Consider the following 54,972-nt stretch of genomic DNA (forward strand, 5'->3'; position numbering starts at 1 on the left):
TCGGAATTCAGGCTGTGGGGCCCGGGCGCGCCCCGCGCCCGCCGGCCGCGCGGCGACAGCCTGAATTCCGACGGCGATCGGGACGCACTCGAACCACTCAGGGTCGTGGGGCACAATGGGGGCAGGATGCCGCAAAGCCGCGGATCCACCGTGCAGCCCACAAGGCCCGCCGAAAGAGGAATGCGATGACGCCCGCCCTGCCCCTTCCCGATTTCCGTCACGAGCGGGTGGAGGTGATGACCGGACGGCGCAGCGATCTGTTCCTCGTGGTCGCCCTGCACTCCTCCGTCCTCGGATCCGCCCTCGGCGGCGCCCGACTGTGGACCTACCCGCACTGGAGCGACGCCCTCGGCGACGCCCTGCGCCTGTCGGCCGCGATGACACTGAAGAACGCGGCCGCCGGCCTCGACGCCGGTGGCGGCAAGGCCGTCATCGGCCTGGAACCCGGCACCGTGCTCAGCCCCGAGCGCCGCCGCGCCGCCTTCCTCGACCTCGGCGACGCCGTCGCGTCGTTCGACGGCCGCTACCGCACCGCCGAGGACGTCGGCTCCACGACCGACGACATGCTCGTCGTCTCGGAGCGCACCGAGCACGTCGTCGGCCTCCCCGATGCCGTCGGCGGCTCCGGCGAACCGGCCGGCCCCACGAGTCTCGGCGTCTACGAATCGCTGCGCGCCACCCTCGAGCGCGTCACCGGCTCCCCCGACGTCGCCGGCCGCCGCATCACCGTCTCGGGTCTCGGCCAGGTCGGCAGCCGCCTCGCGGTGCGCCTGTCCACCGAAGGCGCTGTCCTCACCGTCACCGACGTCAACCCCGCCAAGCGCCACCTCGCCCGCGAGCTGGGCGCGTCGTGGGCCGAACCCGGCACCGAGCACCGCGTCACGGCCGACGTCTTCGTCCCGGCCGGCATCGGCGGCCTCCTCACCGACGAGGTCATCGACGCCCTGGATGCCGCGTCCGTCTGCGGTCCCGCCAACAACCCACTCGCCTCGCACGAGGGAGCCGGGCGGCTCGCCGCCCGCGGCATCCTCTACGCCCCCGACTTCGTCGTGAACGCCGGCGGCGTGATCTACCTCGACTCCGAGGCGAAGCACCTGGGCACCCGCGCCGAAACCATGACGCGCGTGGCGCACATCGGCGACACGCTGCGGCGCATCTTCGACGAGGCCGAGACCCGCGGCGTCACACCGCTGGAGGCAGCGGAAGGGCTCGCGGCCGAGCGCCTCGCAACGGGCGACCGGCAGTCGGCCCTGGCCTGAGCGCGAGGGAACACGCCCCGCCGCGGCCGCTCTTCCACCCCGCAGGCCGCCTGCATATGGTGTGCACATGAGTGCACCGGCGACGCCCACGCACGATGAACCGCACCGCCAGGGATTGGCGGAGCGCCTCAACTGGCTGCGCGCGGGCGTGCTGGGTGCGAACGACGGCATCGTCTCGGTCGCCGCCGTCGTCGTCGGGGTCGCGGGCGCGACGTCGGCGGTCGGCCCGATCGTCACTGCCGGTGCGGCGGCGCTCATCGGCGGCGCGATCTCGATGGCCCTGGGCGAGTACGTCTCGGTCAGCAGTCAGCGCGACACCCAGCACGCACTCATCGCCAAGGAGCGCGCCGAGCTGCAGGAGACCCCCGGGGAGGAACTCGAGGAGCTCGCGGGTCTGTACCGGGACAAAGGGCTGTCGGATGCCACCGCGCACCAGGTCGCCGTGGAGCTGACCGCCCACGACGCGCTGGCGGCGCACCTCGACGCCGAGCTGCAGATCACCGAGGGCGATGTCGTGAGTCCGTGGCACGCGGCGTTCGCGTCGGGGGTCTCGTTCGTGGCCGGCTCGATCCTGCCGATGGCCGCGATCCTCCTGCCACCCCCGCAGTTGCGCGTGCCGATCACCTTCGTCGCGGTGCTGATCGCCCTCGCGGTGACCGGCGCGGTGGCGGCACGCATCGGCGGCGCGGCGCCGGGGCGCGCCATGATCCGCACCGTCATCGGCGGCGCGCTGGCGCTCGCGGCGACCTTCGCCGTCGGAACGCTGCTCGATACATCCGGCGTCGTCTAGCGCCGCCCCGCGCCCGCCCCGAGCCCGGCCCGAGCCCGGCGCGCGCCCGAGCCCCGAGCCCGGGCCGAGCCCGAGCCCGCGCCACCGCCGCGCGGCGCCCCGCCCGCGTCAGCCCAGCGCGACCGTGCCGACCGACTCCAGGCGCGCCGCGTCCACCGCGGCCCGCGTCGGCACCCGACCTGCCCCGATGTAGACGTCGGCCGCAGGATGCGGCGGCAGGATCTCGATCGCGATGTGCTGCGCCCCGCGGCGCTCGTGCGGCCCGATGCGCCAGGGCTCGCCGCGGTACACCGCATCCGACAGCAGCCGGTCTCCCGCCCAGGCGCGCGCGACATCGCCCTCCCAATCGATGACGAGGGTCCCGTCCGCATCGTCGGGCAGGTCGAGGGCGTACTGGGCCGCCCCGCTCCAGTCCGTCGGGATCGACGCGCGGCCGTTGTCGGCGGCGTGACGCTCGGGCGGGCTGCCGGCCTGACGCACGAGGCTCACCTCGACCGGCGTCCGGCCCGGGGCGGCTGCGCCGACGACGACCCAGCCGTCATCGGTGAGGCGGCGCACCTCGCCATCGCCGCCGTCGAAGATCTCCACCCGGTCGGATGCCACGACGCCGTCGGCCAGCACCAACTCGGCAGCGCCCGCCGCAGCGGTGCGCACCCCGAGCCGCAGGGCGTCCGCCTCCGACAGCACCAGCACGCGCGCGACGACCTCGCCGTCCCGCACGAGTTCGAAGAGCGATCCCGGCCCGTCGAGGTCCGCCTCGCGCACCTCCGCGTCGGCGTCGAAGCGCGCCGGGATGCCGGCGGTGGCCCCGAGCACCACCAGCGGCGCCCCGCGCCACACCACCTCGGTCAGCGGCTGCGCGGTCGCCCAGCGCAGCGTCGCCTCGCCCACGCGCAGCGCGAACGGCCACACGAACGCGGTATCCGAGGGGATGTCGACGGCGGGGAACGCGATCTCCCCGGCATCCGTCGCCACGGTGAAGGCCACCTGGTCGTGCGCCGGCAGGGTCACCCCGGGCTGGTGATTGATGACGAAGAGGAACCCCGACTCCCCGTCGGAGCGCACCGACCAGCGCAGCCCTTCGGTGTCGGGGGCATCGGGGGCATCGGCGGGGAAGGAGGCGGGCATGGTCGCCAGCTGCGGGCCCCAGCGGTGCAGCAGGTGATGCTGCCGCCGCAGCCGGAACCAGCTCTCGCGCGGCTTGCCGTCGACGGTCAGCGGGGCGCCGAAGTCGTAGGAGATGTCGGGGAAGTCGTTCGGTTCACCGGCGGCGTGCGACTCCTGCAGCCCAGCCCGCGGGTTCCGGCCGTCGGAGAACATGTAGTAGCCCTGCCACACGCTCCCGGATGCCAGTTTCGCGAGGGTCAGCGCGTCGACGTCGGCGGCGGTCACCAACGGCCGGCGGTGGTAGGCGGCGGTCATGCCGGCGCCGATCTCGCACGTCGCGAACGGCAGGTCGTACTCGCGCGCGGCGCCCGGGGTGCCGGTGCGGTGGTCGGCGCCGATGCCGTCGTCGTCACGGCGCGCGGAGGGGAAGAAGTTGGTCTCGCTGCGCAGGTCCCGGGTGTCGGATGCCTCGATCCAGAACGAGTCCGAGTAGCCGCCGAACACCGGCAGCACGTCGTCGGGCAACTCCGCGCCGCCCCATCCGGTGGCCACCCACAGCGGGGCGTCGAACCCGACGCGCTCGGCCAGGCGACGTAGGGTGGTCAGGTGGGTCGGCTGGTCGTAGAGCTCGTTGTCGACCTGGATGGCGAACAGCTCGATGCCGCGCACCTCGTCCGCCAGCATCGTGTACCAGCGCTCCACCTCGGCCAGATACGCGGGGTCGTCGGTGCGCACCGCGACGCCGGTCTCGACCAGCCAGTCCGGCAGTCCACCATGGCGGGACTCGGCGTGGGCATAGGGGCCGATGCGCAGCACGATGCCGAGCCCGTGGCCGATCGCCGCCTGCAGGAAGGCCCGGAGGTCCAGGTCGCCCGAGAACGACGCCTCGCCGCGCACCGGCTCGTGGTGGTTCCAGAGCACATAGCTCGCCACGTGCGTCATGCCGCTCGCCCGCATCCGCCGCAGCGTCGCGTCCCACTGGGCGCGCGGCAGTCGGGAGAAGTGCACTTCGCCGGTCAGCGGGAAGACGGGCTCACCGCCCACCTGCACGAAACGGCTCGTGACCTGGACATCGCCGGAGGCGAGGTCGGTGACGGCGGCGGCGGGGGGCGCGGACACGCGCAGACGGGGTGTGGAAAGCACGTCGACCTTTCGTGTTATCGGCTCTCCAGTCTACGGAAAGCAGCGACGCGCCAGATCTATACCAACCGGTGAATCGTCCAGGCCTTCCGCGGCATCCGCCATGTCGTCGCGCCCACCGCCAGTCCTAGTCTCAGAACGCACCACATCCGCCAGGATGCACGATCACATGCGAGGGAGCATTATGTCCATTTTCCCATCCGCCCGACGCACGCGGCTGCTGTCCGCGCTCGCACTCGGGGCCGTCGGCGCGCTCGCGCTGTCGGCATGCAGCGGCGGCTCGACTGACGGCGGTGGCGGCACCGCCGAGAACCCCACCGAGATCACCTTCCAGTCGTGGGTGCCCAACATCGACCAGGCCGTGGATGCCTTCAACGAGGCGCACGACGACATCCACGTGACCCTCGAGACGATCACCGCCGGCCCCGACGGCGGCTACGCCAAGATGCTCTCGGCCGTGCAGGCGGGCAACCCCGCCGACGTCGCCCAGATCGGCTACGACTCGATCCCCGACTTCCTCGTCAACGACGCCCTCGAGGACATCACCGAGTACGTCGGCGACTCCGCCGATACCTTCGTGCCGTGGCAGTGGGAGACCGGCGTCTTCGGCGACCAGGTCTACGCGGTGCCGCAGGCCTCCGGCCCGCTCGGCCAGTTCTACCGCAAGGACATCTTCGACTCGCTGGGCCTGGCCTACCCCACCACGTGGGACGAGTACTACGAGGCGGCCAAGGTCATCCGCGCCTCCGACCCCAACCGGTACATCGCGGCGTTCGCCTTCAACCAGGCGCCCTGGATGATCGGCCTGGCCCAGCAGGGCGGGGCCAACTGGTTCGGCACCGACGGCGACGCCTGGGTCGTCGACATCGACGGCGACGCCACGCTGTCCGTGGCGGAGTTCTGGCAGAAGATGATCGACGAAGACCTCGTCAAGATCGAGGCCGACTTCTCCAGCGAGTGGAACGCCGACATCCAGAACGGCAACATCGTCACGTGGATCTCCGGCTCCTGGGCCGACGCGATCCTGCGCGGCACCGCTCCCGACACCGCCGGCTCCTGGGCCGTCGGCGCCATGCCGCAGTGGGTCGCGGGCGAGAACGTCTCCGCCACGTGGGCCGGCGGCTCGGCCAGCGTCGTGCTGAAGGGCTCGAAGAACCCCGAGGCCGCCGCAGAGTTCGCGCTGTGGCTCAACTCCGACCCGACCAGCGTCGACATCCTCACCTCGGTGGGCGCCGGCTGGCCCGCCATCGCCGACACCAGCGTCGTCCCGTCCCTGCAGGACGACCCCGAGGTGTTCGCGTTCTACGGCGGTCAGGACATCTGGGATGTCTTCGCCGAGTCGGATGCCGCCGTCGACACGTCGTGGAAGTGGCCGCCGCTGTCGTCCACCCTCTTCGCGTCGCTGACCGACAACGTCAAAGCGGCCGTGGATGCAGGCACCCCGCTCGTGGATGCCTACCGCAAGACGCAGACCGACGTCGTGACCGCACTGGAAGAGCGCGGCATCACCGTCAAGTAATCCCCCGCGGGGGGAGGGACCTCGGTTCCTCCCCCCGCTTTTCCTTCTTCGCCGAAAGCGCGCCCCATGAGCACCCTCGCCCCCCGCCGCACTCGACGCCGCCCTCGCGCGGCGCTGTGGGCTCTCCTCGTCCCCTTCGTCGTGATGTTCGCGCTGTTCTTCATCGCGCCGATCATCTACGCCCTTGTGCAGAGCATGTTCGCCACGAAGAGCTCTGGCCTCGGTCTCGGCCGGCCCGAGACGGTGTTCGTCTTCTTCGACAATTACGCCCGCGCCCTCTCCGACCCTGCGTTCGTGGAGAGCCTCGGCCGCCTCCTGCTGTTCTCGGCGATCGAAGTGCCGCTCATGGTGATCACCGCGCTCGGCCTCGCGCTGTTGCTGGACTCGGGACGGGCCTGGGGAGGCCGCTTCTTCCGCGTGCTCTACTTCGCGCCCTACGGCGTGCCCGGCGTCGTGGCGACGCTCCTCTGGGGCTTCCTCTACATCCCGGCCACGAGCCCGGTTCTGCAGATGCTCGAGGGCGTCGGCATCCACATCAACCCGCTCTCCGGCGACAACGTGCTGTTCGCCATCGCCAACATCGCCCTCTGGGGCTTCGCCGGCTACAACATGATCATCCTGATGTCGGCACTGGATGCCATCCCCTCCGAGCTCTACGAGGCCGCCCGCATCGACGGCGCGTCCGCCTGGTCGATCATCTGGAACATCAAGCTGCCGCTGGTGCGCCCCTCGGTGATCCTCGTCACGGTCTTCACCCTCATCGGCACGTTGCAGCTGTTCGTCGAACCGCTCGTGCTGCGGCCGCTGACCACCGCGATCAGCTCGACGTTCACCCCGAACCTCGCCGCCTACAACCAGGCCTTCGCCCAGGGCAACCCGAACCTGGCCGCCGCGATGGCCGTCATCGTGGCGCTCCTCGGCTTCGCCTTCTCGTTCGGCTTCCTCAGCCTCGTCAACCGAAAGGGGAACCGCGCATGGTGACCGCAGCCCGTCACACGCGACGCCTCGCCCCCAGCAGCATCGCCGTCAACGCCGTCGTCATCCTCGCTGCGGTCTATTTCCTGCTGCCGCTCGTGTGGGTGCTGATCGCGGCGACGAAGTCCCCCGGCGAGCTGTTCTCCACCTTCGGTCTCTGGTTCTCCGACACCCCGCAGGCGTGGGAGAACCTCACGCGCCTGTTCACGCAGGACGGCGGAGCGTTCAGCCGCTGGATCTTCAACAGCATCGTGTACTCGGGCGTGGGTGCGGCCGTCGCCATGGTGCTCTCCAGTGCGTGCGGCTACGCCATCGCGAAGTACGACTTCCGCGGCCGTGAGGCGCTGTTCTCCGTCATCCTCGGCGGCGTGCTGGTGCCGGCGACCGTCATCGCGTTGCCGCTGTACTTCCTGCTCAACACGGTCGGGCTCACCGGGTCGTACTGGGCGGTGCTGCTGCCGAGCATGGTCAGCCCGTTCGGGGTGTACCTGGCCCGCATCCACGCCAATTCCAGCGTCCCCGACGAGGTCATCGAGGCCGCACGCCTGGACGGCGCGGGCGACCTGCGCATCTTCGGCACGATCGCCACGCGCATGATGATGCCGGCGCTCGTGACGATCTTCCTGTTCCAGTTCGTCACGATCTGGAACAACTACCTGCTGCCGCTGGTCATGCTCAACGACACCCGCAGCTTCCCGGTGACCCTCGGGCTCACGCTCTGGAACTCGCAGACCCAGCGCGACCCGATGTTCTACCAGCTGGTCGTCACCGGTTCCGCGGTCTCGGCGATCCTGCTGGTGGCCCTCATGGTGTCGCTGCAGCGGTTCTGGCGAGCCGACCTCACCGCGGGCGCCACCAAGGGGTGAGTCACTCCTGCCGCATCGTGCGGTAGCCGCTCGGGCTCAGGCCGTGCGTGCGGCGGAACTGGCGGGAGAAGTAGAACGGGTCGTCCATCCCGACGGCCCGGCCGATCTCGGCCACCGGCATCTCGGTGGTGTCCAGCAGCCGCCGCGCGCGCGCCATCTTCTGGGCGAGGTGGTAGGCGAGCACTCCCCCGCCGGTCGCGTCGCGGAACAGCGACGCCAGATGGGATGCCGACACCCCCACCATGGCGGCCAGTTCCGGCACCTGCACCCGCCCGTCCACGCGCTCCTCGAGGTAACGCATCGCCCGCTCCAGCGGCGTGCCGTGCTCGGGGAGCGCGCGGTCGACCGCGAGCTGGGTCAGCATGCGCCACGCCATCCCCGAGGTCGCCAGCAGCCGCGCCGGGGTGGTGTCGTGTTCGAGCGAGGTGGCGATCTCGTCGAGCAGCGCCGTGACGCGGTCAACGGCGCGCAGCGAGATGGTCCCCATGTGCCTCGTGACCCCGGCCGCCACCAGGAGTTCGGCAACATCGTCGCCGCGCAGGTGGCACCACCAGATCGTCCAGGGGTCGTCGAGATCCGCGCCGTACGAGTGCGGCATCCCGCTCGGGATCACGATGGCCGTGGACGATCCGATGCGTGTACGCGTGCCGTCGGCATCGATCCAGCCCCTGCCCGCGACGCACACGATCACGATCGTCTCGGGGGCGCCGTGCGGTCGATGACGTCCGTGCTCCGCAGCGTGAGGGAAGTACCCGGCATCCGTCACGAGGATCCGTCGTGTCACGGGCCGCGCCAGCGCCGAGTCGACCAGCGGCCGGGGGACGACGCTCATGCGCTGGTGATCGAATCCGTCGGCACGTTCCATTCCGCCATCCTTCCACGCGCGATCATCGGATCGTCCATACCCACCGATCGATCAGCCATGGCCGCGCCCCGACCGCGCCCCTAGATTCGGCTGTGTGACCCGTGATGACGCGCCGAGCCGTATCGACCTGCCTCCCGCCCCTGCCGACCAGCAGCTCATCCTCGATGCCGGCGGAGTGGCCTGCTGGAGCGAGCCCGTCGAGATCGACACCTACGAGCCGGGTGAGCCCGACCGCTACCCGCTGTTCCTCGACCGCCGTGTCTACCAGGGCTCGAGCGGCAAGGTTTACCCCATGCCGATGACCGACAAGGTCGAGCACGTCAAGCGCCCGCGGGCCTGGCGGGCGATCCACATCGAGAACGCGACGGTGCGGCTCATGCTGCTGCCCGAGCTCGGCGGCCGCATCCACATCGGCTACGACAAGGTGACCGGGTACGACTTCTTCTACCGCAACAACGTCATCAAGCCGGCTCTCGTCGGCATCGCCGGTCCGTGGATCTCGGGCGGCGTCGAGTTCAACTGGCCGCAGCACCACCGCCCCGCCACCTACCTGCCCGTCGACACCCGCATCGAGCGGGAGGACGACGGCGCCGTCGTGGTCTGGCACAGCGACCTCGACCAGCTGCAGCGCATGCGGGGTGTCCACGGCATCCGCCTGCGGCCCGAGTCGTCGCTCATCGAGCTCGAGGCACGCCTGCACAACCGCACCGACGTGCCGCAGACGTTCCTGTGGTGGGCCAACGTCGCCGCGCGCTCGCACGAGCGCTACCAGTCGTTCTTCCCCGACGACGTCGCCTACGTCGCCGACCACGCCCGCCGCGCGATCACCGCGTTCCCCCGCGCCGACCGCGCGTACTACGGCGTGGACTACCCGGCGTTGGCGGCCGAGCGCCCCGACGCCGACCGCATCGACATCTACAGCAACATCCCGGTGCCGACGTCGTACATGATCACCGACACCGCCGACTCGTTCTTCGGCGGTTACGACCACGCCGCCGACGCCGGCTTCGTGCACTGGGCCGACCGCGCGGTGTCCCCCGGCAAGAAGCAGTGGACGTGGGGCGATGGCCCCATCGGCCGAGCCTGGGACGCGCAGCTGACCGACGACGACGGCCCGTACGTCGAACTGATGGCGGGGGTCTACACCGACAATCAGCCCGACTTCGCGTGGCTGGCTCCGGGTGAGACGAAGACGTTCTCGCAGTTCTGGTTCCCGATCCACGCGGTGGGTCCCGTGCGCCAGGCGACGACGGATGCCGCCGTGTCGCTGTCGCCGCACGCCGCCTCCGCCCGCGTCGGCGTCATCGCGACCCGCACGTTCCCCGGCGCGGTCATCACCGTCGAGACCGACGACGGCGTGGCTGCCGAGTGGACGGCCGACCTCGGCCCCGACTCCCCCGCCGTGCAGGTCGTCGACGCCACCGAGGAGAGCGTGCGCACCATTCGCGTCTGCACCTCCGCCGGCGTCGATCTCGTCACGTGGACCCGCCGCGACACCACCGCCCCCGAACCGTGGGTGGCGACGGCACCGGATGCCGCGGAGTCGATGACCTCCGCCGACGAGCTGTACCTCACCGCGCAGCACCTGCTGCAGTACCGGCATCCGTCCCGTTCGGCGGTCCCGTATCTCGAAGAGGCGCTGCGACGCGACCCCGGCGACACCCGGTCGGCGACAGCGCTGGCCGCCTGGCATCTCTCCCGCGGCGGCTACGACGTCGCCCGCGACCTGCTGCAGAGGGCCGTGGCCCGCCTGACCCGCCGCAACCTCAACCCGCGTGACGGCGAGACGCACTACCTGCTCGGGCTCGTGCTGGAGCGCCTGGGTGAGCCGGATGCCGCGGACGACGCATTCGCGACGGCCGCCTGGGTGCAGGCGTGGCGTGTGCCGGCCACGCTCGGCCGGGCCCGTCTGGCGCTGCGGCAGGGACGCGCCCGGGACGCGCTCGATCTGGCATCCGCCGTCTCCGAAGTGCCCGAGGCCGCGCGCCTGGTCGTGCTGGCGCTGCGGCGCCTCGGACGCGACGAGGAGGCCCGGCAGACGCTGACGCGACTGATCGACGCCGATCCGCTGGATGCCGCCTCCCGCGCGCTCGGCGGTGGGACGATCGCCGTGGATCCGCGCACCCTCCTGGAGGTGGGCGCGGAATTCGCCCGCGCCGGCTGCTACGCCGAAGCCCTCGCCGCGACCGCCGCGCGTTCTGCTGCTGCCCCTGCCGCGTTCGGCAACGCCGAGCCCATGCGCCACCTGCTGCGCGCTGCCTGGTTCGACGCAGCCGGCGACCACGCCGCTGCCGCGGCCGCCCGCGCGGCCGCCGCCGAGGCCGACCCGTCGCTCGCCTTCCCCGCGGGCCTCGACCAGTTCGACGCCCTGTCGGCCGCGATCGCCGCCGAGCCCAGGCACGCCCTGGCACATGCGCTGCGCGGCATGTGGCTGCTCGATGCCGGCCGATCCGGTCACGCGCTGGCGGACCTCCGGATCGCGACGGCCGGCGGCAGCACCGACCCCGTCGCATGGCGCAACCTGGCACTGGCGATCATGCAGACCGGCGGCTCCCCCGCCAAGGCCGACGCCGCCTACGAGCGGGCGCTCGCCCTGGCCGACGACGCGCGTCTGGTCTTCGAGCGCGACCTGCTCGCCCAGGTGCGCGGGCTCTACCCCGATGAGCGGCTGACGCTGCTGAAGGAGCGGCCGGCTCTGCTCGAGGACCGCGACGACCTCGCGCTCGTGCACGCCACGCTGCTGCTCGACAACGGACGGATCGACGAGGCGTGGAAGCTCCTCACCGAACGCACCTTCCGCCCGTTCGAAGGCGGCGAGGGCCGCGTGATCGCGGCGTTCGACCGCGCGTCGTGCGCCATCGCCCGCCGGCTGCTCGACGAGGGCGCCGCCGACCGCGCCGCCGCCCTCCTCGCCGATGGCCTCGTTCCCCCGGCATCCCTCGGCGAAGGGCGCCACCCCGCCGTGCCGCAGGCCGAACGTCTCGTCCTGCTGGGCGACGCGCGCGCCGCGCTCGGCGACGACGCGGGAGCACGCGAAGCCTGGGCTGCGGCCCGCGCCACCACGCCGCTGGCGGTCGCCCCGCGCCCCGCCGACGAGGCGGACTTCTGGATCGGCACCGCGCACCTGCGCCTGGGCGAGCACGATGCCGCAGCCGACGCCTGGACGCGGCTCGAACACCGCGCCGGCGAGCTGGAGCGCGCCCGCGACGCCGTGGACTACTTCGCCACGTCGCTGCCCGAACTCCTCGTCTTCGACGTGGACACCGCCGCCGCCCGCATCTCCACCGCGGCGCGGCTGCGGGAGCTCGCCGGTCTCGGCCGCGCCTCGGCACCGGGGAGGATGGAACGATGACAGAGCGCTACCTCGGCTCCGCGTCGCTCGTCGACGACGACTCCGCCCTCACGGGAGCGGTGCCCTCCCACCTGCCCGGACGGCTCACGATCACCCTGTGGGACTTCTCCTGGTACACCCAGGCCGGGCCCGGGGAACCCTACGCCGACCTGGAGGCGACGGTGGCGGATGCCGCGTCGCTCGGGTACAACGCGATCCGCATCTGCGCCGCGCCCCTGCTGCTGTTCGGCGGTCTGGGGCTGGACGATCTCGCCGCCGACCTCGAGATCGAAGGTCTGGGCGCTTCGCCCGATGGCGGGTTCTACGGCCGGCGCACGCGCTGGTACGACACCCCGGGCGGCTTCCGCATCGACCTGCGCGCCCGCCTGCTGGCGCTGTTCGACGCGGCCGCACGCCACGGCATGGTGGTGATCCTCGCCAGCTGGGAGTACCAGCAGTCGCCGTCGTTCGCGGCATCCTCCCGCTGGTTCGAGGCGATCGACGCCGTGCCGCTGGCCGAGCGCTACGACGTGCTCGCCGGGGCCTGGGACGGCATGATCGCCTGGCTCACCGCGCACGGTCACCGCGAGCGCATCGCGCTCGTGGAGCTGCACAACGAGGTCGACTTCTCGATCCTCCCCGACATCGCCGACCACGGCGGGGTCGTCGCGGCGCTGCGCGCCCGGCATCCCGATCTGCTCGTCACCGCCAGCTACGGCAAGCCGCCGCATCTCGCGATGCACCGCGTGCCGGCCGAGCTCGGCGCCGCGCAGTGCCACGTGTACTCGTACGGCGTGCTCGACGCGCTGCAGCAGCGCATCGACATCCGTTCCGAAGGCACCGCCGGGTTCCCCAACGCCGCGCTGCGCGAACTGCTGCGCGCCGACGCGCCGCCGGTGGCCGACTACGGGCGGCCGGCGGACTGGAAGCTGCAGGCCACGGTCATCACCGACCAGATGATCTACGGCTATGACTGGGTCGACCCGTCGGCGTGGGATGCCTGGCTCGACGAGCACTACCCGCCGTACGCCGAGGTCATGCACCGCGAGATCGCCTCACGCGTCATCGCGATCGCCGCCTGGGCACGCTGGCGCGGCGTCCCGGCGATCGTCGGCGAGGGCTGGGTGGGCTACACCCCGCTGCACGGCACGTTCGAGGAGGGCGAGATCGGCCGCGCCCTCGCCGAGCACGGCGTGCGCACCGCGCTGGATCACGGCGTCTGGGGCGTCGTGCTCTGCTCCAACGCCGCACCCCATCATCCGATGTGGCAGCTACGGGAGTGGCAGCAGGATCTGAACGACGAGATCCTCGCCCGCTGACCCGCGCCGCCCGACGACCGAAGGCCGCGACACGCCCCACCCCGCTCAGTCGTCGCACAAGCGCGCAACCGCCGCGCCAGTGGGACCTTCGCGACCACCGAACGCGGCGCCGCCACCGCAGCCCGCTCCGTCGTCGCATTCGCCCCCACCCGCTCCTTCAGGGCGCCCTTCGCGACGACCGAAGACGGTGCCGCCGCCACCCCTCCCCACCCCGCTCCGCTCAGTCGTCACAGAATGCCGTGACCGCGGCGCGAGAGGGCCCTATGTGACGACCCACCCCACCGACGCAGGCACCGCACCCCACCCGCGCGTCGCATTCGCCCCGCCTGGCCCCGCGAGCGGGTCATTCGCGACTACCCAACCGGGCCTCAGACCGCCGCGAGCCACTCAGTTGTCACATTCGCCCCGCCCCGCTCCGTCACGGGGCCCTTTGCGACGGCCGAAGGTCCGCGACACGCGCCACCCCGCTCGGTCGTCGCAAAAGGCCGCGACCGCGGCGCCGGCGGGACCTTCGCGACGACCGAACACGGCGCTGCCGCAGCCGATCCCGCTCGGTCGTCGCAAATGGCCGCAGCGCAGCGTCGGAAGGGCCGTTCGCGGCGACCTAACACCGGCGCCGCGCCCACGGCACACACGCTGAGCGACGGATGCCGGCGCCACCGACCGCGGAAACGAAAAATCCCCCGATGCCGGGGGATTTTCTGGTGGACCTGAGGGGATTCGAACCCCTGACCTCTTCATTGCGAACGAAGCGCGCTACCAACTGCGCCACAGGCCCGTGAACCTCAGAAACACTATCACGATTCCGCGGTCCGGCTGGAATCGAGACGCCCTCGCGGGGGCGTCGCCGCGGCGCGTTACTGACCCGAAGCGCGGCGGGCGAGAAGCTCGCGCACGTGCGCTTCGATCGTCGCGTCGTCGCTCGTCGCGACGGGTGCGACCGGAGCCGCGGTCGCGCGCGCAGCGCGGGCCACGGCGATCGACGGCGGTGCGTTGCGGGCGGCGCGCTCGCGCATCGCCTCTTCGCGGGCCGCCTGGCGCAGCGCCTGGCGAGCGGCGGCCGCGTCGAGTTCGGCGGCGGCGCGCGAGCCGGTGGATGCCGTGAGCGGACGGGGAAGCTCACGCGGCGTCCAGGCGCGCTCGTCGTCGAGGGAGACATCCTGCACCGGCCCCGAGACGGCCACGCGCACGTCGGGAGCCACGACGGACACCATGGCACCCCGGGTGCGCACGCGGGCCATGCGCGCCAGCAGCAGGGCGGACGTCCCGAAGACGCCGACACCGACCCACAGCAGCAGCTGCGAGCCGGAGACGATCAGTTCGAACCCACCCCATCCCGCGACGGCGAGACCGGCGAGGGCGAACACGGTGATGGTCAGCCGCGCGCGGCGGCGGGCACGCGCCCGTCGGGCGGCGGGCAGCGCACGGGCCGCGGCTGCGGCGGCGACAGCACGCTCGCGGGCGGCCGCGGCATCGGCTCGGGCGGCCTCGGCGGCGGCACGGTCGGCCTCCGCCTGGGCACGGGCCCGCTCGCGGGCGAGGATCGCGTCGGCGCGTGCCTTCTCCTTGGCGAGGGACAGTTCGGTGCGGGCGACGACGAGGGATGCCTGTTCGCGTTCGGCGAGGGCCTGGCGCGCTAGGCGCTGCTGGGCCATCGCGGTGCGGGCGTTGAGCTCGAGTCGCACTTCCTCGGGCGTCTCACTGGTCTCCGCGAGCACCCGCAGGGCACGGTTCAGGCGCACGGCATTGCGCTCGGCGGCCTCGTACTGGTGACGGCTGTGCCACGACGGCAGCAGGTACACCAGCCACAGGATCACCGCGACGGCGACGATCACGCCTCCGCCCAGCACCTGTCCACCCATGGCGACAACGGTATCGGGAGAGCGCCTACCACCGCCACGCGAGCCCGGGCGTGTCGCACTCTCGCCTTCAACAAGAAGGTGAAAGTTCAGGCGGAGAGCCGATCCGACGGCGGAATGGCCGCGGCATCCTGAGGAGCAGCCCCCGCCACCCAGCGCCGCAGCACCCCGTCGGGCACGTCCTCACTCACGAGGGCGAACGCATAGTGATCGCGCCAGTCGCCGTCGATGTGGATGAACCGCCGCCGCAGCCCCTCGTACCGGAAGCCGAGCTTCTCCACCACGCGCAGGCTCGCCCGGTTCTCGGGACGAATGCAGATCTCCATGCGGTGCAGGCCCAGCTGGGTGAAGGCGACGTCGGTGGCCAGCGCCACCGACGTCGGCGTGATGTCGCGCCCGGCGAACCGCTCGCTCACCCAGTACCCGATGGTCGCCGAAGCCAGCGAACCGCGGGCGATCCCCCACACGTTCAGCTGTCCGGCGACCTCGCCGCCGTACTCCATGACGAACGGCACCCCGAGCCCGTCCCGGTACTGCTGCAGCAGCCGACGCACGCCCAGGCGCATGTCGAACGACGCCGGCCCGTCCGGGCTCGTCGCCTCCCACGGCCTCAGCCACGACCGGTTGGTCATGAGCTCGTGCTGCAGCACGCGCGCGTCACGCGTGCGCACCAGGCGGATCGAGACGGGGCCGTGCTCGCGAGGCGACAGTTCCACGCATCCCCCTCGGGTGCGGCGTCAGAGCGTCGCCGCGAAGTCCTTCAGCCAGGGACGCAGCTCCGGACCGAGGTCGTCCCGGTCGGATGCCAGCTGCACGATGGCCTTGATGTAATCCACTCTATCGCCGGTGTCGTAGCGACGCCCGCGGAAGACGACACCACGAACGCCGGGACCGTCGGGGTCCGCGGCGAGCTCCTGCAGCGCGTCGGTGAGCTGGATCTCCCCGCCCTTGCCGGGTTCGGTGCGCTCGAGGATGTCGAACACGTTCGGCGCGAGCACGTACCGGCCGATGACGGCGTAGTTGGAGGGCGCGTCGGCAGCGTCGGGCTTCTCCACCAGGCCGGTCACCCGCACGACGTCGTCGTCCTCGGTGGTCTCGATCGCAGCCATGCCGTACATGTGCGACTGCTCGGGTGCGACCTCCATGAGGGCGACGATGGCGGCCCCGGTGCGCTCGTGCTCTTCCATCATGCGCGTCAGCAGCGGGTCGCGCTCGTCGATGAGGTCGTCACCCAGCAGCACGGCGAACGGGTGCTCACCGACGTGACGGCGGGCACGCAGCACGGCGTGCCCCAGCCCCTTGGGGTCACCCTGACGCACCATGTGGATGTCGGCGAGATCGGTGGAGTGCTCGACCTTCGACAGCTTGTCCTGGTCGCCCTTCGCGCGCAGCCGCTCCTCGAGCTCAGGCATCTGGTCGAAGTGGTTGGCGATGTTGTTCTTGTTGCGCCCGATGATGATCAGCACGTCCTGGATGCCGGCCTGCGTCGCCTCTTCGACGACGTACTGGATGGCGGGCTTGTCGACGACGGGCAACATCTCCTTCGGCATCGCCTTGGTGGCGGGCAGGAATCGGGTACCGAGTCCGGCCGCAGGAATGACGGCTTTGAAAGGCAGAGACATGCGGCTCAGTGTATCGAAGCCGACGTGCGCGCCGACGCGGCCGACCGCGCAACCTAGAATCGACTTCATGTCCGACGGCATCGATGACGAGAAGCGGGCGCTGCGCGCGGAGTTGCGCGAGCGCCGGCAGCAGCTGAGCGATCAGGTGCGCACCACCGCCGAGGAGGGCGTGCACCGCCAGCTCGACGCGCTCGTCGCGCGCACCGGCGCACGGTCGCTCTCCTGCTTCCTCTCCACCCCCACCGAGCCCGGCACCCGGTCGTTCGTCAACGCGGCCGTCGAGCGCGGCATCCGCGTGCTGCTGCCGGTCACCCGCACCGATGGCCTCCTCGACTGGGCGGTCGCGACCCCCGACGGCGACGTCACCGACGGCCTGTTCGGATTGCCGGAGCCGGTCGGTGAACTGCTCGGGCCCATCGCGGTCAACGACGTCGATCTGCTCGTCATCCCCGCCGCCGCCGTCGACCACCGCGGCATGCGCCTCGGCTGGGGGCGCGGCTACTTCGACAAGACGCTCGGCTCGATGGAACGCTGCCCGCCGGTGTATGCCGTCATCTACGACTCGGAACTCATCGACGAGGTCCCCCGCGACGTGCACGATCAGCCGGTGAGCGGCGTCGTGACACCCACTCAGACCATCGTCCTGTCGCCCGAGCGACACTGAACCACCCGAAAGAACCCCATGCCTACTTATGCATACGCCTGCAAGCAGTGCGGCCACCGTTTCGACGCAGTGCAGTCGTTCGCCGATCCCTCGCTGACCGAGTGCCCCGAGTGCGGCGGTGCGCTGCGCAAGCAGTACGGCCAGATCGGAGTGACGTTCAACGGCTCCGGGTTCTACCGCACCGACTCCCGCGCCGGCGGCGCGAACGGCGGCGGCAGCAGCAGCGGCAGCAGCAGCAGCAGCAGCTCGAAGGATTCGGGCTCATCCAGCGGTACGGGTTCCGCATCGTCGGGTTCTTCGTCATCATCGTCTTCAGGGGCATCTGCCTCCCCCGCTGCTGCGGGATCCTGACCGGCCATGGCCGAAGAGACGAAGGGAGTCCTCGTGATCAAGGGCTTCAAAGATTTCATCATGCGCGGCAACGTCATCGATCTGGCCGTCGCGGTCGTCATCGGCGGCGCGTTCACCGCTCTGGTGAATGCAGTCGTCAGCAGCATCATCACCCCGATCGTCGCCCTGTTCTACCAAGAGAACGCCGACGGCGTCGCCGGACCGACCATCTACGGCATCTATGGTCAGGCGGTCACGTTCCCCATCGGCGACCTCATCAGCGCGATCATCAGCTTCTTCGCCGTCGCGCTGGTCGTCTACTTCGTGTTCGTCGTCCCGATGAACCGGTGGAAGGAGCGCCAGGCCCGCAAGGCCGGCGTCACCGAACAGGAAGAGGAGAAGCTGCCCACCGAGCAGGAGATCCTGGTGCAGATCCGCGATCTGCTCGAGAAGCAGCGGTCCACACCCACTCAGTAGTGCGGCGGCACGTCCCGTCGCAGTCTCTCGTCGTTCGGCCCGGATGCCGTCTTCTCGCCCGTCACGGGCGGGGCGGTGTCCGGGCCTTCGTCGTCTGCGGGGACGGGTTCGGGGCTGGTGCCCGGAGCCGGGGTCAGCTTCGCCCGGCGGGAGCCGGGCACCCGGTGGATGCGCTGCCGATCAGTCGACGACATCGATCGGCTGCGTGGCGGTGTCGGCGGTGGGCGTCTCGGGCTGCACGCCCAGGATGCCGGCGACGCGCGCGGCGACCCCTGCGGGATCGCTGTAGAGGTCGAACGCGTGCACGCGCACGTAGTGCCACCCGAGGCGGCGGAGGATGAGCGGCCGCAGCCGTAGCGCCTCGCGCAGCGATTCGCCGGTCGCTTCGGGGTCGCTCTCGGCGACGACCGCCTTGCCGCCGTGCTGTGCCACGAGCGGCAACAGGCCCCGGTAGTCGACGTCGACGGAGACGCCCAGGCGCCGCAGCTCGCGGGCGAGTGCGAGGGTCAGCGGGTCGGCCAGGTCCTCCAGCCGCGCGTCTCGCGAGCGGGCGGCGATGCCGCCGAGGATCGACATGAGGGTCGCGGCGCCGTACTCCAGCCTGCCGTCGTCGAACGCGGAGGGACGGATGGAGGAGACGATGACCATGGAGCGGCGCGCACGGGTCATGCCCACCGTCAGCAGCCGCTCGCCATCGGGCGTCGACAGGTCGCCGAAGTCGCTCAGTACCCGGCCGTGCCGGGTGAGGCCGAAACCGAGCGAGAAGATGACGCGGTCGCGGCTCTCGGCCACCGACTCCTCGAGGGTGAGCACCGCGAAGGGCTCTGCGGTGTCGCGCGAGAGGAAGTCGGCGACGTCGGACCGGCCGGCGAAGGCCGACTCGACGGCGGCGCGCACGCGTTCGGCGTGACGCGCGCTCGCGGTGACGACCATGAGCGATTCGGTGCCGCGGTTGACGGCGTGCTCCACGACGAGGGTGACCACGCGTGCCACCTCCGCGTCGGGGCTCTCGACGGCGCCGGTGATGGGATCGGGCGCACCGACCCCGCCCTCGACGTAGTCCACGCCGAGGCTCCCCCGGCCGAGGTACGAGCCCGCCCACGGCAGCGAGATGATCTCGCCGCCGTAGAAGGCGTCGTTGACGAGCTCGGCGAGGTCTTCGCCGCCGGCCCGGTAGCTGCGCGTGAGCGTCTCGACGGGCAGCATCTCGGCGAGCTGCTCGAACACGCTCGTCTCGTCGGGGTCGACCGCCGGTGCGTCGTCGTCGGTGGTTCCCGCCAGCGCCGCCGACACGCGGAAGGGTGTGGGCTTCTGCGTCACCGGGTCGCCGAGCACGACGACCTGGCGCGCCCGCCGCAGCGCGGGGGCGGCTTCGGCGAGGCTGAGAGCTGCGGCATCCGCCACGATCACGACGTCGAACTCGGGGTTGTCGGGGATCTGCGGCACTTCGTAGGGCGATGCGAGCCACACCGGGGCGAGCGCGCGCATGAGGGTGGGCGCGTAGCCGACCAGCTCGTCGGCGGTCGCCGAGCCCTCGCGCAGCGCCTGCTTGAGCGAGGCGGCTTCGACGGGCTCGTCGACGATCGCGATCTTCCAGCGGGTGGCCAGCTGCGCGGCCAGCAGGGGTCCGGATGCCGCGGCGTGCGCTTCGTCGACGAGGCGGAAGTCCCGCTCGAGGCGGTCGACCACCGTCGTGTTGGCGCCGAGGAGCGCCCGGTCGCTGCGCAGCAGGTACTCCAGCGCGGACTGCCACCACGCGAACTCCAGCTCGGTGCCCACCTGGTCCTCGGGCACGTGGCGCACCGAGAGCTCGGTGAGCAGCGGCTCAAGGCCGAGTTCGGCCAGGCTCGTGCGGAGGGTGGCGCGCTCGACGAGGTTGTCGAACACGTCGGACTTGGCGGCGAGGGTCGCCAGCGTGCGCAGCAGCCGCGGGATCGGCAGGTGCGCGAGCGACTCACCGGGACCGCGCCCCAGCGCCGCGTCGAGGGCGGCGAGGTCGGCGTCGACCCGCTGCCAGGCGGTCTGCACGTCGGCCAGGCCCAGCGGCACCTCGGGAAGCACGCCGGGCTCGACGTACCGCTGCCATTCCGCGCGCTGCTGCTGCACGCGCAGGAGGCCGGCGTGCATGTCGGTGACGTGCATCCCGGGGCGCACGTACTCGCGGGCGAGGTTCTTCAGCCGCCGGCGGTTGGCGCCGGTCATGTTCGGTGCGTCGCGGCGCGGACCGTGCGCCTGGATGAGCTCGGCCAGCGGCCGCTCGAACACCGTGAGACTGAACCGGTCGAGCGAGTCGCGGATCCCCTGCAGCAGGCGCAGGTGCCCGCCGAGCTCGGCGACGGTCTGGAACGGGCGCATGCGGGTCTGCCCGATCAGCTCGTACCCGCGCTCCAGCAGGTTCGGCACGTCGGTGCGCTGCAGCCGCGACGCCAGCGCGTGAGCGGCGCGGGCCTCTTCGGTGGTGGCGAAGCTCACGCCGTACCAGGGCGAGTCGTCGGGCCCGAAGCGGAACTCCCCCAGGCGTGCGGCCGAGGCGAGCATGGTCGCCGCCTCCGCGCGGCGGGTGGACAGCCGCACGAGCGTCGTGAGGTCCAGCCGCGCGGTGGTCGACGGCTGCGGGGTCTTGGCCGCGAGCGTGGTGAGGGTGCGCAGCGCCTCCAGCGGCGAGACGCCGATGGTGGGATGCCGCGACGTCAGCGCCCCGCGGTAGTCGCGCAGCACGCTGCGCAGCCGCACCAGCGCGTCGTCGATGTCGGCGACCTTGGGCTGCTCGGCCTTCTCGTTGCGGGCGATCGCGCGCACGAGGTCGCGGTGCAGCTGCCGGGGCGAGACGGCCAGGCCCGGCAGGCCGATGCCGGCGAGGCGGTGCCGCACGCCCTCGAGGGTGGAGCGGCGGGCGCTGACGACCAGCACACGCTTGCCTTCCTGCACGAGCGAGCCCACGGCGTTGATGACCGTCTGGGTGCCGCCGGTGCCGGGGAGGGTGTGCACGGCGAGGGAGTGCCCCGCCGCGATGCGGGCGAGCACGCCTTCCTGCTCCGCGTCGGCATCCAGCAAGAACGTGTCGGCGGCCGGGGGCCGCTCGTCGGCGTTGTGCGTGGGCTGCAGCGGACGCGCCGCGGTGACGCGCTCGCGGTCGGCGGGGTGGCCGGCGAGCGCGTTGAGCACGGGGTGGTCGAGGTGGGAGAGGTCCGATTCCATCGCCGAACCCACGTCGGCGAACGTCGACACGACGAGCCGCGGCTGCACCGTGAAGGTGGGGATGCGAGCGGTGAGGGCGCGCAGGTGGTCGATCACCGGCTGCGGCTTGAAGACGCCGCCGTCGTAGGCGAGGGCTGCCAGCGCCCGCCCGTCGAGGTCGATGCCGAAGTGGGTGCGCGCGGCGCGCACCAGTTCGGGGTTGATCGTGAAGGTGCCGTGCAGCTTCAGCTCGAAGTCGGAGTGGTGGCGGCGGATCGCGAGCGGGCGCAGCAGCACAGGGGCGGTGCACGCCAGTCCCCCGAGGCGCCAGGTCGCCAGCCCCACTGCGAGGTTGACGGTGTCCAGGCCCCGGGCGGTGCGCAGCTCGACGTCGCGAGCGGTGATGCGCTCGGCGGCCAGCCGCGCGCCGCGCAGCGCCACTTCGTCGCGGAAGAGGTTCGATAGCAGCGTCGAGCGTCCGGTGATGAACTGGGGAAGGCTGCCGGGGTGGGCCTTGGTGATCTCGATGCCCGCGTCGCCGGCATCGGTGAAGTGCAGCAGGCTCGACCGACCGCCCAGCTCCGCCGCCTGTCGGCGCAGCCGTGACCGCGCCTCCTCGGCGACATGCGTCACGACGACACCCGGCTCGGCAACGCCGAGATCGCCCGGTGTCACGGACGCCGGGAATTCCGTCTCCGCGGCATCGGCCGTCACACTACCGTCTCCTCGCCACACACGAGCCAGACTAGGCGGCGCACGCGTGTCCGGCTGGACGTGGACCCGAGTTTCGCGGTATTGGCCGACACGCCGCTCATCGGCGCTTCCTCCCCAGGCCTCGGATCAGCCCGCCTTTCCGGTATCGAGGGGTTCCGCCGCCACGGCGTCGCGACCACGGGTCAGGATGGGCTCATGACCACGACCTCCTACTCGGTGCACCCGACACCGATCGGCCGGGCCCTCGTCGTGGTGAGCGATGAGGGCCTGGTCGCACTCCACATCCTCGACGGCCCGCACGACGACGAGTTGGCCGAGGTGTCGGCCGCACTGCGCGAGGTCCCCGATCACGACGCGGATGCCACGGTGCACGTCACCGCGCAGCTCGACGAGTATTTCGCCGGCCGCCGGCGGCGGTTCGACGTGCCGCTGGACTGGCGACTGGTCGAAGGGTTCACCCGCGAGGCGCTGCAGGCGGTGTGCGAGATCCCCTACGCCCAGACGGCGTCGTACGGCGAGGTGGCCATCGCGGCTCAGCGGCCGCGCGCACACCGCGCCGTGGGCACCGCCTGCGCCCGCACCCCGATCTCCATCGTCGTCCCCGCGCACCGCGTGGTGCGCGCCGACGGGTCGATCGGCGAGTACGGCGGCAGACCCGAGATCAAACGGTTCCTGCTCGACCTCGAGGCCGCGACGGGCGAGTAGGCCGCCCGGCACGCGGAACGGCCCCGGGCGCGGATGCCCGGGGCCGTTCGTGCGACGCTCGGCGTCAGTGGTTGGTGGCCTTCTCCGCACCGAATCCGGTGAGGGAACGCACATCCATTTCGGCCGCCAGGCGTGGGTCTTCCTTCTTGCTGGAAGTCACGGTGCCGAGCCAACCCAGGAAGAACCCGAGCGGGATCGACACGATGCCCGGATTGTTCAACGGCCAGATCGCCGTGCCCGTCTCCTTGAACACGCTGGTCTCGGTTCCCCAGAACACCGGCGACAGGAAGATGAGGATGATGGCGGCGGCGAGGCCGCCGTACATGCTCCACACCGCACCTCGGGTGTTGAACCGGCGCCAGAACAGCGAGTACAGGATCGTCGGCAGGTTCGCCGAGGCGGCGACCGCGAAGGCCAGCGCCACGAGGAACGCCACGTTCTGACCCTGCACGCCGATGCCGCCGAGGATCGACAGCACGCCGATCACGACGACCGTGCGACGAGCGACCTTGACCTCGCTGTCGGGTTCGACCTTCCCCTTCTTCACGACGTTGGCGTAGATGTCGTGTGCGAACGACGCCGCCGCCGTGATCGTGAGCCCCGCGACGACCGCGAGGATCGTCGCGAAGGCGACCGCCGAGATGAAGCCGAGGAGGATCGGTCCGCCGAGCTCCAGGGCGAGCAGCGGGGCTGCGGAGTTCACACCACCGGGAGCGGCGGCGATCGTCTCGGCGCCGACGAGGGCACCCGCGCCGTAGCCGAGCACGAGGGTGAGCAGGTAGAACAGGCCGATCAGCCAGATCGCCCACACCACCGAACGCCGCGCCTCCTTGGCGGTGGGCACCGTGTAGAAGCGCATGAGCACGTGCGGCAGGCCCGCCGTTCCCAGCACCAGGGCGAGCGCCAGCGAGATGAAGTCCCACGGGTTCGCGCCGTACTGCAGGCCCGGGCCCAGGATGTCCTCGCCCGCCGGCGACGCGGCCACGGCCGCTTCCAGCAGCGTGTTGAGGCTGAAGCCGTGCAGCGCCAGCACCCAGATCGTCATGCCGAGCGCACCGCCGATGAGCAGGAACGCCTTGACGATCTGCACCCAGGTGGTGCCCTTCATGCCGCCGATGAGCACGTACAGGATCATCAGCACGCCGACGACGGCGACGACGACCGACTGCCCGATGGTGTCGTTGATGCCCAGCAGCAGCGACACGAGACCGCCGGCACCGGCCATCTGCGCCAGCAGATAGAAGAAGCACACCGCGAGGGTCGTGATGGCCGCGGCCATGCGCACCGGCGCCTGCTTCAGGCGGAACGACAGCACGTCGGCCATCGTGAACTTGCCGGTATTGCGCATGAGCTCGGCCACCAGCAGCAGGGCGACGAGCCACGCCACCAGGAAGCCGATGGAGTACAGGAATCCGTCATAGCCGTTGATGGCGATGGCGCCGCAGATGCCGAGGAAGGATGCCGCCGACAGGTAGTCGCCGGAGATCGCGAACCCGTTCTGCGGTCCCGTGAACGAGCGGCCCGCGGCGTAGTAGTCGGCCGCGGTCTTGTTGTTGCGACTGGCCCGGATCACGATGAACAGCGTCACGGCGACGAAGGCGCCGAAGATCGAGATGTTCAGGATGGGGTTGTTCTCCGCCGACTGCACGGCGGCGTCGATGGCGCCGAAGATCTCGTTCATGCCCCCGCCTCCTGCTTCTCGAGCTGCTCACGGATCGCCTGCGCCTGCGGATCGAGCTTGCGGTTGGCGTACCAGACGTAGGTCATGGTGATGGCGAAGGTCGTCACGAACTGCCCCAGCCCGAACACCAGGCCGACGGTGATGTCGCCCCACAGACGCTGGCTCATGAATTCGCCGGCGAACGACGACAGCAGCACGTAGACGAAATACCAGAGGAGAAACGCCACGGCCAAGGGGAAGACGAAACTGCGTTGAGTGCGTTTCAGATTGCGGAACTGCGGCGAATCCTCCACCGCGACGTAGTCGATCACGCCCGGCGGGGCGGTCTCGTTGTGTGGTGCGGTCATCTGTGCGGCCTCCTTGCCACTCGTGCTGTCCGCTCGGGTCCCGCGGCTGTGCGGCGCCCTTTGCGAGAGGGGTCACGACGCCCGAAAAGCCCGGGATGCGCTTGCCGACCGCGTGATATCGTCGACGCTACGAAGGCGGCGACGGCGCCGTCACCCCCGGAAGTAGGTAGTGCGTGGCGGCACAGACCGGAGTAGAAAGCGACGAGCAGCTGCTGGCGCGCGCCGTCGGAGACCTCTCCCGCCGCACCCGCTTCCCCGTCGTCTTCGCCGGGCTCGAGCATGCCGGCGCCGTGCACGTCACCGCCATCGCGGGCGCCCGCACCCACAGCATCGAGGGTCTCGTCGTGCAGGCGAGCAAGGGTCTCGGCGGTGCCTCGTTCGTCGAGGGCCGGCCCCGATTGGCCCTGGACTACCGCACCAGCCGTTCCATCACCCACGACTACGACCGGGCGATCCTGGGCGAAGGCATCTCCACGCTGCTGGCCGTTCCGGTGATGGTCGCCGGGCGCGCGCGTGGCGTCATCTACTGCGGCTCCTGGCACCGCTCCCCCGTGGGTGATGTGGTCTCGCGGCCCGCCTTCACGGCGGCAGAGTCGCTCGGCACCGAACTGCGGGTGCGCGACGAGGTGCGCCGGCGGCTCGCGCTGGCCCCGCCGCCGGCCGCGGTGACCACCCTTCCCACCGCGGCACGCGAGGAGCTGCGCGAGAGCTACGCGGAGCTGCGCAGCATCGCCGCCGCGGTGAACGACGCCGGCATCCGTGACCGGCTCGCGCAGCTGGAGCGGCGTCTGGCCGCCCTCTCGTCCGATGGGTCCGGACCCGCCGAGAAGGTCGACACCAACCTGTCCCCGCGAGAGATCGACGTGCTCGCCTGCTGCGCCCTCGGGTCCACGAACGGCGAGATCGCGGCGGCCCTCGGGCTCAAGGAGGGGACGGTGAAGTCGTACCTCGCTTCGGCTATGGCAAAACTGGATGCCTCCACCCGCCACGCGGCCGTGATGCGGGCCCGCCGCGCCGGAATTCTCCCCTGAAATCACCCCTGGAAAAGGGACACGCCGAACGCTGCGCGCAGCCTACTGTCGCGATTACCGTGACGCCAGTATGGTTTGCGCATGGCTCGCAGAATTGTGCATCAGCTCGTCGATGATCTCGATGGCACCGAACTCGAAGTCGGGTCGGGTGAAACAGTGCTGTTCTCGCTCGATGGCATCGCTTATGAAATAGATCTGACCGACGACAATGCGCAGGCTCTGCGCGATGCGCTGGCGCCCTATGTGTCGGCGGGACGTCGGATCTCGGGAGGGCGCGGCGGCTCCGGCGGCTCCGACTCCGGTCGCAAGCGGCGTCGCACCGGTCAGCATGACTACGGCCCGGTGCGCGAGTGGGCGAAGTCCAATGGGTACACCGTCTCCGAGCGCGGGCGCGTGCCCGCCGCCGTGCTCGAGGCGTACGAAGCCGCACACTGATCGGCCCGATGCGGCACGTGCGTCCGGCACGTACCGAGCAGCGAATTGTGCGCGGCTCGCTGCATTTCCGCGTGCTCACCGGCGGAGATCCGTCGATGGCACGCCGTGCGCCAATTGTGCTCGTGCACGGCATCGGAATGTCGCACCGATACTTGGGGCGACTCCACGATGAGCTGTCCTCCGACGGGGTCGTTTTGTCGATCGATCTGCCGGGCTACGGCGGGCTGCCCAAACCCGACCACGACATCGGTGTCGCCGAGATGGCCGACGCGCTCGCCGCGGTCGTGGCATCCCTCGGCATTCCCTCAGCGGTGCTGGTCGGTCATTCGATGGGGGCCCAATGGGTCGTCGAAGCGGCGTGCCAGAGTCCCGGGTCCGTCGCCGGCGTTGTCATGATCGGCCCGGTGGCGGACGAGCGTCACCGCACCCTCGCCGCGCAAGCCGGGGCGCTGGCCATCGACACGCTGGGCGAGTCCCCCGGCACCAACGCGATCGTGTTCACCGACTACCTGCGCTGCGGCGTACCGTGGTACCTCGCCCAGGTGCGGCACATGCTGACCTATCCACTCGAACAGCGCGTCGCGGATCTTGCCGTGCCGCTGCTGATCATCCGCGGCGAGCACGACCCCATCGCCGGGCTCCGCTGGTGCCGCCGCCTCAGCGGCGCGGCGCCGGACGCCGCGCTGGTCATCGTCCCGCGTCGGCATCACGTGGTGCAGCGCAGCGCGCCGCGCGCCGTGGCCTCCGCGATCCGGGCCCACATGGGCAGCGGGGGCGCACCGTGATCCCCAGCGCGGCGAAGGTCGCCTGGTGGTGGACGCGCGACTACGCCTATGCGCTCGCGTGGCAGACGCGGGCGCTGCTGGACCGCACGTCCTCCGATGCCTTCGTCGGCGGGGACCGCCTGCCGGTCATCGTGCTTCCCGGCGTCTACGAGACCTGGAAGTTCATGCAGCCGCTCGCGGTGGAGGTGCACCGCCGCGGACATCCGGTGCACGTGCTCGACGACCTCAAGCGCAACGACCGGCCTGTCACCGACGCGGCCGAGCAGGTCACCGCGTACCTCCAGGCACGGGACCTCACCGATGTCGTCATCATCGCCCACAGCAAGGGCGGACTCGTGGGCAAGCAGGTGATGCTCGGGCCGGCTGCCGCCCGGGTGCGGGGCATGGTGGCCGTCGCGACGCCGTTCGGCGGCTCGCGGTACGCCCGGCTGGTGCGGACGCCGACGCTGCGCATCTTCTCCCCCACCGACGAGACGATCGTGTCGCTGGCCGCCCAGGCCGCGGTGAACACGCACATCGTGTCGATCTACGGCCGGTTCGACCCGCATATCCCGGAGGGAAGCGAACTTCCCGGGGCGAAGAATGTGCGCCTCGAAACGGGCGGCCACTTCCGAATCCTCGCGCATCCGCGAGTGCTCGCGGAGTTCGCCCTGCTGGCGAGCGGCTGACTCCGCCCGCGCCCGCCCGGCGCGCTCGCGAGTCACGTGTCATAACTCCGCCGCGCCGCGTCGTCCGCCGCCTCCCTGGGGCCACATCGGCGGTCCTGCGCGTGGTGGCGGAGTTACGGCACACCCCGCCGCGCGGCCACGTGCGCTCCTCGCCCGCCGCGGGAGCTCCCCGAGGCGACGCGGCTCACACGGGCGACTTCCCCCTGCCCGGACCCGTGCGCGGCGGGCGCGTGTCGCAACTCCGCCGGACCGCGGCCCCCGCGGCGCCGTGACCGCCCATCCCGCGAGTTGGGGCGGAGTTAGGCACGGCCCCACACGCCGAGGGGCCGCAGAGCGCCGCGCACGACCGCCCTGCCGCCGAGACAGCGGGCCGCCTACGCTGAGGTCGGACGGCACACGACACGGAGGCGCGATGGATGCCGAGGCGGCGATGCCGGGGCTCACCTCCGCGCAGGTCGCCGAGCGCGCCGCCGCCGGCCGCTCCAACGCGTACCGGGAGTCGACGAGCCGGAGTGCCTGGAGCATCATCCGCGCCAACGTGTTCACACTGTTCAATGCGATCGTCGGCGGCTGCTTCGTGCTGCTGCTGGTGATCGGGCGGTGGCAGGACGCCCTGTTCGGGTTCAGCGCCCTGGCGAACGCAGTCATCGGCAGCGTCCAGGAGTTCCGCGCCAAGCGCGCGCTCGACCGGCTCGCCCTCCTCAACGCCCCCGCCGCCCGCGTGCTGCGCGACGGCGCGCAGTCGTCGGTCGCCGTCGACGCCGTCGTACTCGACGATGCGCTCGTGCTGCGTGCCGGCGATCAGGTGCCTGCGGATGCAGTGATCATGACGAGCCGCGACCTCGCCGTCGACGAGTCGCTGCTGACGGGCGAGGCGGAGCCGGCGGACAAGGCCCAGGGCGACCGGGTGCTGTCGGGCTCGGTGATCGTCGACGGCGAGGCTGTGGCGATCGTCGACCGCGTCGGCGCCGACTCGTTCGTCAACTCCCTCGCCGCCGAGGCCAGACGGTTCTCGCTCGTCGCCTCGGAGCTGCGCAGCTCCATCAACCGGGTGCTCGGCTGGATCGCCTGGATCATCGTGCCGGTGGCGGCCCTCGTGCTCAACGCGCAGATGATCGCGCAGGGCGGGTGGCGCCAGGCGCTCATGAGTGGCGCGTGGCAGGATGCCGCGACGGCGGCCATCGCGTCGGTCATCGCGATGGTTCCGCTCGGGCTCGTGCTGATGACGAGCGTCGCCTTCGCGCTCGGCGCGATCCGACTCGCGCGCGAGCAGGTGCTCGTGCAGGAACTCGCCGCGGTGGAGGTGCTCGCGCGCGTGGACCTCATCTGCCTCGACAAGACGGGCACCCTCACCCACGGCGACGTCGTGTTCGACGCGGCGCACCCGCTCGCCGAGCGCCCGGGGTGGGAGCAGGCACTGGGCTGGTTCGCGGCGCAGCCGGATGCCAACGCCACCGCCCGCAGCCTCGCGGCATCCTTCGCCGAACCGCAGGAAACGGCGACCGCAGCCGTATCGTTCTCGTCCGCCCGCAAATGGTCGGCAGTGACGTTCGGCGACGACATGTGGGTGCTCGGCGCGCCGGAGTTCGTCTTCCCCTCACCCGGGGCGGATGCCGCGCTCGCGCGCATGGCATCCGACGCCACCCGCCTGACCGAGGCCGGGCGCCGCACCCTCGTGCTCGCCCGCGGCACCGCGCCCACCGCGCCCACAGCACCCACCGCGCCCACCGCGCCCGCCGAAGACACGGTGCCGCCGGATGCCCAGCCGGTCGCCCTGCTCACCTTCCGCGAGCGGATCCGCCCCGATGCCGCCCAGACGCTGACGTACTTCGCCGCCCAGGGGGTGGGCGTGCGCATCATCTCGGGCGACAATCCGCAGACGGTCGCCGCGATCGCCCGCGACGTGGGGCTCGACGCACCGCACGGGTTCGATGCCCGGGACCTCCCCGACGACGATGCGGAGCTCGGCCGGGTGATGGAAGAGAACGTCGTGTTCGGCCGGGTGACCCCCGACCAGAAGCGCCGCATGGTGGTGGCGCTCAAGGCCGCCGGCCACACCGTCGCGATGACCGGCGACGGGGTCAACGACGCCCTCGCCATCAAGGAGGCCGACATCGGCGTCGCGATGAACTCCGGCTCGGCGGCGACCAAGGCCGTCGCCCGGCTCGTGCTGCTCGACGGCCGCTTCTCGCACCTGCCGGCGGTCGTGGCCGAGGGCAGGCAGGTGATCGCGAACATCGAGCGGGTGTCGATGCTGTTCTTCACCAAGACCGCCTATGCCACCTTCCTCGCCGTCACCTTCGGCGTGCTGCTGCTGCCCTACCCGTTCCTCCCCCGGCAGCTGTCGATCACCGACGGCCTCACGATCGGCATCCCGGCGTTCGTCCTCGCCCTGCTGCCCAACGCGCGCCGCTACGTGCCGGGGTTCCTCCGCCGCTCGCTGACCTTCGCCGTGCCGGCGGGGGTCGTCGTCACGATCGGTGTGTCGGCCTACGCGTGGACGACGGCGGGCCTCGGCATCCCGCAGGTGGAGATCCGCACCGGGGCGACGCTGCTACTGGCGGTCGTGGGGCTGTGGATCCTCGCGGCGCTGAGCCGGCCGGTGACGGTGATCACGGCGCTCGTGGTCGTGGCGATGGTCGCCGGGCTCGCACTGCTGTTCTGGGTGCCGATCGCGCGGGACTTCCTGGAGTTCGTCCCGCTCACCGCGCCGACGGCGATCGCGGTGGCCGTCACCGCGACGGTCTGCAGCGCGCTGATCACGGTGGTGCGGGTCGTGCACCTGCGCGTGACGGCAGACGCCCGCTGACGCATCGCCGAGGGCGGGCGCTCTAGCCGACCGCGCCGAGCGCGAGCAGCAGCATGTGACCGGCGCGGGCGATGTTGCCCACCGCCAGGACGATCACGACGAGGGCGACGAAACCGTTCGCGAGGATCGCACCGATCGCGAGACGCCGCGCGAGGGATGCCACGAACACGGCGAGCGCGGAGAGGATCGCGATGGTCTGACCGGCGACCGTGCCGAACGCCATGCGCACGTAGTCGGCACTGTCGGGCGTATCCCAGCTGTTGGTGAGGAGGCCGATCGCCGCCGGGACGAGGATGACGCCCACGAGAAGGATGCCGAAGGGTCGCAGCGGATACAGGCGCGCCCGGCGTGTGGCCGGCGGCGCAGTGGTGGTCATAGCACTCACAGTAGCGACCCCGCGGCGGGCGGCGTCAGCGATCGCGGCGGCGCTCCGGTCGGCGCGCGGCGAGACGTTCGTCGAGGGTCAGCGCCGCGTCGATGAGGGCCAGGTGGGTGAACGCCTGCGGGAAGTTGCCGATTTGCTCGCCGGTCGGCGCGATCTCCTCCGAGTACAGCCCGAGGTGGTTGGCGTAGGTGAGCATCTTCTCGAACGTGAGGCGGGCGTCGTCGAGCCGGTCGGCGCGCGCGAGGGCGTCGACGTAGAGGAAGGTGCACAGCGAAAACGTGCCCTCCGATCCCCGCAGCCCGTCGGGCGACGCGCTCGGGTCGTACCGGTACACGAGGCTGTCGGAGACGAGCTCGGTCTCCATCGCGGCGAGGGTGTCGGTCCACATGGGGTCCTGCGGCGAGATGAACCCCACCTGCGTCATCTTCAGCAGCGACGCGTCGAGCACCGGCTCGCCGTACTGCTGCACGAAGGCCCGGCGACCCGGGTCCCAGCCCTTGGCCATGATCTGGTCGTAGATGGCATCCCGCTGCTCGGTCCACAGCGCCACCGGCGCCGGCCTGCCGTACTCGGCGGCGAGCCGCAGCGCACGGTCGAACGCGACCCAGCACATGAGGCGCCCGTAGGTGAAGTCCTTGCGGCCACCGCGGGTCTCCCAGATGCCCTCCTCCGGCTGATCCCAGTTCGCGGCGAGCCAGTCCAGGATGCCGCAGAGCGCGACCCATCCCGGCTGCCCGATCGCGAGGCCGGAGCCGTGTGCGTGCCAGAGCGCATCCATCGCCTCGCCGTAGATGTCCAGCTGCAGCTGCCCGGCGGCGTCGTTGCCGATGCGCACGGGGTACGAACCGCGATACCCCTCCCAGTCCTCGAGGGTCTCCTCCGACAGCTTCGGGTCGCCGTCGATGCGGTACATGATGTTGAGCGGCCCGGTGTCGGTGCCGGCCTGGTCGGTGATGCGATCGCGCAGCCACCGCCCGAACGCCGCGGCCTCGTCCTGGTAGCCCAGCCGCACGAGCGTCGTCACCGAGAACGACGCATCGCGCACCCAGGTGAAGCGGTAGTCCCAGTTGCGTTCGCCGCCGATCTGCTCGGGGAGCCCGGCGGTCGGCGCAGCGACGAGTCCGCCCGTGGGAGCGTAGGTCATGAGTTTGAGGGTGATCGCCGAGCGTTCCACCTCTTCGCGCCACCGCCCCTGGTAGGTGGAGCGGCCGATCCAGTCCTGCCAGAAGTGGGCCGTGTCGTCGAGCAGTTGCTGCGCCTCGGCGACCGGCACGGTGCGCGGGGCGGGCGCGCCGTTCATCTCGAGCACGAGACCGCGCGTCTGCCCTTCGGTGAGGCTCAGCGCGAGCCGCAGGTCGCCGGCATCCGTCTGCTCCGCGCGCCCGAGTCGCTCCAGGTCGGCATCGCGGATGAGGCTGAGCGTCATCGTCGTCTCGCCCGCGGTGAACGTGGCGCCGTCGTCGTCGACGCGCACCTCGTGCGGCAGCCGCCCGTAGTCGAAGCGTGGGGCGACCTCCACGTCGAAGACGATCGTGCCGCGTACGCAGGTCAGCTGTCGCACGAGCCGGTGCCGATCGCTCGGAGTGTCGGAGGTCACCGGCATGTAGTCGGTGATCTCCCCCACCCCGTCCTCGGTCATGAACCGGGTGATGAGGATGGCGGTGTCGGGGTGGTAGAGCTGCTTGGTCTTGACGCCCTCGCCGCGTGCCCGCGCGCTGAAGTGGCCGCCGCGCTCCCGATCGAGCAGGGCGCCGAAGACGCTCGGCGAGTCGAAGCGGGGACTGCAGAACCAGTCGATGGTGCCGTCGGTGGCCACGAGCGCAGAGGTCTGCAGGTCGCCGATGAGTCCATGGTCGGCGATCGCCGGGTAGTCGTTCATGTGCGGGCCTCTCCTTGAGTGGTTTCGGCGGCGAGCAGTGCCGCGCGCCCCGGCAGGAACGCGGCGAACACCGCGCCGGCGGCGGCCACGACGAGCAGCGGCGTCATCGCCAGCCCGTAGCCGTCCGCCGGACCGGCGTAGCTCACCGCCAGCACGGTGCCGACGATGGCCGTGCCGAAGCTGGACCCCAGGTTCGACACGCTGCGCGAGAGTCCCGAGATCTCTCCCTGCTGCTCCTCGGGGAACGCGGACTGCACGATGTTCACGCTGGGCGTCAGCATGAGCCCGACCCCGAGGCCGAGCACGAGCAGCCCGGGCCCGTACGCCCACGCCCCGGGCACCGCGGCCACCAGCAGCAGTCCCAGAAGCCCGGCCCCCGTGGCGATGAACCCGACGATGATCAACGACCGCTGCGAGAACCGTTTCACCAGGCGGCCCGCGGCGAGGGAGGAGACCAGCACGCCGAGGGTTGCGGCACTGAAGATCACACCCGTCTCGATGGCGTCGTACTTGCGCACCACCTGCAACTGACTGGCCACCAGCATGGAGGTTCCCATCAGCAGCAGCCACTGGAAGTTCTGGGTGACGAGCCCGAGATTCGAGATGCGGTTGCGGAACAGCGCCGTCGACAGCAACGGCTCGCGCCCCGCCTTCTCGAGGCGCCGCACCCACCAGAAGAACACCGCGATCACGCCGGCGCCGGCGGCCATGAGACCCAGCGACAGCAGCAGGTCGTTGTCGGCGGCCAGGATGCCGAGGACGAACACGATCAGGCCCGACCCCGACAGCACGGCGCCGAGCACGTCGTACGGGCGGCCCCGCTCGGCGGGGCGCGGGTCCTTCATCCGCAGGGCGAGCAGCAGAATCACCACGATGATGAGCGCTTGGAAGATGAATGCCGCACGCCAGCTGATGGCGGCGGTGATCCACCCGCCGATCAGCGGGCCGGTCGCCGCCCCGATGCCACCCGCGGCGCTGACGACACCGAACGCCCGCACCCGCTCGGCCAGTCCCGTCCAGTACATCGTCACCAGGATGTAGACCGGCGGGATGAGCAGGGCCGTGCCCGCACCCTCGAGGATCGAGTTGCCGAGGATGAGGATGCCGAGGCCGGGCGCGAGCGCACTGACGATGGCGCCGACCCCGTAGACGGCGAGCCCGAGGATGAAGCAGAACTTGCGGCCGAACAGGTCGGTGAGCTTGCCGAACGGAATCATCAGCGCCGCCATCACGAGGAGGAACAGCGTGATGGAGACCTGGATGCCCTGCACCGTGGTGTCCAGGTCGCGGCTCATGTCGGTGAGCATCACGTTCATGTTCGACCCGGCGAACGAGCAGATGAACTGCGCGAGCGCGAGCGGCAGCAGCGTCCACCCGGGGGTGGCCGCGCGGGTCGCGCCGGTGCGCGACGACACCGGCCCTACCCCACTCCGACTCTGTACATGGAGTACCCCTGCCCGGCGACGCTCGAATGGTACCGTCGCGTGCCCCGCTCCACCAGAGGTCAGGCGAGGGAGAGGAAGAGCTTCTCCAGTTCCTCGGGATTCGACCCGCCCTCGGCATCCGGGTCGTTGAGGCATTCCTTCAGGGCCGTGGAGATCACGAGGAACCCGGCACGGTCCAGCGCCTTCGACACGGCGGAGAGCTGCTGCACGACGTCGCGGCACGAGGCGTCCGCTTCGACGGCGGCGATGACGGCCGCGAGCTGCCCGTGCGCGCGGCGCAGACGGTTGGCGATCTTGCGCTGCGCGTCGGCATCGTGTGCGGCGACGGCGGTGCTGGCTGCATCGGTCATGACGGCCTCTCGGTGCGGGTTGATTTGACACCCAAGATACCCCACGGGGTATGGCTTAGATACCCCCGGGGGTATTAAGCCCTCCCGAACGAAGGAACCCGACATGTGTCGAGCAGTGACCTGCCGCGTCTGCGGCAAGACGACCTGGACCGGCTGCGGTCAGCACGTGCAGAGCGTGAAGAACACCGTGCCGGTGTCGGACTGGTGCAACGGCAAGCACAGCCCCGACCAGATCGCGGCGGCGCAGTCGCAGCGCGGCGGCTTCTTCGCCCGCCTGTTCGGCCGCTGACCCCGACCCCTCCTCGAAAGGACACCACCTTATGTGCGCACGCGTCACCTGCCCCCAGTGCCAGAAGCCGACCTGGGACGGCTGCGGCCAGCACGTCGAAGAAGCCCTCGCGGCCGTCGCCGTCGCCGACCGCTGCTCCTGCTGACCGGCAGGACAGAGACCTCATGCCTCGCCTTCTCGCCGCCGCCGGCGCCGCAGCGCTCGCGTTGGCCCTCGCCGGCTGCGCCGCCCCCGCCGAGCCCATCGCCGTCACCGACGAGACGGTCATCATCGACGTGCGCACCACGTCGGAGTATGACGGCGGTCACCTCGACGGCGCCGTGTCGTACGACCTCAACGGCGGCACTTTGGCCGCGTCGCTGGATGAACTCGACCCCGACGCCGAGTACCTCGTGTACTGCGCCTCGGGCAACCGCTCCTCGCAGGCCGTGCGGATGATGACGGATGCCGGCCTCACCGACGTGACCGACCTCGGCGGCGTCTCGAACGCCGCCGAGACCACAGGGCTGCCGATCGTCCGCTGAGCGGTCAGTCGCCGTCGGCGCCAGCCACGTCGATGACCCAGGTCACTCCGAACCGATCGGTGAGCATGCCGAACCCGGGGCTCCACGGCGAGGCGGCCAACGGCTCGATCACGGCAGCGCCGACGGCGAGCGCCGCCCAGTACCGCTGCACCTCGTCGAGCGTGTCACCGCGCACCGAGAGGAAGAACCGCTCGTCGGTCAGCGTGACGCCGTTCTCGCGCCGAGTGGGTGCGGCGTCCGCCGTCGCCGGGCTCGCGCCGGGGATGTCGTACGCCATCACGCGGAATCCGCTGTCGCTCTCGAGCTGCCCGAAGATGACCTCGTCGGCGCCCGGCGCCTCGGCCGGCATGCCGACGTCGCGGTAACGGGTGATCGAGAGATCGCCGCCGAAGACGGACTGGTAGAACTCCAGCGCGGCACGGGCGGTGCCGCGGAAGTTCAGGTGGGTGGTCGTGGTGATGGTCATGTCTGCTCCTCGTGATCGGGTCGTCGGTGTTCCGACAGCAGTCACGTTTCCAGCCGTATAGGACGCTTTCAGTCCTCCACTCCCTCTAGTGTCGAGACGTGACCACGACCTCCCGCCTGCTGACGCTGCTGTCGCTGCTGCAGAGCCGGCGCGACTGGCCGGGCGCCGTGCTCGCCGATCGCCTCGCGGTCACCCCGCGCACGGTGCGCCGCGACATCGAGCGGCTGCGCGAGATGGGGTACCGCATCGACGCGACGATGGGCCCCGACGGCGGGTACCGACTGGATGCCGGCAGCGAGCTGCCGCCGCTGCTCTTCGACGACGACCAGGTGATCGCCCTGACGGTCGCGCTGCAGTCGGCCGCGGCATCCGGCACCGACATCGGCGAGGCCGCGCTGCGCGCCCTCACGACGGTGCGCCAGGTCCTGCCATCACGGGTGCGCCATCGCATGGATGCCGTGGCGTTCGCCACCGTCGCCCGCGCCGGCGCGGGCCTCGCGGCGTCCGTCTCACCCGACGTGCTGATCGCGCTGTCGGCGGCGGTGCAGTCGCGCGAAGTGCTGCGGTTCGACTACGGGGGCGAGCGGGAATCGGATGCCGACCCCACTCCCCCGCGTCGCGTCGAGCCGCACGACCTCGTCGCGTCCGACGGGCGGTGGTACCTCGTCGCGTGGGATCTCGACCGCGACGACTGGCGCATCTTCCGCGCCGACCGCATCTCGCCCCGCACCCCCACCCGGCTGCGGTTCGCGCCGCGTGAGATCCCGGGCGGCGATGCGCGCGCATTCGTCGCCGCGCGATTCACGGGCGCGACGCCCGGTGAGAGGTGGCCGTGCGTCGGCACGGTGATCCTCCACCTGCCCGCCGATGAGGTGGCGCCCTTCGCCGGTGACGGCACCGTCAAGCCACTGGATGCCGCGCGGTGCCGCTACACGTCCGGGTCGTGGTCGTGGGTGTCGCTCGCGGCGGCGCTGGCACGTTTCGACGTCGACCTCGAAGTGATCGAGCCGCCCGAGCTGGCGCAGGCGTTCGCACGGCTGGCGGAGCGGTTTCGAGGTTGAGGCTTGCCGACATGCCGGGCGCCTCAGTACGGTGCGGTCAAGGAGGCACCCGTGTCGAACAGCGATGATCAGATACTGCCCGGATCCGAGACGGATCTCGCCCTGGAACGAGCACTCGATGCGGCGAATCTCCGCGCCGGGGGCGCCACGGAGACAGCCGCCCACGTCGCGCACCCCGAAGAGCCGTCGGCCGTCGACGTCGGCGACCTCGATGGTGCCAGCGGCGACGGCGACTGACGCACCGGTCGTTGAGCGAGCGAAGCGAGACGAAACGCCCCGCCCCCGCCACCACACCGGTCGTTGAGCGAGCGAAGCGAGACGAAACGCCCCCGCCCCCGCCACCACACCGGTCGTTGAGCGAGCGAAGCGAGACGAAACGCCCCGCCACCGCCTTCAGTCCTCCGGCCGGCGGCGCAGCCGTTTGACGTCGGTGCGCTGCTTCTTCGCGGTCAGCCGCCGCTCCTTCGCACCCCGCGTCGGCTTCGTCGCACGGCGGGGTGCGGCGGGCGGGCGCACCGCGTCGGCGACGAGCGCCGCCAGCCGTTCGCGCGCGGCCTCGCGGTTGCGCACCTGCGTGCGATGCTCGGATGCCGTGACGGTCAGCACTCCCCCGACCAGGCGCCCCGACAGGCGCTGGAGAATCCGCTCGCGCTGATGCGGGGTCAGGGATGCCGAGCCGGCGGCATCCCACACCAGCTCCACCCGCGAGTCGGTCGTGTTCACACCCTGCCCACCCGGGCCCGACGAGCGCGAGAACCGCCAGGTCAGCTCCGACTCCGCGATCGTCAGCGCGGGCGTGACGCGCAGACCGGGGCGATGGGCGGCGGGCATGGGTCCATTCTCGCGTCCTGGCGCGATGGGTCAGGTCACCTCGAGACGCCCGTCGTCATCGTCGCTACCGTGGGCGCATGATGGCTCACGTCGACGCATTCTTGACATCCGCCCGCGCCGCCGAAGAGGCGATGCTGGCGCCGGAACTCCGGAGGGATCCGAAGCGGGTGCGAGAACTGCTGCACCCGGACTTCGTCGAGGTTGGCCGGTCCGGCCGGCGCTGGTCTCGCGGCGACATCGTGACGGCCCTCGCCAACGAGCACCCCTCCCCTGTCGTGACCGACGAGTGGGAGGCAGTGGAGCTCGCGCCGGATCTGGCACTGGTCACCTACACGATCACGGGACCCGGGCAGCCGAGCCGGCACGCGTCCCTGTGGGTGCAATCCGACGGACGCGTGCGGCTCCGGTTCCATCAGGGAACGTTCGTCGCGCAGGAGTGACCGCGGAGCCGCGTGAGCAGCGTTCGCTGTCCGGCGCGAGTCCGCTCCCCGCGACGCGGCAGATCTACGCCTGCGCGTGGTCCAGCACGAACAGGGCGCCGGGCTGCGCGGCGAACCCCGAGAAAGCCCGGGATCACGCGAGGCGGTGCGCCCCGGTCACCGCCCGCTCAACTGGGCGAGCATCTCGGCATCGCCGCTGCCGGTGGCCTCGACGATCCGCCCGTTCGTCACGCGGAAGAAGACGAACTCCGCCACGTTGACGTGGCGACGCGTCGGCGCGATGCCCCGGAACGCGTTCTGGTGCGTGCCGCTGCCACGCAGATGCGCGGCGATGCGATCGTCTTCGACGACGAGCTGGATGCGGCGCCAGCGCCAGTCCGGAAAGGCGTGGAAGAGATCGGCGAGATCCTCGAGCCACGCATCCGCCCCGCCCGGAAGGTGCGCCCGTCGCACCGCCGGGTCGAGGAACGACCGGATGGCCTCGAGGTCGTGACGATTGGCCGCGTCGAGGTAGTCCGCGAACCACTCGTGCAGCTCCCACGACTCCATGGACCCATTATCGAGGCGGATGCCGCGCCGCAGCCGGTCGCGCGTCAGCCGAGCAGTGGGCGCAGCGCCTCCACGAACGGATCCAGCCGCCGCGCCATCACCGTGTCGAGCGGCTCGCTCACCTCGGTCGCGCCTGCCCAATCAGAGGTCGCACGCTCGCCGACGGCCATGAGCGCGCGGACCACATCCCCCGCGCGGTCGCGGTCGAGCTCGGGCGCGCACCGGTGCACGTGGTCGAGGATCTCCCCGCTGAGCGCCGCGGTGCGAAGCGCCACGGCCGCCCGCAGCTCGTCGTCGGCATCCACAATGCGCCAGCGTGCGGTGAACGACGCGCGGTCGGCCGTGCTGTAGTGCGCGAGGGCGAGGACCGCGGCGACGATGATGTCCATCGCCGGCAGACCCTCGGAAGCCGCCAGGCTCTGCCGCATCCGTTCGGCGCGCGCGTCGAATTCGTCCCACATGAGGTCGCGCTTGGCGGGGAAGTACGAGAACAGCGTCGTGCGGCTGACGCCGACCTCGCGCGCGATCTCGGCGAGCGATGTCGCCGCATACCCCTGCTTCGCGAACAGGGCGAGCGCGACGGTGCGCACCTCGTCCCGGCTCGCGCGCCGCGGCCGGCCCGGGCCTTTGGCCGCCACTGCACTGTTCGCACTCACCCCGTCACTCTACATTTCCGAACACGGTTCGGATATTGTGGAATCGGTCGGGAAACCCCGCCGACCAGACCCGAAGGCTTCAGGAGGCCACCATGAAATCCGTCCACGTCACCGGTGTGAACCAGATCGACTGGGTCGAGGTCGACAAGCCGGAGGTCGGCCCCCGCGACGTGCTGCTGCGCATCCGCGCGTGCGGCATCTGCGGCTCCGACGCGATGTACGCCAGCTACGGCGGCATCCCTCCCCGTCAGGGCGCCACTCCCCTGGGGCACGAGCCGGCCGCCGAGATCGTCGAGATCGGCGCCGAGGTGGAGGGCTTCGCGGTGGGTGACCACGTCGTCATCGACACCATGCGCTTCACCGACGGACTGCTCGGCTCCGGCGGCGCGCAGGGCGGCTTCACCCCCTACGTCGTCGTGCGCGATGCCGCTCCGGGCGTGCAGCTGAAGGTCATCCCCAACGACGTGCCCTGGGAAGTCGCCGCGCTCAACGAGCCGATGGCCGTGGCCCTGCACGCCGTCAACCGCACCGGCGTGAAGGAGGGCGACAAGGTCGTCATCTTCGGCGCCGGCCCCATCGGCCTGGGCGCGCTGCTCGGCTACCGCCGCAAGGGCGCGAGCCACATCGTCGTCGTCGATGTGATCCCCTCCCGCCTCGAGAAGGCGCTGGAGATCGGTGCGGATGCCGTCATCGACTCGTCCAAGGAAGACGTCGGCGCACGCCTGGTCGAACTGCAGGGCGACGGCTCGACCCCGTGGGTGCGCGGTGTGCGCCCGGCCACCGACATCTACCTGGATGCCGCAGGCGTCGCGGTCGTGCCGCAGACGGTGGCCAGCATCGCGAAGCACGGCGCCACGCTCGGCGTCGTGGCGGTGCACAAGAAGCCGGTGGAGCTGGACTTCGGTGGCATCCTGCAGAGCGAGATGAACATCGTGTGGGCGATGGGCTACCCGACGGAGATCTTCGAGGTGACCGACGACATCGTCGAGAACTGGGAGAAGTACGCCAAGATCATCAGCCACCGGTTCCCGTTCGAGAAGACGCTCGAAGCTCTCGAGCTCGCAGCCACGCCGGGCGCGGCGGACAAGGTGACCGTCGTCTTCGACTGACACTTCCTCGTTGAGGCGGTGGCGTGGCCAAACCGGCATCCCGACCGGAGCCACGCCACCGTCGCACGGCGATGACCCGCTAGCGTGAGGGGCGTCCTTCATCCGCGCCTGCCCCGAACTCGTGCTCAGGAGTCGCCCATGTCGCAGCCGGTGGCCTGCCCTCTTGCCCTGTCGGTCAGCGCGCCGACGGCGCCGTCCCATGCGGACTGAGGCCTCCGGCGATCGCCGCCGATCGCGACGCGTTGCCCTCGTCACCGCCGCGGCGGCGGGTCTGCTGGCGCTCGGCGGGTGCGCGGCGGCATCCGAGGCACCGCCCGCTCCGCCGTCGGCCTCGCCCAACGTGGCAGCGGCGGCCGAAGGCGCACTGCCTGCGGCGCTGGTGTCGGAGCTGGCCGCCGCGCTCGATGAGGTCATGGCCGCGCACGACGTACCGGGAGCCGTCGCCGGGGTCTGGCTCCCCGGCGAGGGCACATGGCAGACGGCCGCCGGGCTCGCCGACATCGACAGCGGCGAACCGACGACGACCGACATGTCATGGCCGCTGCGCAGTGTGACCAAGTCGTACACGGTGACCCTGCTGCTGCAGCTGTGCGACGACGGCGCGATCTCGCTCGACGACACGATCGACACGTATGTCGACGGTGTCACCGACGGGGATCGCATCACGCTGCGGCAGCTGGCCGGAATGTCCAGCGGCAACGCCGACTACACCAACGACGACTTCCTCGCGGCATTCACGTCCGACCCGACGCGGCCCTACTCCCTCGAGGATCTGAACGCCTTCATGCTGGGCAAGCCGGCGCAGTTCGCGCCCGGCGCGCGGCGCGTCTACACGAATGCCAACACCAACCTGCTGGGTGCCGTCATCGAGCAGGTGACCGGCCGCCCCTACGCCGAGGTTCTCGAGGAGCGCATCCTCGAGCCGCTCGGACTCGACGACACGCGGTACGTCGTCGACGCCGCCACGTGGACCGAGCCGCACGCGTCGGGCTATGGGCCGGATGCCACGCCGCGCGCGCCGATGCCGCAGAACTTCTCGATCTTCGGACCGGCGGGGGCGATGGTCTCTACCCTCGACGACAGCCGTGTGTGGGCGGAGGCGCTCGCCACCGGGGCGCTGGTCGATGCGGCGACGCAGACCGAGCGCACGCAGGGTGCACCGCTGGACGCCGGGCCGCCGTACGGCCGGTATGCCCTCGGCATCGGCGAGACCGACGGCTGGTGGGGGCACAACGGCGAGGGTTTCGGTTTCACGTCGGCTGTGTTCCATCACCCCGCGACCGGGGCGACCATCGTCGTCTTCACGAACGAGTCGAACCTGCCCGACCATGCGCACCCCGCCGACCAGGCGTTCCGACGACTGGCGCAGGTGCTGGCGACGGCCGCCGACTGACGCGGCGAACGCGACCGGCGCGACAGACCCGAGGCCCAGCGCGACGAGCGTCTACAGGCGGGAAGCGCGCGCATGGTATCGGCAGGGCACCGTCAGGGCTAGGGTCCACCGCATGGACCTCCCGAAGATCGGCACCCCCGCAGGCCGCGCTCTGGCGCAGGCTCAGATCCGCACGATGGACGATGTGCGACACGTGGGTCTGGATCACATCGCGACGCTTCACGGAGTGGGCCCGAAGGCGATCGAGTTGCTGCGTGAGGCGCTGGGCGACTGACACGCGCTCACCCGTAGGTGTCGGTCCACGACGCGATGTCGACGCCGTGGTTGTCCGGCGAGGCCAGCGACCACCACGCCGGCGCGCGCGTGTCGTCGACCAGGCGGCCACCCGCGGCGAGCGCGGCATCCACGCGCGCCTGCGCCTGATCGGCGGGAACGAAGACGTCCAGGTGCGTGCGCCCCCGCGCCGGGACGTCGCCGGTGATCGGGTTGAACGCCAGTTGCGGCCCGCAGCGCAGCGGGTCGATGGCATCCGTCTCGCCGAGCGGCTCGTAGCCGAGCGCCGCCAGGAAGAACGGTCGCACGTCGGCCTGCGAATGCTGCGCCACATAGATCCCGACCGACTGGGCGAGCGACGGGTCGGCGGTCAGCCCTCGTTCGGCGGCGGCGCGCGACACGGCGGCGGCGAACTGGGGCGCGGCCGCCGGGATGCCGTCTTGCGTGCGATCGGCCACGCGCACGACCACACCCTCGGGCCGCAGGTCGACGTCGGGCACGATGCCGAAGCGTTCGGATGCCGCGAGGATCGGGGCGATGAGCTCGGCGGCCTGCGCCAGCGAGGTTGCGGTGAAGACGGCGTGCGGGCCGACCTCGGTGACCCGCCAGTCCGCGACGTCGGGGGCGCGGTGGAACTCCGCGGCGGAGATGGCCGCGGGGGCGTTCGTCGACTCGTCCATGGGAGAACCCTTCTGCAGCGGCCCCGTCATCGTCGACGGCGCGTGGCGGGCCTCACGGTACTCGCGGATGTCCGCGAGCGATACGCCGGAGGCGGGCAGGGGTCGCGCCGCCGGAGGATGCTGCACGTCTCTCGCTGGCGTAGGGAGCAGCCCGGTCAGCCCGGCTGTGCGTCAGCGGGAACCGTCGCCTCGAGCCCGTCAATGACGAGGTGGGTCAGATCGACGGAGAAGGTCGGCCGCAGGCCGATGTCGCTCGGCTGAGGCAGGGGCATGTCCTCCCTCCGGGGAACCGTCGCACGGTGACCGGGCACCACCGCCCGACGCGACGGGGCGCGCGCGCCCGCGCTCGCTTTACTCGTCGCCATCGAACAGCCCTCCGTCGAGCACGCGGTTGTAGCGCAGGCGCAGCGCGCGCTCCGTGCTGGCGGCCAGCGCCGCCACGACCAGGGAGATGTTCAGCCACGCCGGCAGCCGGATGGGGCTCTCGAACGCGCCGATCCGCTCCGCGATGGGTGGGAACTGCGTGACGGTCTCGATCAGCTGCGGAACGGCGAGGACGAGGGCCACGACGAGCACGATCAGCGAGGCGGTGCTGAGCGCGTGGCTGACCGTCGGCGAGGTCTGCTCCAGCCGCGCCCGGCGCCCCTCCGCGGAGGAGGGGTCGGGCGCGAGCTGGCGTTCGGATCCGTCGTAGGCGACGAAGTGTGCACGCCGCAGACCGAAGCCGCTGGTGGCGACCTCGATGGTCCCACCCGGCACCGGGAACGTCGCGGGCGAGGCCGAGCGGGCGTAGGGGTGACCGTCACGGTAGAGCTCCACCCACACCACGCCGTCGTCGTCTCCCCCGTGCCGCACGTCGACCGACCACGTCTCCGGCATGCCGGTGGCATCCACCAGACGCAGGTGGAAGAGCGAACGCGAGAACGCCTGCCACCAACGGAATCTGCGCAGCACGGGGGGAGCCATCGTCGTCACACCCCCACGACGTAGGTGAGGGCGAGCCAGAACCCGACGGTGGTCACCGTCGTCCACAGCACGATGGCGACGGCCTGCCAGAGCAGCACCCACGCCCGCGAGGTGCCGGCGGCGACAAGCATCGCCGAGGTGAACTGGGTGGGAATCGCGAGGGGCCCGAGAATGCTCGCCCCCGGCACGCCGAAGCGCACGAGCCACGTCTTGACGCGCTGGCGCCCCTTCGATTCGGGTTTAGCGGATGCCAGCGGCTCGATGACCGCGGCATCCATGTCGGCAGCCGGATCCGCGAGCGACGACGCGCCCACGGTCGCGCCGACCCGCGCTCTGCTGCGGGAGACGACGGCGGTGCGCGCCCGCGAGGTGAGCAGCACGATGATCAAGACGGTGAGGAAGTTGCCCGCGACCGCGGCGCTCGCCGCAGCAAGGGGGTGCATGCCGCCGATCATGCCGATCACGGCCCCCACCTCCCCTTCGACCATGGGGATCGCGGCGGCGAGCGCGACGACGAGGGGCTTGACGAGCTCGGGCACCTGGGTGGCGAGCTCTTGCAGGTTCAGGATGAGTTCTTGCACGAAGTTCATGGCATTTCCCTTTTCTGTTGTGGTGTGTGGAAAGTAAGGAGATCCCCTGTTCTCAGAACAGGGTCAAATCGTCGGGTTCGGCGCCCGCCCGCGCGCGCTCCTGCGCGATCAGGCCGGCACGGTGGAGCACGTCGATCTGCGCGGGGTTGTACAGCTCGGTCACCGCGTCGATGAACGTCTGCTGGGTCGCGCGCGCGTGGGGCACGGCGTGCCTCGCGGGGTCTGCGAGCCACGGGTAGTCGAGGAGGTTCCGTGCCAACGTGGGCGCGAGTCGCTCGGCGAGACGCTGCCGGGTGGCCTCGTCGGCGTCCGCCGGCAGCGCGCTGACCTCGTCGCCGACGGCGCCGGATTCGGCATCCACTTCGACCATGCGCCGCAGATCCGCCAGCGCATCGTCGTCGTAGAAGCGGGCGTAGATGTGGATGATGGAGCGGTCCGCCTCGGACAGGTGAGCCGCGACCGATGCGAACCCGGCGGGGGCGTCGGCCGGGGCATCGTCGCGCAGGATCGCCGCGATGTCGGCGCGCGCCTGCTGCAGTCGCTCGATGTTCGCCGCCAATTCGGCATCCACCGCGCGCAGCGCGTCGGGCGCGTTCTCGTCGCCCGCGCCGACCGGGCCGACCTGCGACAGCGGCACGCCCAGCTGCGCCAGCCGGCGGATGCGCAAGAGGCGCACGAGGTGGCGCACGCCGTACTGCTTGTACCCGTTGTAGCGACGTGTGGGCTCGTCGAGCAGGCCGAGGCGGTGATAGTGCCGCACGGTGTTGACGGTGGTGCCCGCCAGATCGGCGAGCTCACGGGTGCTCCAGGCCATCATGTGCTCCTAGCGCGGGATGCCGGCGCTGCGTGCGCCGAGCAGGATGCCGGCGAGGGCGGCGGCCAAACTGATCGATCCCGCGTATCGGGTGCCTGGCTCGGCCGAGGCGGACGGCTCCCGGGTCAGTCCGCGCGGAGGCGGCGCGGCGGGGGCCTCGGCGGCCACGGCGGGCCGTGGGGTGGACGTTTGCGTGCTCATCAGGGGTCCTTTCTCAGGTGGTCCCGTCAGCGTCGCAGCGGCGCCCTCACCATCGCGTCGGTAGCCGTCCCTACGCGAAAGCTCCGCAGACCGCGACCGCATTTGTTCGCGTCGGTGACAATCACCTAGTACGGTGGCGACCACCCGAAGGGAGCCACCCGTGACCCACCTTCTCGGCCGGCATGCCGAACGCGAAGCGGTCGAGAAGCTCGTTGCCCGTGCGCGGACGGGGCACAGCGGAACGCTCGTCGTGCGCGGCGAAGCCGGCATCGGTAAGACGGCGCTGCTCGATCACACCCGCAACGTCGCCCGCTCCTCGGGGTTCCGCGTGCAGGTCTCGGTCGGGGTCGAGTCCGAATCGCAGTTCGCGTTCGCCGGCCTGCACCAGGTGTGCGCAGCGCTGCTTCCCCACGCGAGCGACCTGCCCGCGCCGCAGCAGCAGGCACTGGCTGTGGCGTTCGGGCAGCAGGCGGGCGACCCGCCCGACCGCTTTCTCGTGGGGCTCGCCACTCTCAACCTGCTCGCCGAGGCGGCCGAGGAGCGGCCGCTGCTGTGCCTCGTCGACGATGCGCAGTGGCTCGATGATGCCTCCGCGCAGGTGCTCGCGTTCGTGGCGCGGCGGCTGTCGGCCGAGCGGATCGCGCTCCTGTTCGCGCTGCGCGATGGCGCCCGAGAGGATGCCGCCGCCGCGTCGACGGCGCTGGCGGACTTGCCCGAGGTGCGCCTCGAGGGACTCTGCGAGGCAGATGCGCGCGAACTGCTGGCGTCAGCGCTGCCCGCTCCCCTCGACGAGAGGGTGTTCGAGCGGATCATCGCCGAGTCGTACGGCAATCCTCTTGCGCTGGTCGAATTGCCCCTCAGCGCGGCGGCCGCACAGCTGGCTGGCGGATACGAGGTGCCGAGCGCTCTGGATGTGCCGCGCCGCGTCGAAGAGAGCTTCCGCCGCCGATCCCAGAGCCTTCCCGCCGACACCCAGCTGCTGCTGCTCGCCGCGGCAGCGGACCCCACCGGAGACGCGGCGCTGCTGTGCCGCGTGTCGGCGCAGCTCGGTGTCGCTGAAGACGCCCTCGCACCTGCCGAGGCCGCCGGGCTGCTGGTTGTCGACAATCGGGTCACCTTCCGGCATCCGCTCGTACGCTCGGCCGTCTATCGTGCTGCGCCGCCGCCCGACGTGCGTCGCGCGCACGACGCCCTGGCGGCCGCCACCGACCCCGACACCGACCCCGACCGCCGCGCCTGGCACCGCGCCCAGGCGGTACAGGGCACCGATGAGGATGCCGCCGCCGAGCTGGAGAGGTCGGCGGATCGCGCACGTGCCCGCGGCGGGCTGGCCGCATCGGCGGCGTTCATGGCGCAGGCGGCGACGCTTACTCCGGAGCCGGGCGCACGGGCGCGCCGGGCGCTCGAAGCGGCCTACGCCAAGCACGAGGCCGGCGCCTCCGAAGCGGCATCCGAACTGCTGGCGATGGCCGCCGCGGGGCCGCTCGACGCGTTGCAGCGGGCCCGCGTCGAGCTGCTGCGCGCGCGGATCGCGTTCCACGTCGCACGCGACGGTGAGGGGGCGGTGATGCTGTTGAAGGCGGCCGAGGGCCTTGCCCGCCTGCATCCGGCGCTCTCACGCGAGACCTACCTCGACGCACTCGACGCCGCGATCAGCACCGGCGACCCCGGGATGGGCTCCGCGGTGCGGGACGTGGCTGAGGCCGCGCGCAGGGCACCCGTCCCCCCTGGGCCACCACGACCGGCGGATCTGCTGCTCGACGGGCTGGTGACTACGTTCACCCGGGGGCACGCGGCGGGCGTGCCGGAGTTGCGGCAGGCGCTGGCCGCATTCTGCGACGGCGTAAGCGGTGACCCGGCGACCGACGCAGACATCCGCCGCTGGGGATGGCTCGCGGCGCGCACGGCGATGACGATCTTCGACGAGGACCTCTTCTTCACGCTCGGCGCGCACCATATGCGGTCTGCCCGTGAAGCCGGCGCGCTGGCCACGCTCCCGGCTGCTCTCCTCGTCCAGTCCGTCATACTCGTGCTCTCCGGTGAGTTCACCCGGGCGGCCGAGCAGACCGAGGCCGCAGCGGCCACCAAGGCCGGACTCCACCTCCACGCGCGCCTCATCCTGGCTGCGTGGCGCGGCCATGCCGAAGAGGCCGCGGAGATCACCTCATTGATCGGCGAGGCGGGCCCCGCCCGCGGGCGCAGCGCCGAGATGATCATTGCCGGGTACGCCTTGGCGGTGTTGCACAACGGTTCGGGCGACTACGCGGCGGCACACAGCGCTGCGGCACGGGGCATCGAATGCGAAGGCCTGAAGTACAACAACCTCATCTACTCCGAACTCGTCGAGGCGGCCAGCCGTTCCGGCCAGCCCGAGAGCGCGACCGAAGCACTCGCAGAGCTCACCGCACGAGCGAACGCCGCCGGCACCCCCTGGGGCCTCGGACTCGCCGCCCGCTCCCGGGCGCTGACCACGAGCGGTCCGGCCGCCGAGGACCACTACCGCGAGGCGCTGGATCACCTCGCGCGCAGCCGCATGGCGACCCACCTCGCCCGCACGCACCTCGTCTACGGCGAGTGGCTGCGCCGCGAAGGCCGGCGCCAGGAGGCCCGCGAGCAACTGCGCACCGCCCACGACATGCTGACGACCATGGGCGCCGAGGCCTTCGCCGCGCGCGCGGCCCGAGAGCTGCGCGCGACCGGCGAGCACCCGCAGAAGCGCACCGCCCAGCCGACCGACGCACTCACCGCACAGGAGCTGCACATCGCCCGACTCGTGGCGTCGGGAGCGACGTCGCGCGAGGTCGGCACGCAGCTGTTCCTCAGCCCCCGCACCATCGAGGCGCACCTGCGCAACATCTTCCGCAAGCTGGGCATCACCTCTCGCCGGCAGCTGCGGGATATGCCGCTGACCTGACCTGCGTTCACGCCCCCGCTTGACCCGGTGCCGGGAACAGGGGGTGGAGTGTCCCCACGTCGTCTTCGACGGAAGGGAGCACAGCGGATGAGGGTTTTCATCATCGGGGTCAGCGGCGCGATCGGCGGTCTGCTGGCGCAGGAGCTTCTGGACCGCGGCGACCTCGTCACGGGCCTCGTGCGCCGCGAGCAGCAGCGCGCCGACCTCGCGGCCCGTGGCGTGGACGCGAGCGTCGGCGACCTGGCCTCCCTGAGCGCCGACGACCTGGCATCCCTGCTGACGGAGATGGATGCCGTCGTCTACACCGCCGGCTCGAACGCGGGCGCCCGCGACGTCACGGTCGCGATCGACGGCGAAGGCGTGGTGACGGCGCTGGATGCCGCGTCGCTCGCCGGGGTGCGCCGTTTCGTGCTGGTGTCGGTGCTGCCCGAGGCGGGCCGAGGGCAGAACCTCAGCGCCGACGAGGAGTTCTACTTCGCGGTCAAGAAGCTCGTCGACGTGACGGTCAGCATGAGCGACCTCGATTGGGTGATCCTGCGGCCGTCGCTGCTCACCGACGACCCCGCCACCGGCACCGTGGCGCTCGGGCCCGCGCAGCCACACGACGAGATCCCCCGCGCCGACGTCGCCGCAACCCTCGCCGAGATCCTCCACCAACCCCGCATCTCCCGGCAGATCCTCGAACTCACCCAGGGCGCGACCCCGATCGCGCAGGCGGTGCGGGCCGCCCACCCCCGCATCGCCTGCGGTGGCTTCTGACGGGCGAGACTCCGCCCGCATTTGACCGTGTGCCGACCACACGGTGTCCACTGGGTGGGCCCCGCGGGAGCCGCCTCGGCCCCCGCCCGCACGGCGTCGTCCGACACAGAAAGACCTGGAGCACCTCAGTGATCGAAGCTCACTCCCTGACCAAGCGCTACGGCGCGAAGACCGCCGTCGACGGCATCGACTTCACCGTGCGCCCCGGGATGGTGACCGGATTCCTCGGCCCGAACGGTGCGGGAAAGTCCACCACCATGCGCATGATCATGGGGCTCGACCGCCCGTCGTCCGGCTCGGTGACGGTGAACGGCATGCCCTATGCCCGGCATCGCGACCCGCTTCATCAGGTGGGAGCGCTGCTGGATGCCAACGCGGTGCATCCCGGGCGCAGCGCCCGCAACCATCTGCTCGCGGTGGCCGCCACACATCGCCTCGGCGCGAAGCGCGTGGACGAGGTGATCGCGCGGACGGGGCTCGACTCCGTCGCGCGCAAGCGCGTGGGCGGGTTCTCGCTGGGCATGGGCCAGCGGCTGGGGCTCGCCGTGGCGCTGCTGGGAGACCCGGCGACCCTCATCCTCGACGAGCCGGTGAACGGTCTCGACCCCGAGGGCGTGGTCTGGGTGCGCCGGCTCGCGCGCAGTCTCGCTGCGGAGGGGCGCACCGTCTTCCTCTCCTCACACCTGATGAGCGAGATGGCGCAGACCGCCGACCACCTCATCATCCTCGGCCGTGGACGCATCGTCGCCGACGCTCCGGTGAGCGAGATCCTCGCGGGCGCGGAGGGCGAATCGGTGCAGGTGCGCACGCCGCGGGTCGTCGGGCTCTCGCGCCTGCTCGAAGCGGAGGGCGCGATCGTGAGACCCCTGGAGGACGACCTGGTGTCGGTGACCCGGCTCACTGCGCCGCGCATCGCCGAGCTCGCCGCGGCGGCGGGCATCGTGGTGCACGGGCTCACTCCGGTGGCGCGGTCCCTCGAGGATGCCTACATGGAGCTGACCCGAGACGACGTCGAATACCGCAGCACGGAGGTGGCCCGATGAGCACCACCACCACCCACCCCAGCCGCTCCCCCGTCGGCCACGATCTGCGTTTCAGCGGCGTGCTGCGGGCGGAGTGGATCAAGCTCCGCAGCATCCGCTCCACCTGGTGGGCCTACGCGATCCTGGTGGTCCTCACGGTCGGGTTCGGGGCGCAGATGTCGGCGTCGCTCAGCTTTCAGGGCGTCGATGCCATTCCCACCCAAGACGCCATCCAAGACATGGCCGTCTACGCCGTGATGGTCAGCACCGACGTCGGCGCCCTCATCGTGAGCGTGCTGGGCGTGCTCATCATCGCCGGCGAATACGGCACCGGCATGATCCGATCGACCCTCACCACCGTGCCGAAGCGCGTGCCGGCGCTCGTCGCCAAAGCGCTCGTCTTCGCCGTCGCGACCTTCGTCGTGAGTGCCGTTGCGTTCACGATCACGGCTCCGGTCTCGGCGGCCCTGTTCGCGGCCGACGGACTCAGCGTCGCCCTCGACGACCCGCAGTACTGGCTCGCGCTGCTCGGGGGTGTGGGCTACCTCGTGCTGGTGGGTCTCATCGCCTTCGGCATCGGGGCGCTCCTGCGCAACACCGCCGGCGGCATCGCCGTGGCGCTCGGCCTGGTGCTGGCGGCGCCGCTTGTGCTGGCCCTCCTGCTCGGCTTCGCATCGTCGGGCTGGGTGGAGAACCTCGCGATGCTGCTGCCCTCCACCGCCGGCAGCATCCTCTTCAGCTACCCGACCGAGCAGAGCTGGGTGACCCTCGCCGCACCGGAATCCGTCGGCTGGCTCACCGAACCGTGGCAGGGCGGGCTCGTGCTCGGCGCCTGGGCCGTGGTTCTGTTCACCGCCGCGGCCGTGTTGCTCAAGCGTCGGGATGCCTGAGCGCGCCGACCCGGCATCCAGACCATGACAACAGAGAAGGAGAAGGACATGACTCAGGAGACGACGACCGCCGCGGGCGAAACCGCGACGGTGCACCTCGCTCTCGGGGATCGGATCAGCAGCTACATCGCGAGGTTCGCCGACGGGCGCGTCGCGGGGCGGGCCGACTTCATCGACGCGTCGGAGGGGCGCACCGAGCGGATCTTCTTCCACACCGAGGTCGATCCGGCGTACGGCGGCCGTGGCTTCGGCGTGCTGCTGCTGCGCGAGGCGCTGGCCGACAGCATCCGCCAGGGCGTCACCGTCGTGCCGGCGTGCCCGCTGTTCGCCCGGCACCTCACGAAGCACGGCGGGGAGTACGTCGCCGAGGGCGGCGCCTATCGCACGCCGCGGTTCGCGGATATCGATCTCGTAAAGCGCGCCGTCGGGGGTCCGTCACGCGGGGCCGGTGCCGGTCGCGCTTGACCCTGTGGTGACCACACGGTGTCCAGTGGATGCCACCCCCTCGTTCCGATGAAAGCAGGACCCGTCATGACCGCCCAGACCGACACCCTCGCCCCCGGGGTCGAATACCACCGCGTGCTCGCCGGCGACCAGCGGCGCATCGGTCGCGGCATCCTCGCGATCGTGCTACTGATCGGCGGGATGTTCTTCCTCAACGTCCTTTTCGCCGCTGTCGCGGTGATGGTGAACCCGGTTCAGCAGGACGGTGGCGCGGCGTATACGCCGCTGCTGCACGCGGCGGGAATGGCGTCGGTGGCGCTGCTGACCCCGTGGAGCATGCTCATCCAGCGGTGGCTTTACGGCGTGAGGGGCGCGTCGCTGCACTCGGTGTTCTCGCACTTCCGCTTCGACCTCTTCGCAAAGGCGCTGCTGTTCGTCGTTCCGGCGTGGAGCATCGTCTCGGTCGTGCTGTACTGGTCACCGTTGCCTGAGGCGAGTTGGAGCCACACTGATGTGCTGTGGTTCCTGCTCGCCACGATCCTGCTCACGCCGCTGCAGGGCGCAGGTGAGGAGTACGGCTTCCGCGGACTGATCTTCCGCGTCGCCGGCGGGTGGGCGCGTGGGGCGCGGGCCGGGCTCGTGGTCGGCATCGTCGTCTCGAGCGTCGTGTTCGCCATCGTCCACCTCTCGACCGATGTGTGGCTGAACGCCTGGTACCTCGTCTTCGCCGTGGGGCTGTCGCTGATCACCTGGCGTACCGGCGGCATCGAAATCGCGATCGTGCTGCATGCGATGTTCAACACGGTGAACTTCGTGTTCGACGTGGCGCTGCGCGTGGACATGGCCACCGCGTACGACCGGTCGGCGGGCGTGGCCTCGGTGGAGACGCTGGCGCCGATGGCCGTGATCGTCATCGCCGTCGTGGTGGTGTGGGTGCGGACGCGGGGGAAGGGGGCGGTGCGGGTGCCGGCGGGGGCTGGGGAGCGCGTGGAGATGGGGAACGCGCCGTCCCGCGTCTGAAGCCCGGGACTCAGGACTGAATGCGGTGTCTACACCACGGCGTCGGACGAGGCCCAGGCTCTCGCTTCCGCAGCCATGCGGGCGCGAGCAGCGCTGAGCCCCGGTGCAGGATGTGGGTTTCCAGACAGGTTGAGTGGTGGGTTCAATCGCCGGATGATGGCGCTCTCGATAAGTGCGAGCGGTTCGTCTAGCACTCGTGGCGCAGGCCACACTGCGATGGCGAGGTGGCGATGCATCCACGCCGTGAGCGCGTCGTCATGTTCGCGGGAAAGGCCGTAGTTGCTGAAGTGCGCCGGCTTATCCGGGTTGCGGGGCATCCCCCGCAGACCCAGCGTCTCGCGCAGAAGCGCCGCAAAGGACCGGCGAACGGTGCTGCTGCCGGTCTTAGCACGCACGGCTTTATTGACAGCGAAATGACCCTGCAGCTCGCGGCGCGCGAGGCTGTCCTCGGCTTTCCCGATATACAGCGGGCCGTCGACATGCGGGCTCATCCGTAGCTCAGTCCAGGCCTCCGTATCGCCGTAGATGGCGTAGAGCCCCGGCGCGGGCGGAACAACTCTCGGCGCGTCGGTGATCGCGATTCGCAGACCACGAAGGTCCGCCATTGCATCCTCAAAGTTCGACATGAGATGGACCGTAGCAGGTGTCCACATTGCCCATATAATCCCAGCTTGACCAGCTTGTTTCCGGATTTTCAGGGATCGGTGGGACGTCATCGGGCTAAAGGCCGAAGCACTCCGCGAACGCATGCCGTCGCTCTGTTCACTGCGGTGTCCACGGGAGCATATAGATTGGCATCGCCTGCACCGTTGCAAGCACCTGGGGGAGATACACCGCATGACCATTACGTCTACGCCGACTTCACGTGCGCCGAAATCACGCATAAGAAAAGGACCACTCAGAAGAGGCCTCGGGGTTCTACTCGTTCTGCTTCTCGTCGTAGTGGCCACTGTCATCGGCTTCGTGTCGAGTGGGCTGTTCGCCGCCGCGCAGGCCAGCGATTCGCAGATCTACCAGTCGGTGCAGCGGCAGGAGAAGGTGGCGCTGCTGGCGCTCAGCATCCAGGGCCTCTCACGGGAGGAAGCCGACGGCAGCATTCTGGGTATTCCGGCGCCGGCGGGCGATCGGACGACGATTATCCAGTACGCCTTCACCGCTCAAGTGGGCATCGACGGCTCACACGCGACGATCGAAGCAGCCGGCGACGGCGAAGGATCCTACGTGGTGTCCATCCCGGAATTCATCTTCATCGGGTACGACGACCCGCACTTCGAAGACGCCGTCGAGAGCAACGGCCCTCTCAGCTTCCTGACCGAAGAAGTTGAGGAGACCCAGATGATCAACAACATCCTCAGCGACGAGAATCAGCAGAAGTACATCGACGACCACACCGAGATACTCCGGGATCAGGCCCAGACGTACTACACGGGCATCATCCAGGGCATCCATCCCGACGCGACGCTGACCTTCGAATTCGCATCATGACCACCCAACGCAAGAACTGAGGATGCCACGACCATGACCACCCCGGAACACCTCGAGCCTTCCGACGACACCAGCCCAGACATCGAACTCATCGTCGACGGCGACGGGCTGGCGGTCATCGGTCCTCCCGCGGCGGTCGATCGATTCTTCGCCTCGACCGGGCTCGCCTCGCGCGAACTCGACCTGCGCCGGCTCTCTCCCATCACCGCCCGGGGTGGGGCGGCGCTGCAGGCGGCATCCGAGATCTCTGCAAATGCCGGCCGATGGATGAAGCTCACCGAGGAATCGGCGCGCGCTGCGCGGCAGCTGCCGGCGGTGCAGAACTCTACGACGAAGTTCTTCCACGCCACCACGCGAGCGCCGAACGGGCAGTTCACGAAGAGCCTGCAGTTCGTCACCAATCCAGGGGCCCTGCTCGCCAACCCTGCGCTTCTCGCCGGGGTCGGCGGGCTCATGGCGCAGTATGCGATGCAGCAGACCATGGAGGAGATCACCGAGTACTTGGCGAAGATCGACGCCAAGGTCGATGACATCCTGCGTGCGCAGAAGGATGCGGTATTCGCCGACATGATCGGCGTCGAGTTCCTTCTCGACGAGGCCATGGTCGTGCGGGCCCGGGTCGGGCGAGTGTCGGAGGTGACGTGGTCCAAGCTGCAGTCCTCAGCGGGGACCATCGCGCGGACTCAGGCCTACGCCCTGCGCCAGCTAGATGCGCTTGCCGAGAAGCTCGAAGCCACCGCGAAAGTGGGCGACCTCGCCGAACTCGCCGCGCCGGCTGAAGCCACGACCATCGAATGGCTCGCCGTGCTCGCGCGCTGCTTCCAGCTGCAGGAGGGCATGGCCATCATCGAACTCGACCGCGTACTCGATGCGGCACCGCATGAGTTGGACGAGCACCGCATCGGGCTCCAGGCTGCCCGACAGCGCCGCGTCGAGCTGATCAGCCGGACGACGGCGGGACTCGTCGCACGGATGGATGCCGCGGCGAAGCGCGCCAACGCGAAGGTGCTGCTCCACCCGATGTCGTCGCGCGTGGTGGTTCAAGCGAGCAACAGCGTCGCG

General features: G+C 70.9%; 55 protein-coding genes, 1 tRNA gene and 1 pseudogene (1 of these 57 only partly in view). 32 read left to right on the forward strand and 25 right to left on the reverse strand.

Annotation, left to right across the window (positions count from 1 at the left end; translation table 11 throughout):
• The first annotated feature begins 185 nt into the window (after positions 1-185).
• Positions 186-1,259 (forward strand): Glu/Leu/Phe/Val dehydrogenase family protein, encoded by a 1,074-nt coding sequence (locus ACFVR6_RS15735; protein ID WP_386964737.1) that lies wholly within the window; start codon positions 186-188, stop codon positions 1,257-1,259.
• Between the two features lie 67 nt (positions 1,260-1,326).
• Positions 1,327-2,049: a VIT1/CCC1 transporter family protein gene (locus tag ACFVR6_RS15740; protein ID WP_386964739.1), complete on the forward strand. Its 723-nt coding sequence runs from the start codon at positions 1,327-1,329 to the stop codon at positions 2,047-2,049.
• A 108-nt stretch (positions 2,050-2,157) separates the two neighbouring features.
• On the opposite strand, the gene ACFVR6_RS15745 is transcribed toward ACFVR6_RS15740, so the two are convergent.
• A complete protein-coding gene (locus ACFVR6_RS15745) occupies positions 2,158-4,275 on the reverse strand; it encodes a beta-galactosidase (protein WP_386964741.1) in 2,118 nt (705 codons plus the stop codon).
• A 205-nt stretch (positions 4,276-4,480) separates the two neighbouring features.
• On the opposite strand from ACFVR6_RS15745, the gene ACFVR6_RS15750 reads away from it, so the two are divergent.
• The 3 genes from ACFVR6_RS15750 (at position 4,481) to ACFVR6_RS15760 (ending at position 7,656) form a co-directional block, all read left to right on the forward strand.
• A complete protein-coding gene (locus ACFVR6_RS15750; RefSeq protein ID WP_386964743.1) occupies positions 4,481-5,815 on the forward strand; it encodes an ABC transporter substrate-binding protein in 1,335 nt (444 codons plus the stop codon).
• A 66-nt stretch (positions 5,816-5,881) separates the two neighbouring features.
• The gene (locus tag ACFVR6_RS15755; RefSeq protein ID WP_386964746.1) at positions 5,882-6,796 is read left to right on the forward strand and encodes a carbohydrate ABC transporter permease; all 915 of its coding nucleotides are present in this window, start codon (positions 5,882-5,884) and stop codon (positions 6,794-6,796) included.
• Positions 6,790-7,656 (forward strand): carbohydrate ABC transporter permease, encoded by an 867-nt coding sequence (locus tag ACFVR6_RS15760; protein WP_386964748.1) that lies wholly within the window; start codon positions 6,790-6,792, stop codon positions 7,654-7,656. The genes ACFVR6_RS15755 and ACFVR6_RS15760 overlap by 7 nt, the downstream gene beginning before the upstream one ends.
• Before the next feature lies 1 nt (position 7,657).
• Here the strand turns inward: ACFVR6_RS15760 and ACFVR6_RS15765 are convergent, their stop codons facing one another.
• Positions 7,658-8,521, reverse strand: a complete 864-nt coding sequence (locus ACFVR6_RS15765) for a helix-turn-helix domain-containing protein (protein WP_386964750.1) — start codon at positions 8,519-8,521, stop codon at positions 7,658-7,660.
• 94 nt (positions 8,522-8,615) lie between these two features.
• Between ACFVR6_RS15765 and ACFVR6_RS15770 the strand changes: the two genes are divergently transcribed.
• Both ACFVR6_RS15770 and ACFVR6_RS15775 read left to right on the forward strand, forming a co-directional pair.
• Positions 8,616-11,873 (forward strand): DUF5107 domain-containing protein, encoded by a 3,258-nt coding sequence (locus tag ACFVR6_RS15770; protein WP_386964752.1) that lies wholly within the window; start codon positions 8,616-8,618, stop codon positions 11,871-11,873.
• Complete coding sequence (locus ACFVR6_RS15775) at positions 11,870-13,171, forward strand: cellulase-like family protein (RefSeq protein WP_386964754.1); 1,302 nt, start codon at positions 11,870-11,872, stop codon at positions 13,169-13,171. The genes ACFVR6_RS15770 and ACFVR6_RS15775 overlap by 4 nt, the downstream gene beginning before the upstream one ends.
• A 702-nt stretch (positions 13,172-13,873) precedes the next feature.
• On the opposite strand, the gene ACFVR6_RS15780 is transcribed toward ACFVR6_RS15775, so the two are convergent.
• From ACFVR6_RS15780 to galU, 4 genes are all read right to left on the reverse strand, one after another.
• A tRNA-Ala gene (locus ACFVR6_RS15780) sits at positions 13,874-13,949 on the reverse strand.
• Between the two features lie 79 nt (positions 13,950-14,028).
• Positions 14,029-15,033: a large exoprotein gene (locus tag ACFVR6_RS15785; RefSeq protein ID WP_386964756.1), complete on the reverse strand. Its 1,005-nt coding sequence runs from the start codon at positions 15,031-15,033 to the stop codon at positions 14,029-14,031.
• An 86-nt stretch (positions 15,034-15,119) separates the two neighbouring features.
• On the reverse strand, positions 15,120-15,746 hold the full coding sequence (locus ACFVR6_RS15790; RefSeq protein ID WP_386964758.1) for a GNAT family N-acetyltransferase: 627 nt from the start codon (positions 15,744-15,746) through the stop codon (positions 15,120-15,122).
• A 21-nt stretch (positions 15,747-15,767) separates the two neighbouring features.
• Positions 15,768-16,652, reverse strand: coding sequence for a UTP--glucose-1-phosphate uridylyltransferase GalU (gene galU, locus ACFVR6_RS15795; protein ID WP_386964760.1), 885 nt, complete (start codon positions 16,650-16,652; stop codon positions 15,768-15,770).
• 67 nt (positions 16,653-16,719) lie between these two features.
• On the opposite strand from galU, the gene ACFVR6_RS15800 reads away from it, so the two are divergent.
• Positions 16,720-17,316 carry a 5-formyltetrahydrofolate cyclo-ligase gene (locus ACFVR6_RS15800; protein ID WP_386964762.1) on the forward strand — a complete coding sequence of 199 codons (597 nt, stop codon included), beginning with the start codon at positions 16,720-16,722 and terminating at the stop codon, positions 17,314-17,316.
• Positions 17,317-17,334: 18 nt separating this feature from the next.
• Positions 17,335-17,475 (forward strand): annotated as a pseudogene (locus tag ACFVR6_RS15805) (FmdB family zinc ribbon protein); the annotation flags it as partial.
• 14 nt (positions 17,476-17,489) lie between these two features.
• Here ACFVR6_RS15805 and ACFVR6_RS15810 read toward each other — a convergent pair.
• Complete coding sequence (locus ACFVR6_RS15810; RefSeq protein ID WP_386964866.1) at positions 17,490-17,675, reverse strand: hypothetical protein; 186 nt, start codon at positions 17,673-17,675, stop codon at positions 17,490-17,492.
• Positions 17,676-17,700: 25 nt separating this feature from the next.
• Between ACFVR6_RS15810 and mscL the strand changes: the two genes are divergently transcribed.
• Positions 17,701-18,123, forward strand: a complete 423-nt coding sequence (mscL, locus tag ACFVR6_RS15815) for a large conductance mechanosensitive channel protein MscL (protein WP_386964864.1) — start codon at positions 17,701-17,703, stop codon at positions 18,121-18,123.
• On the opposite strand, the gene ACFVR6_RS15820 is transcribed toward mscL, so the two are convergent.
• Together ACFVR6_RS15820 and ACFVR6_RS15825 are read right to left on the reverse strand one after the other, a co-directional pair.
• Positions 18,117-18,317 carry a hypothetical protein gene (locus ACFVR6_RS15820; RefSeq protein WP_386964764.1) on the reverse strand — a complete coding sequence of 67 codons (201 nt, stop codon included), beginning with the start codon at positions 18,315-18,317 and terminating at the stop codon, positions 18,117-18,119. The genes mscL and ACFVR6_RS15820 overlap by 7 nt on opposite strands.
• Positions 18,304-22,014, reverse strand: coding sequence for a DEAD/DEAH box helicase (locus tag ACFVR6_RS15825; protein ID WP_386964766.1), 3,711 nt, complete (start codon positions 22,012-22,014; stop codon positions 18,304-18,306). Before ACFVR6_RS15825 ends, ACFVR6_RS15820 begins: the two co-directional genes overlap by 14 nt.
• A gap of 195 nt (positions 22,015-22,209) precedes the next feature.
• Between ACFVR6_RS15825 and ACFVR6_RS15830 the strand changes: the two genes are divergently transcribed.
• Positions 22,210-22,719 carry a methylated-DNA--[protein]-cysteine S-methyltransferase gene (locus ACFVR6_RS15830; RefSeq protein WP_386964768.1) on the forward strand — a complete coding sequence of 170 codons (510 nt, stop codon included), beginning with the start codon at positions 22,210-22,212 and terminating at the stop codon, positions 22,717-22,719.
• A gap of 64 nt (positions 22,720-22,783) precedes the next feature.
• On the opposite strand, the gene ACFVR6_RS15835 is transcribed toward ACFVR6_RS15830, so the two are convergent.
• A complete protein-coding gene (locus ACFVR6_RS15835) occupies positions 22,784-24,400 on the reverse strand; it encodes a solute symporter family protein (RefSeq protein WP_386964770.1) in 1,617 nt (538 codons plus the stop codon).
• Positions 24,397-24,747, reverse strand: coding sequence for a DUF485 domain-containing protein (locus tag ACFVR6_RS15840; RefSeq protein WP_386964772.1), 351 nt, complete (start codon positions 24,745-24,747; stop codon positions 24,397-24,399). Before ACFVR6_RS15840 ends, ACFVR6_RS15835 begins: the two co-directional genes overlap by 4 nt.
• Positions 24,748-24,920: 173 nt before the next feature.
• Between ACFVR6_RS15840 and ACFVR6_RS15845 the strand changes: the two genes are divergently transcribed.
• The 5 genes from ACFVR6_RS15845 to ACFVR6_RS15865 all read left to right on the forward strand — a co-directional run bounded on the left by ACFVR6_RS15845 (position 24,921) and on the right by ACFVR6_RS15865 (position 30,475).
• A complete protein-coding gene (locus ACFVR6_RS15845) occupies positions 24,921-25,778 on the forward strand; it encodes a helix-turn-helix transcriptional regulator (protein WP_386964774.1) in 858 nt (285 codons plus the stop codon).
• Positions 25,779-25,859: 81 nt separating this feature from the next.
• A complete protein-coding gene (locus tag ACFVR6_RS15850) occupies positions 25,860-26,213 on the forward strand; it encodes a histone-like nucleoid-structuring protein Lsr2 (protein WP_386964776.1) in 354 nt (117 codons plus the stop codon).
• Between the two features lie 8 nt (positions 26,214-26,221).
• On the forward strand, positions 26,222-26,998 hold the full coding sequence (locus ACFVR6_RS15855; protein ID WP_386964778.1) for an alpha/beta fold hydrolase: 777 nt from the start codon (positions 26,222-26,224) through the stop codon (positions 26,996-26,998).
• Positions 26,995-27,666, forward strand: coding sequence for an esterase/lipase family protein (locus tag ACFVR6_RS15860; protein WP_386964780.1), 672 nt, complete (start codon positions 26,995-26,997; stop codon positions 27,664-27,666). Before ACFVR6_RS15855 ends, ACFVR6_RS15860 begins: the two co-directional genes overlap by 4 nt.
• Before the next feature lie 412 nt (positions 27,667-28,078).
• A complete protein-coding gene (locus tag ACFVR6_RS15865) occupies positions 28,079-30,475 on the forward strand; it encodes an HAD-IC family P-type ATPase (RefSeq protein WP_386964782.1) in 2,397 nt (798 codons plus the stop codon).
• Positions 30,476-30,497: 22 nt separating this feature from the next.
• Here the strand turns inward: ACFVR6_RS15865 and ACFVR6_RS15870 are convergent, their stop codons facing one another.
• The 4 genes from ACFVR6_RS15870 to ACFVR6_RS15885 form a co-directional block, all read right to left on the reverse strand.
• Positions 30,498-30,851, reverse strand: coding sequence for a hypothetical protein (locus tag ACFVR6_RS15870; RefSeq protein ID WP_386964784.1), 354 nt, complete (start codon positions 30,849-30,851; stop codon positions 30,498-30,500).
• Between the two features lie 34 nt (positions 30,852-30,885).
• The gene (locus tag ACFVR6_RS15875) at positions 30,886-32,739 is read right to left on the reverse strand and encodes a glycoside hydrolase family 15 protein (RefSeq protein ID WP_386964786.1); all 1,854 of its coding nucleotides are present in this window, start codon (positions 32,737-32,739) and stop codon (positions 30,886-30,888) included.
• On the reverse strand, positions 32,736-34,154 hold the full coding sequence (locus ACFVR6_RS15880; RefSeq protein ID WP_386964788.1) for an MFS transporter: 1,419 nt from the start codon (positions 34,152-34,154) through the stop codon (positions 32,736-32,738). Before ACFVR6_RS15880 ends, ACFVR6_RS15875 begins: the two co-directional genes overlap by 4 nt.
• Before the next feature lie 89 nt (positions 34,155-34,243).
• Positions 34,244-34,534 carry a metal-sensitive transcriptional regulator gene (locus tag ACFVR6_RS15885; protein ID WP_386964790.1) on the reverse strand — a complete coding sequence of 97 codons (291 nt, stop codon included), beginning with the start codon at positions 34,532-34,534 and terminating at the stop codon, positions 34,244-34,246.
• 103 nt (positions 34,535-34,637) lie between these two features.
• Between ACFVR6_RS15885 and ACFVR6_RS15890 the strand changes: the two genes are divergently transcribed.
• Positions 34,638-34,823 carry a hypothetical protein gene (locus tag ACFVR6_RS15890; protein WP_386964792.1) on the forward strand — a complete coding sequence of 62 codons (186 nt, stop codon included), beginning with the start codon at positions 34,638-34,640 and terminating at the stop codon, positions 34,821-34,823.
• 164 nt (positions 34,824-34,987) lie between these two features.
• Positions 34,988-35,347: a rhodanese-like domain-containing protein gene (locus tag ACFVR6_RS15895; protein WP_386964794.1), complete on the forward strand. Its 360-nt coding sequence runs from the start codon at positions 34,988-34,990 to the stop codon at positions 35,345-35,347.
• A 4-nt stretch (positions 35,348-35,351) separates the two neighbouring features.
• Here ACFVR6_RS15895 and ACFVR6_RS15900 read toward each other — a convergent pair whose 3' ends face one another.
• Entirely contained in the window at positions 35,352-35,813 is a 462-nt protein-coding gene (locus tag ACFVR6_RS15900) for a VOC family protein (RefSeq protein WP_386964796.1), read from the reverse strand.
• 98 nt (positions 35,814-35,911) lie between these two features.
• Between ACFVR6_RS15900 and ACFVR6_RS15905 the strand changes: the two genes are divergently transcribed.
• Positions 35,912-36,874 (forward strand): helix-turn-helix transcriptional regulator, encoded by a 963-nt coding sequence (locus tag ACFVR6_RS15905; RefSeq protein ID WP_386964798.1) that lies wholly within the window; start codon positions 35,912-35,914, stop codon positions 36,872-36,874.
• Between the two features lie 51 nt (positions 36,875-36,925).
• Complete coding sequence (locus ACFVR6_RS15910; RefSeq protein ID WP_386964800.1) at positions 36,926-37,111, forward strand: hypothetical protein; 186 nt, start codon at positions 36,926-36,928, stop codon at positions 37,109-37,111.
• Positions 37,112-37,267: 156 nt separating this feature from the next.
• Here the strand turns inward: ACFVR6_RS15910 and arfB are convergent, their stop codons facing one another.
• Positions 37,268-37,705: an alternative ribosome rescue aminoacyl-tRNA hydrolase ArfB gene (arfB, locus tag ACFVR6_RS15915; RefSeq protein ID WP_386964802.1), complete on the reverse strand. Its 438-nt coding sequence runs from the start codon at positions 37,703-37,705 to the stop codon at positions 37,268-37,270.
• Between the two features lie 77 nt (positions 37,706-37,782).
• Here arfB and ACFVR6_RS15920 point away from each other — a divergent pair, with 77 nt between their 5' ends.
• Positions 37,783-38,145, forward strand: a complete 363-nt coding sequence (locus ACFVR6_RS15920; protein ID WP_386964804.1) for a nuclear transport factor 2 family protein — start codon at positions 37,783-37,785, stop codon at positions 38,143-38,145.
• Between the two features lie 156 nt (positions 38,146-38,301).
• On the opposite strand, the gene ACFVR6_RS15925 is transcribed toward ACFVR6_RS15920, so the two are convergent.
• Both ACFVR6_RS15925 and ACFVR6_RS15930 read right to left on the reverse strand, forming a co-directional pair.
• Complete coding sequence (locus ACFVR6_RS15925) at positions 38,302-38,694, reverse strand: ester cyclase (protein WP_386964806.1); 393 nt, start codon at positions 38,692-38,694, stop codon at positions 38,302-38,304.
• Between the two features lie 44 nt (positions 38,695-38,738).
• Entirely contained in the window at positions 38,739-39,350 is a 612-nt protein-coding gene (locus ACFVR6_RS15930; protein ID WP_386964808.1) for a TetR/AcrR family transcriptional regulator, read from the reverse strand.
• A gap of 92 nt (positions 39,351-39,442) precedes the next feature.
• Between ACFVR6_RS15930 and ACFVR6_RS15935 the strand changes: the two genes are divergently transcribed.
• From ACFVR6_RS15935 to ACFVR6_RS15945, 3 genes are all read left to right on the forward strand, one after another.
• Positions 39,443-40,459, forward strand: coding sequence for a zinc-dependent alcohol dehydrogenase (locus ACFVR6_RS15935; protein ID WP_386964810.1), 1,017 nt, complete (start codon positions 39,443-39,445; stop codon positions 40,457-40,459).
• Positions 40,460-40,658: 199 nt separating this feature from the next.
• Positions 40,659-41,852 carry a serine hydrolase domain-containing protein gene (locus tag ACFVR6_RS15940; RefSeq protein WP_386964812.1) on the forward strand — a complete coding sequence of 398 codons (1,194 nt, stop codon included), beginning with the start codon at positions 40,659-40,661 and terminating at the stop codon, positions 41,850-41,852.
• A gap of 112 nt (positions 41,853-41,964) precedes the next feature.
• Positions 41,965-42,126: a DNA-binding protein gene (locus ACFVR6_RS15945; RefSeq protein WP_386964814.1), complete on the forward strand. Its 162-nt coding sequence runs from the start codon at positions 41,965-41,967 to the stop codon at positions 42,124-42,126.
• A gap of 7 nt (positions 42,127-42,133) precedes the next feature.
• Here the strand turns inward: ACFVR6_RS15945 and ACFVR6_RS15950 are convergent, their stop codons facing one another.
• The 5 genes from ACFVR6_RS15950 to ACFVR6_RS15970 form a co-directional block, all read right to left on the reverse strand.
• Positions 42,134-42,805, reverse strand: a complete 672-nt coding sequence (locus tag ACFVR6_RS15950; protein ID WP_386964816.1) for a VOC family protein — start codon at positions 42,803-42,805, stop codon at positions 42,134-42,136.
• Between the two features lie 351 nt (positions 42,806-43,156).
• Complete coding sequence (locus ACFVR6_RS15955; protein WP_386964818.1) at positions 43,157-43,759, reverse strand: hypothetical protein; 603 nt, start codon at positions 43,757-43,759, stop codon at positions 43,157-43,159.
• Positions 43,760-43,776: 17 nt separating this feature from the next.
• A complete protein-coding gene (locus ACFVR6_RS15960) occupies positions 43,777-44,361 on the reverse strand; it encodes a small multidrug efflux protein (RefSeq protein WP_386964820.1) in 585 nt (194 codons plus the stop codon).
• Between the two features lie 52 nt (positions 44,362-44,413).
• Entirely contained in the window at positions 44,414-45,175 is a 762-nt protein-coding gene (locus ACFVR6_RS15965) for a MerR family transcriptional regulator (protein ID WP_386964822.1), read from the reverse strand.
• 9 nt (positions 45,176-45,184) lie between these two features.
• Positions 45,185-45,376, reverse strand: coding sequence for a hypothetical protein (locus tag ACFVR6_RS15970; protein ID WP_386964824.1), 192 nt, complete (start codon positions 45,374-45,376; stop codon positions 45,185-45,187).
• 160 nt (positions 45,377-45,536) lie between these two features.
• On the opposite strand from ACFVR6_RS15970, the gene ACFVR6_RS15975 reads away from it, so the two are divergent.
• From ACFVR6_RS15975 to ACFVR6_RS16000, 6 genes are all read left to right on the forward strand, one after another.
• Positions 45,537-48,290 carry a helix-turn-helix transcriptional regulator gene (locus tag ACFVR6_RS15975; RefSeq protein WP_386964826.1) on the forward strand — a complete coding sequence of 918 codons (2,754 nt, stop codon included), beginning with the start codon at positions 45,537-45,539 and terminating at the stop codon, positions 48,288-48,290.
• Positions 48,291-48,377: 87 nt separating this feature from the next.
• Complete coding sequence (locus ACFVR6_RS15980; protein ID WP_386964828.1) at positions 48,378-49,049, forward strand: NAD(P)H-binding protein; 672 nt, start codon at positions 48,378-48,380, stop codon at positions 49,047-49,049.
• A 128-nt stretch (positions 49,050-49,177) separates the two neighbouring features.
• A complete protein-coding gene (locus tag ACFVR6_RS15985; protein ID WP_386964830.1) occupies positions 49,178-50,092 on the forward strand; it encodes an ABC transporter ATP-binding protein in 915 nt (304 codons plus the stop codon).
• Positions 50,089-50,961 (forward strand): ABC transporter permease subunit, encoded by an 873-nt coding sequence (locus tag ACFVR6_RS15990; protein WP_386964832.1) that lies wholly within the window; start codon positions 50,089-50,091, stop codon positions 50,959-50,961. Before ACFVR6_RS15985 ends, ACFVR6_RS15990 begins: the two co-directional genes overlap by 4 nt.
• 48 nt (positions 50,962-51,009) lie before the next feature.
• The gene (locus ACFVR6_RS15995) at positions 51,010-51,426 is read left to right on the forward strand and encodes a GNAT family N-acetyltransferase (protein ID WP_386964834.1); all 417 of its coding nucleotides are present in this window, start codon (positions 51,010-51,012) and stop codon (positions 51,424-51,426) included.
• Between the two features lie 66 nt (positions 51,427-51,492).
• Positions 51,493-52,425, forward strand: coding sequence for a CPBP family intramembrane glutamic endopeptidase (locus tag ACFVR6_RS16000; protein ID WP_386964836.1), 933 nt, complete (start codon positions 51,493-51,495; stop codon positions 52,423-52,425).
• A gap of 29 nt (positions 52,426-52,454) precedes the next feature.
• Here ACFVR6_RS16000 and ACFVR6_RS16005 read toward each other — a convergent pair whose 3' ends face one another.
• On the reverse strand, positions 52,455-53,051 hold the full coding sequence (locus ACFVR6_RS16005; RefSeq protein ID WP_386964838.1) for a GIY-YIG nuclease family protein: 597 nt from the start codon (positions 53,049-53,051) through the stop codon (positions 52,455-52,457).
• A 316-nt stretch (positions 53,052-53,367) separates the two neighbouring features.
• Between ACFVR6_RS16005 and ACFVR6_RS16010 the strand changes: the two genes are divergently transcribed.
• On the forward strand, positions 53,368-53,910 hold the full coding sequence (locus tag ACFVR6_RS16010) for a hypothetical protein (RefSeq protein ID WP_386964840.1): 543 nt from the start codon (positions 53,368-53,370) through the stop codon (positions 53,908-53,910).
• 33 nt (positions 53,911-53,943) lie between these two features.
• Positions 53,944-54,972: the 5' portion of a hypothetical protein gene (locus ACFVR6_RS16015; protein WP_386964842.1), read on the forward strand. It continues 264 nt past the right edge of the window; only the first 1,029 of its 1,293 coding nucleotides appear in the window; the start codon lies at positions 53,944-53,946; its stop codon lies beyond the right edge, outside the window.

The sequence above is a fragment of the Microbacterium sp. NPDC058021 genome, assembly GCF_042885955.1.
Lineage (GTDB): Bacteria > Actinomycetota > Actinomycetes > Actinomycetales > Microbacteriaceae > Microbacterium.

Excerpts from the sequence above, each read along its gene's own strand:
- ACFVR6_RS15925 (WP_386964806.1), bottom strand. The coding sequence starts at position 38,694 with ATGGAGTCGTGGGAGCTGCACGAGTGGTTCGCGGACTACCTCGACGCG.
- ACFVR6_RS15810 (WP_386964866.1), bottom strand. The coding sequence starts at position 17,675 with ATGGCCGGTCAGGATCCCGCAGCAGCGGGGGAGGCAGATGCCCCTGAA.
- ACFVR6_RS15820 (WP_386964764.1), bottom strand. The coding sequence starts at position 18,317 with ATGTCGTCGACTGATCGGCAGCGCATCCACCGGGTGCCCGGCTCCCGC.
- ACFVR6_RS16000 (WP_386964836.1), top strand. The coding sequence starts at position 51,493 with ATGACCGCCCAGACCGACACCCTCGCCCCCGGGGTCGAATACCACCGC.
- ACFVR6_RS15990 (WP_386964832.1), top strand. The coding sequence starts at position 50,089 with ATGAGCACCACCACCACCCACCCCAGCCGCTCCCCCGTCGGCCACGAT.
- ACFVR6_RS15840 (WP_386964772.1), bottom strand. The coding sequence starts at position 24,747 with ATGACCGCACCACACAACGAGACCGCCCCGCCGGGCGTGATCGACTAC.
- ACFVR6_RS15935 (WP_386964810.1), top strand. The coding sequence starts at position 39,443 with ATGAAATCCGTCCACGTCACCGGTGTGAACCAGATCGACTGGGTCGAG.
- ACFVR6_RS15785 (WP_386964756.1), bottom strand. The coding sequence starts at position 15,033 with ATGGGTGGACAGGTGCTGGGCGGAGGCGTGATCGTCGCCGTCGCGGTG.
- ACFVR6_RS15920 (WP_386964804.1), top strand. The coding sequence starts at position 37,783 with ATGATGGCTCACGTCGACGCATTCTTGACATCCGCCCGCGCCGCCGAA.
- ACFVR6_RS15870 (WP_386964784.1), bottom strand. The coding sequence starts at position 30,851 with ATGACCACCACTGCGCCGCCGGCCACACGCCGGGCGCGCCTGTATCCG.
- ACFVR6_RS15830 (WP_386964768.1), top strand. The coding sequence starts at position 22,210 with ATGACCACGACCTCCTACTCGGTGCACCCGACACCGATCGGCCGGGCC.
- ACFVR6_RS15865 (WP_386964782.1), top strand. The coding sequence starts at position 28,079 with ATGGATGCCGAGGCGGCGATGCCGGGGCTCACCTCCGCGCAGGTCGCC.
- ACFVR6_RS15895 (WP_386964794.1), top strand. The coding sequence starts at position 34,988 with ATGCCTCGCCTTCTCGCCGCCGCCGGCGCCGCAGCGCTCGCGTTGGCC.
- ACFVR6_RS15765 (WP_386964750.1), bottom strand. The coding sequence starts at position 8,521 with ATGGAACGTGCCGACGGATTCGATCACCAGCGCATGAGCGTCGTCCCC.
- arfB (WP_386964802.1), bottom strand. The coding sequence starts at position 37,705 with ATGCCCGCCGCCCATCGCCCCGGTCTGCGCGTCACGCCCGCGCTGACG.
- ACFVR6_RS15750 (WP_386964743.1), top strand. The coding sequence starts at position 4,481 with ATGTCCATTTTCCCATCCGCCCGACGCACGCGGCTGCTGTCCGCGCTC.
- ACFVR6_RS15970 (WP_386964824.1), bottom strand. The coding sequence starts at position 45,376 with ATGAGCACGCAAACGTCCACCCCACGGCCCGCCGTGGCCGCCGAGGCC.
- ACFVR6_RS15760 (WP_386964748.1), top strand. The coding sequence starts at position 6,790 with ATGGTGACCGCAGCCCGTCACACGCGACGCCTCGCCCCCAGCAGCATC.
- ACFVR6_RS15835 (WP_386964770.1), bottom strand. The coding sequence starts at position 24,400 with ATGAACGAGATCTTCGGCGCCATCGACGCCGCCGTGCAGTCGGCGGAG.
- ACFVR6_RS16005 (WP_386964838.1), bottom strand. The coding sequence starts at position 53,051 with ATGTCGAACTTTGAGGATGCAATGGCGGACCTTCGTGGTCTGCGAATC.
- ACFVR6_RS15755 (WP_386964746.1), top strand. The coding sequence starts at position 5,882 with ATGAGCACCCTCGCCCCCCGCCGCACTCGACGCCGCCCTCGCGCGGCG.
- ACFVR6_RS15950 (WP_386964816.1), bottom strand. The coding sequence starts at position 42,805 with ATGGACGAGTCGACGAACGCCCCCGCGGCCATCTCCGCCGCGGAGTTC.
- ACFVR6_RS15980 (WP_386964828.1), top strand. The coding sequence starts at position 48,378 with ATGAGGGTTTTCATCATCGGGGTCAGCGGCGCGATCGGCGGTCTGCTG.
- ACFVR6_RS15885 (WP_386964790.1), bottom strand. The coding sequence starts at position 34,534 with ATGACCGATGCAGCCAGCACCGCCGTCGCCGCACACGATGCCGACGCG.
- ACFVR6_RS15740 (WP_386964739.1), top strand. The coding sequence starts at position 1,327 with ATGAGTGCACCGGCGACGCCCACGCACGATGAACCGCACCGCCAGGGA.
- ACFVR6_RS15850 (WP_386964776.1), top strand. The coding sequence starts at position 25,860 with ATGGCTCGCAGAATTGTGCATCAGCTCGTCGATGATCTCGATGGCACC.
- ACFVR6_RS15890 (WP_386964792.1), top strand. The coding sequence starts at position 34,638 with ATGTGTCGAGCAGTGACCTGCCGCGTCTGCGGCAAGACGACCTGGACC.
- ACFVR6_RS15940 (WP_386964812.1), top strand. The coding sequence starts at position 40,659 with ATGCGGACTGAGGCCTCCGGCGATCGCCGCCGATCGCGACGCGTTGCC.
- ACFVR6_RS15855 (WP_386964778.1), top strand. The coding sequence starts at position 26,222 with ATGCGGCACGTGCGTCCGGCACGTACCGAGCAGCGAATTGTGCGCGGC.
- ACFVR6_RS15800 (WP_386964762.1), top strand. The coding sequence starts at position 16,720 with ATGTCCGACGGCATCGATGACGAGAAGCGGGCGCTGCGCGCGGAGTTG.
- ACFVR6_RS15735 (WP_386964737.1), top strand. The coding sequence starts at position 186 with ATGACGCCCGCCCTGCCCCTTCCCGATTTCCGTCACGAGCGGGTGGAG.
- ACFVR6_RS15965 (WP_386964822.1), bottom strand. The coding sequence starts at position 45,175 with ATGGCCTGGAGCACCCGTGAGCTCGCCGATCTGGCGGGCACCACCGTC.
- ACFVR6_RS15960 (WP_386964820.1), bottom strand. The coding sequence starts at position 44,361 with ATGAACTTCGTGCAAGAACTCATCCTGAACCTGCAAGAGCTCGCCACC.
- ACFVR6_RS15900 (WP_386964796.1), bottom strand. The coding sequence starts at position 35,813 with ATGACCATCACCACGACCACCCACCTGAACTTCCGCGGCACCGCCCGT.
- ACFVR6_RS15995 (WP_386964834.1), top strand. The coding sequence starts at position 51,010 with ATGACTCAGGAGACGACGACCGCCGCGGGCGAAACCGCGACGGTGCAC.
- galU (WP_386964760.1), bottom strand. The coding sequence starts at position 16,652 with ATGTCTCTGCCTTTCAAAGCCGTCATTCCTGCGGCCGGACTCGGTACC.
- ACFVR6_RS15945 (WP_386964814.1), top strand. The coding sequence starts at position 41,965 with ATGGACCTCCCGAAGATCGGCACCCCCGCAGGCCGCGCTCTGGCGCAG.
- ACFVR6_RS15775 (WP_386964754.1), top strand. The coding sequence starts at position 11,870 with ATGACAGAGCGCTACCTCGGCTCCGCGTCGCTCGTCGACGACGACTCC.
- ACFVR6_RS15875 (WP_386964786.1), bottom strand. The coding sequence starts at position 32,739 with ATGAACGACTACCCGGCGATCGCCGACCATGGACTCATCGGCGACCTG.